The sequence below is a fragment of the Variovorax sp. N23 genome (assembly GCF_025486315.1).
GTDB lineage: Bacteria > Pseudomonadota > Gammaproteobacteria > Burkholderiales > Burkholderiaceae_C > Variovorax.
Map to the genome: position 1 here is coordinate 108,878 of NZ_JAOOPY010000002.1, position 54,126 is coordinate 163,003.

General features: G+C 67.3%; 59 protein-coding genes and 2 tRNA genes (2 of these 61 only partly in view). 35 read left to right on the plus strand and 26 right to left on the minus strand.

Features of this window, described 5'->3' with window-relative positions:
- On the plus strand, positions 1-512 hold the 3' portion of the coding sequence (gene ubiA, locus N8A90_RS03435) for a 4-hydroxybenzoate octaprenyltransferase (RefSeq protein ID WP_262073591.1). 358 nt of this gene lie to the left of the window's left edge; the window shows 512 of its 870 coding nt (coding positions 359-870); its start codon lies beyond the left edge, outside the window; the stop codon is at positions 510-512.
- 17 nt (positions 513-529) lie between these two features.
- On the opposite strand, the gene proC is transcribed toward ubiA, so the two are convergent.
- Positions 530-1,366 carry a pyrroline-5-carboxylate reductase gene (gene proC, locus N8A90_RS03440; RefSeq protein ID WP_262073255.1) on the minus strand — a complete coding sequence of 279 codons (837 nt, stop codon included), beginning with the start codon at positions 1,364-1,366 and terminating at the stop codon, positions 530-532.
- Between the two features lie 254 nt (positions 1,367-1,620).
- Between proC and rplN the strand changes: the two genes are divergently transcribed.
- From rplN to N8A90_RS03530, 18 genes are all read left to right on the plus strand, one after another.
- Positions 1,621-1,989, plus strand: coding sequence for a 50S ribosomal protein L14 (rplN, locus tag N8A90_RS03445; protein WP_262073256.1), 369 nt, complete (start codon positions 1,621-1,623; stop codon positions 1,987-1,989).
- A gap of 13 nt (positions 1,990-2,002) precedes the next feature.
- Complete coding sequence (gene rplX, locus N8A90_RS03450) at positions 2,003-2,320, plus strand: 50S ribosomal protein L24 (RefSeq protein ID WP_262073257.1); 318 nt, start codon at positions 2,003-2,005, stop codon at positions 2,318-2,320.
- A gap of 11 nt (positions 2,321-2,331) precedes the next feature.
- Entirely contained in the window at positions 2,332-2,871 is a 540-nt protein-coding gene (rplE, locus tag N8A90_RS03455) for a 50S ribosomal protein L5 (RefSeq protein ID WP_262073258.1), read from the plus strand.
- Between the two features lie 8 nt (positions 2,872-2,879).
- Complete coding sequence (gene rpsN, locus N8A90_RS03460) at positions 2,880-3,185, plus strand: 30S ribosomal protein S14 (protein ID WP_093436359.1); 306 nt, start codon at positions 2,880-2,882, stop codon at positions 3,183-3,185.
- Between the two features lie 20 nt (positions 3,186-3,205).
- Complete coding sequence (gene rpsH / locus N8A90_RS03465) at positions 3,206-3,601, plus strand: 30S ribosomal protein S8 (RefSeq protein WP_192194037.1); 396 nt, start codon at positions 3,206-3,208, stop codon at positions 3,599-3,601.
- Between the two features lie 24 nt (positions 3,602-3,625).
- Positions 3,626-4,159 (plus strand): 50S ribosomal protein L6, encoded by a 534-nt coding sequence (gene rplF, locus N8A90_RS03470; RefSeq protein ID WP_262073259.1) that lies wholly within the window; start codon positions 3,626-3,628, stop codon positions 4,157-4,159.
- A 14-nt stretch (positions 4,160-4,173) separates the two neighbouring features.
- A complete protein-coding gene (gene rplR, locus N8A90_RS03475; RefSeq protein ID WP_262073592.1) occupies positions 4,174-4,539 on the plus strand; it encodes a 50S ribosomal protein L18 in 366 nt (121 codons plus the stop codon).
- 18 nt (positions 4,540-4,557) lie between these two features.
- Positions 4,558-5,076, plus strand: coding sequence for a 30S ribosomal protein S5 (gene rpsE / locus N8A90_RS03480; RefSeq protein WP_183028316.1), 519 nt, complete (start codon positions 4,558-4,560; stop codon positions 5,074-5,076).
- A 14-nt stretch (positions 5,077-5,090) separates the two neighbouring features.
- Positions 5,091-5,279: a 50S ribosomal protein L30 gene (rpmD, locus tag N8A90_RS03485; protein ID WP_262073260.1), complete on the plus strand. Its 189-nt coding sequence runs from the start codon at positions 5,091-5,093 to the stop codon at positions 5,277-5,279.
- Between the two features lie 11 nt (positions 5,280-5,290).
- Complete coding sequence (rplO, locus tag N8A90_RS03490) at positions 5,291-5,722, plus strand: 50S ribosomal protein L15 (protein ID WP_262073261.1); 432 nt, start codon at positions 5,291-5,293, stop codon at positions 5,720-5,722.
- A gap of 25 nt (positions 5,723-5,747) precedes the next feature.
- On the plus strand, positions 5,748-7,058 hold the full coding sequence (gene secY / locus N8A90_RS03495) for a preprotein translocase subunit SecY (protein ID WP_262073262.1): 1,311 nt from the start codon (positions 5,748-5,750) through the stop codon (positions 7,056-7,058).
- Between the two features lie 38 nt (positions 7,059-7,096).
- Complete coding sequence (gene rpmJ / locus N8A90_RS03500) at positions 7,097-7,210, plus strand: 50S ribosomal protein L36 (protein WP_038201958.1); 114 nt, start codon at positions 7,097-7,099, stop codon at positions 7,208-7,210.
- A 23-nt stretch (positions 7,211-7,233) separates the two neighbouring features.
- Complete coding sequence (rpsM, locus tag N8A90_RS03505; RefSeq protein ID WP_262073265.1) at positions 7,234-7,599, plus strand: 30S ribosomal protein S13; 366 nt, start codon at positions 7,234-7,236, stop codon at positions 7,597-7,599.
- A 13-nt stretch (positions 7,600-7,612) separates the two neighbouring features.
- Positions 7,613-8,017, plus strand: a complete 405-nt coding sequence (gene rpsK / locus N8A90_RS03510; RefSeq protein ID WP_009124825.1) for a 30S ribosomal protein S11 — start codon at positions 7,613-7,615, stop codon at positions 8,015-8,017.
- Between the two features lie 163 nt (positions 8,018-8,180).
- Complete coding sequence (rpsD, locus tag N8A90_RS03515) at positions 8,181-8,804, plus strand: 30S ribosomal protein S4 (RefSeq protein WP_140840879.1); 624 nt, start codon at positions 8,181-8,183, stop codon at positions 8,802-8,804.
- A 128-nt stretch (positions 8,805-8,932) separates the two neighbouring features.
- The gene (locus N8A90_RS03520; RefSeq protein WP_262073266.1) at positions 8,933-9,922 is read left to right on the plus strand and encodes a DNA-directed RNA polymerase subunit alpha; all 990 of its coding nucleotides are present in this window, start codon (positions 8,933-8,935) and stop codon (positions 9,920-9,922) included.
- A gap of 70 nt (positions 9,923-9,992) precedes the next feature.
- On the plus strand, positions 9,993-10,394 hold the full coding sequence (rplQ, locus tag N8A90_RS03525; RefSeq protein WP_262073267.1) for a 50S ribosomal protein L17: 402 nt from the start codon (positions 9,993-9,995) through the stop codon (positions 10,392-10,394).
- 18 nt (positions 10,395-10,412) lie between these two features.
- A tRNA-Met gene (locus tag N8A90_RS03530) sits at positions 10,413-10,489 on the plus strand.
- Positions 10,490-10,658: 169 nt separating this feature from the next.
- On the opposite strand, the gene N8A90_RS03535 is transcribed toward N8A90_RS03530, so the two are convergent.
- The 6 genes from N8A90_RS03535 to N8A90_RS03560 are packed head-to-tail and all read right to left on the minus strand — an operon-like array spanning position 10,659 to position 17,543.
- Entirely contained in the window at positions 10,659-11,057 is a 399-nt protein-coding gene (locus tag N8A90_RS03535) for a RidA family protein (protein WP_262073268.1), read from the minus strand.
- A complete protein-coding gene (locus N8A90_RS03540; protein ID WP_262073269.1) occupies positions 11,054-12,664 on the minus strand; it encodes an AMP-binding protein in 1,611 nt (536 codons plus the stop codon). The genes N8A90_RS03535 and N8A90_RS03540 overlap by 4 nt, the downstream gene beginning before the upstream one ends.
- A gap of 3 nt (positions 12,665-12,667) precedes the next feature.
- Positions 12,668-13,855, minus strand: a complete 1,188-nt coding sequence (locus tag N8A90_RS03545) for an acyl-CoA dehydrogenase family protein (RefSeq protein ID WP_262073270.1) — start codon at positions 13,853-13,855, stop codon at positions 12,668-12,670.
- Positions 13,856-13,857: 2 nt separating this feature from the next.
- Entirely contained in the window at positions 13,858-14,712 is an 855-nt protein-coding gene (locus N8A90_RS03550; RefSeq protein WP_262073271.1) for an enoyl-CoA hydratase family protein, read from the minus strand.
- Positions 14,709-15,191, minus strand: coding sequence for a MarR family winged helix-turn-helix transcriptional regulator (locus N8A90_RS03555; RefSeq protein WP_262073272.1), 483 nt, complete (start codon positions 15,189-15,191; stop codon positions 14,709-14,711). The genes N8A90_RS03550 and N8A90_RS03555 overlap by 4 nt, the downstream gene beginning before the upstream one ends.
- Positions 15,192-17,543 carry a bifunctional salicylyl-CoA 5-hydroxylase/oxidoreductase gene (locus tag N8A90_RS03560; RefSeq protein ID WP_262073273.1) on the minus strand — a complete coding sequence of 784 codons (2,352 nt, stop codon included), beginning with the start codon at positions 17,541-17,543 and terminating at the stop codon, positions 15,192-15,194.
- Positions 17,544-17,642: 99 nt separating this feature from the next.
- Between N8A90_RS03560 and N8A90_RS03565 the strand changes: the two genes are divergently transcribed.
- Positions 17,643-18,908 (plus strand): SAM-dependent methyltransferase, encoded by a 1,266-nt coding sequence (locus tag N8A90_RS03565; protein ID WP_262073274.1) that lies wholly within the window; start codon positions 17,643-17,645, stop codon positions 18,906-18,908.
- A 5-nt stretch (positions 18,909-18,913) separates the two neighbouring features.
- Positions 18,914-19,240, plus strand: a complete 327-nt coding sequence (locus N8A90_RS03570) for a DUF1840 domain-containing protein (protein ID WP_262073275.1) — start codon at positions 18,914-18,916, stop codon at positions 19,238-19,240.
- A 2-nt stretch (positions 19,241-19,242) separates the two neighbouring features.
- On the opposite strand, the gene N8A90_RS03575 is transcribed toward N8A90_RS03570, so the two are convergent.
- The 4 genes from N8A90_RS03575 to N8A90_RS03590 all read right to left on the minus strand — a co-directional run bounded on the left by N8A90_RS03575 (position 19,243) and on the right by N8A90_RS03590 (position 23,688).
- On the minus strand, positions 19,243-20,259 hold the full coding sequence (locus tag N8A90_RS03575) for a Bug family tripartite tricarboxylate transporter substrate binding protein (RefSeq protein ID WP_262073276.1): 1,017 nt from the start codon (positions 20,257-20,259) through the stop codon (positions 19,243-19,245).
- 75 nt (positions 20,260-20,334) lie between these two features.
- Positions 20,335-21,315 (minus strand): alpha-ketoacid dehydrogenase subunit beta, encoded by a 981-nt coding sequence (locus N8A90_RS03580; RefSeq protein ID WP_262073277.1) that lies wholly within the window; start codon positions 21,313-21,315, stop codon positions 20,335-20,337.
- Entirely contained in the window at positions 21,306-22,328 is a 1,023-nt protein-coding gene (locus tag N8A90_RS03585) for a thiamine pyrophosphate-dependent dehydrogenase E1 component subunit alpha (protein WP_262073278.1), read from the minus strand. Before N8A90_RS03585 ends, N8A90_RS03580 begins: the two co-directional genes overlap by 10 nt.
- Before the next feature lie 79 nt (positions 22,329-22,407).
- A complete protein-coding gene (locus N8A90_RS03590; protein ID WP_262073279.1) occupies positions 22,408-23,688 on the minus strand; it encodes a helix-turn-helix domain-containing protein in 1,281 nt (426 codons plus the stop codon).
- Positions 23,689-23,826: 138 nt separating this feature from the next.
- Here N8A90_RS03590 and N8A90_RS03595 point away from each other — a divergent pair, with 138 nt between their 5' ends.
- Positions 23,827-25,938, plus strand: coding sequence for a PQQ-dependent dehydrogenase, methanol/ethanol family (locus N8A90_RS03595; RefSeq protein WP_262073280.1), 2,112 nt, complete (start codon positions 23,827-23,829; stop codon positions 25,936-25,938).
- 93 nt (positions 25,939-26,031) lie between these two features.
- On the opposite strand, the gene N8A90_RS03600 is transcribed toward N8A90_RS03595, so the two are convergent.
- Positions 26,032-27,009, minus strand: a complete 978-nt coding sequence (locus N8A90_RS03600) for a tripartite tricarboxylate transporter substrate-binding protein (RefSeq protein ID WP_262073281.1) — start codon at positions 27,007-27,009, stop codon at positions 26,032-26,034.
- A 227-nt stretch (positions 27,010-27,236) separates the two neighbouring features.
- On the opposite strand from N8A90_RS03600, the gene N8A90_RS03605 reads away from it, so the two are divergent.
- Positions 27,237-28,229, plus strand: a complete 993-nt coding sequence (locus tag N8A90_RS03605) for an SDR family oxidoreductase (RefSeq protein WP_262073282.1) — start codon at positions 27,237-27,239, stop codon at positions 28,227-28,229.
- Between the two features lies 1 nt (position 28,230).
- Here N8A90_RS03605 and N8A90_RS03610 read toward each other — a convergent pair whose 3' ends face one another.
- On the minus strand, positions 28,231-29,574 hold the full coding sequence (locus N8A90_RS03610) for a cytosine deaminase (RefSeq protein ID WP_262073283.1): 1,344 nt from the start codon (positions 29,572-29,574) through the stop codon (positions 28,231-28,233).
- 249 nt (positions 29,575-29,823) lie between these two features.
- On the opposite strand from N8A90_RS03610, the gene N8A90_RS03615 reads away from it, so the two are divergent.
- Complete coding sequence (locus tag N8A90_RS03615) at positions 29,824-30,501, plus strand: glycosyltransferase (protein WP_262073284.1); 678 nt, start codon at positions 29,824-29,826, stop codon at positions 30,499-30,501.
- A gap of 37 nt (positions 30,502-30,538) precedes the next feature.
- On the opposite strand, the gene map is transcribed toward N8A90_RS03615, so the two are convergent.
- Positions 30,539-31,330, minus strand: a complete 792-nt coding sequence (gene map / locus N8A90_RS03620; RefSeq protein ID WP_262073285.1) for a type I methionyl aminopeptidase — start codon at positions 31,328-31,330, stop codon at positions 30,539-30,541.
- Positions 31,330-31,584, minus strand: a complete 255-nt coding sequence (locus N8A90_RS03625; protein ID WP_262073286.1) for a ParD-like family protein — start codon at positions 31,582-31,584, stop codon at positions 31,330-31,332. Before N8A90_RS03625 ends, map begins: the two co-directional genes overlap by 1 nt.
- A 246-nt stretch (positions 31,585-31,830) precedes the next feature.
- Between N8A90_RS03625 and N8A90_RS03630 the strand changes: the two genes are divergently transcribed.
- The gene (locus N8A90_RS03630; RefSeq protein ID WP_262073287.1) at positions 31,831-32,325 is read left to right on the plus strand and encodes a GNAT family N-acetyltransferase; all 495 of its coding nucleotides are present in this window, start codon (positions 31,831-31,833) and stop codon (positions 32,323-32,325) included.
- An 82-nt stretch (positions 32,326-32,407) separates the two neighbouring features.
- Here N8A90_RS03630 and N8A90_RS03635 read toward each other — a convergent pair whose 3' ends face one another.
- The 7 genes from N8A90_RS03635 to N8A90_RS03665 form a co-directional block, all read right to left on the minus strand.
- Positions 32,408-33,652 carry a phenylacetate--CoA ligase family protein gene (locus tag N8A90_RS03635; protein WP_262073288.1) on the minus strand — a complete coding sequence of 415 codons (1,245 nt, stop codon included), beginning with the start codon at positions 33,650-33,652 and terminating at the stop codon, positions 32,408-32,410.
- Complete coding sequence (locus tag N8A90_RS03640; RefSeq protein ID WP_262073289.1) at positions 33,649-34,461, minus strand: ABC transporter ATP-binding protein; 813 nt, start codon at positions 34,459-34,461, stop codon at positions 33,649-33,651. Before N8A90_RS03640 ends, N8A90_RS03635 begins: the two co-directional genes overlap by 4 nt.
- 82 nt (positions 34,462-34,543) lie before the next feature.
- Positions 34,544-35,860 carry an ABC transporter substrate-binding protein gene (locus N8A90_RS03645; RefSeq protein WP_262073290.1) on the minus strand — a complete coding sequence of 439 codons (1,317 nt, stop codon included), beginning with the start codon at positions 35,858-35,860 and terminating at the stop codon, positions 34,544-34,546.
- A gap of 55 nt (positions 35,861-35,915) precedes the next feature.
- Positions 35,916-36,980 carry a branched-chain amino acid ABC transporter permease gene (locus N8A90_RS03650; protein WP_262073291.1) on the minus strand — a complete coding sequence of 355 codons (1,065 nt, stop codon included), beginning with the start codon at positions 36,978-36,980 and terminating at the stop codon, positions 35,916-35,918.
- Between the two features lie 12 nt (positions 36,981-36,992).
- On the minus strand, positions 36,993-37,922 hold the full coding sequence (locus N8A90_RS03655; protein ID WP_262073292.1) for a branched-chain amino acid ABC transporter permease: 930 nt from the start codon (positions 37,920-37,922) through the stop codon (positions 36,993-36,995).
- A 2-nt stretch (positions 37,923-37,924) separates the two neighbouring features.
- On the minus strand, positions 37,925-38,722 hold the full coding sequence (locus N8A90_RS03660; protein ID WP_262073293.1) for an ABC transporter ATP-binding protein: 798 nt from the start codon (positions 38,720-38,722) through the stop codon (positions 37,925-37,927).
- Positions 38,719-40,698, minus strand: coding sequence for an AMP-dependent synthetase/ligase (locus N8A90_RS03665; RefSeq protein WP_410087632.1), 1,980 nt, complete (start codon positions 40,696-40,698; stop codon positions 38,719-38,721). Before N8A90_RS03665 ends, N8A90_RS03660 begins: the two co-directional genes overlap by 4 nt.
- 85 nt (positions 40,699-40,783) lie before the next feature.
- On the opposite strand from N8A90_RS03665, the gene N8A90_RS03670 reads away from it, so the two are divergent.
- From N8A90_RS03670 to N8A90_RS03685, 4 genes are all read left to right on the plus strand, one after another.
- The gene (locus N8A90_RS03670; protein ID WP_262073294.1) at positions 40,784-41,557 is read left to right on the plus strand and encodes a Crp/Fnr family transcriptional regulator; all 774 of its coding nucleotides are present in this window, start codon (positions 40,784-40,786) and stop codon (positions 41,555-41,557) included.
- A complete protein-coding gene (locus tag N8A90_RS03675) occupies positions 41,554-42,330 on the plus strand; it encodes an SDR family NAD(P)-dependent oxidoreductase (RefSeq protein WP_262073295.1) in 777 nt (258 codons plus the stop codon). The genes N8A90_RS03670 and N8A90_RS03675 overlap by 4 nt, the downstream gene beginning before the upstream one ends.
- Before the next feature lie 9 nt (positions 42,331-42,339).
- Positions 42,340-42,597, plus strand: coding sequence for a hypothetical protein (locus tag N8A90_RS03680; RefSeq protein ID WP_262073296.1), 258 nt, complete (start codon positions 42,340-42,342; stop codon positions 42,595-42,597).
- 92 nt (positions 42,598-42,689) lie between these two features.
- Positions 42,690-42,765 (plus strand) — tRNA-Gly (locus tag N8A90_RS03685).
- A 95-nt stretch (positions 42,766-42,860) separates the two neighbouring features.
- Here N8A90_RS03685 and N8A90_RS03690 read toward each other — a convergent pair.
- Together N8A90_RS03690 and N8A90_RS03695 are read right to left on the minus strand one after the other, a co-directional pair.
- On the minus strand, positions 42,861-43,586 hold the full coding sequence (locus tag N8A90_RS03690) for a class II aldolase/adducin family protein (RefSeq protein WP_262073297.1): 726 nt from the start codon (positions 43,584-43,586) through the stop codon (positions 42,861-42,863).
- Positions 43,587-43,641: 55 nt separating this feature from the next.
- On the minus strand, positions 43,642-44,568 hold the full coding sequence (locus N8A90_RS03695) for a 2-hydroxyacid dehydrogenase (RefSeq protein ID WP_262073298.1): 927 nt from the start codon (positions 44,566-44,568) through the stop codon (positions 43,642-43,644).
- Between the two features lie 318 nt (positions 44,569-44,886).
- Between N8A90_RS03695 and N8A90_RS03700 the strand changes: the two genes are divergently transcribed.
- The gene (locus tag N8A90_RS03700) at positions 44,887-45,720 is read left to right on the plus strand and encodes an AraC family transcriptional regulator (RefSeq protein WP_262073299.1); all 834 of its coding nucleotides are present in this window, start codon (positions 44,887-44,889) and stop codon (positions 45,718-45,720) included.
- Positions 45,721-45,745: 25 nt separating this feature from the next.
- Here the strand turns inward: N8A90_RS03700 and N8A90_RS03705 are convergent, their stop codons facing one another.
- Together N8A90_RS03705 and N8A90_RS03710 are read right to left on the minus strand one after the other, a co-directional pair.
- Positions 45,746-47,053: a M20 family metallopeptidase gene (locus N8A90_RS03705; protein WP_262073300.1), complete on the minus strand. Its 1,308-nt coding sequence runs from the start codon at positions 47,051-47,053 to the stop codon at positions 45,746-45,748.
- Positions 47,054-47,066: 13 nt separating this feature from the next.
- Positions 47,067-48,623 carry a PLP-dependent aminotransferase family protein gene (locus tag N8A90_RS03710; protein ID WP_262073301.1) on the minus strand — a complete coding sequence of 519 codons (1,557 nt, stop codon included), beginning with the start codon at positions 48,621-48,623 and terminating at the stop codon, positions 47,067-47,069.
- Positions 48,624-48,757: 134 nt separating this feature from the next.
- Between N8A90_RS03710 and N8A90_RS03715 the strand changes: the two genes are divergently transcribed.
- The 5 genes from N8A90_RS03715 to N8A90_RS03735 all read left to right on the plus strand — a co-directional run.
- Positions 48,758-50,026, plus strand: a complete 1,269-nt coding sequence (locus tag N8A90_RS03715; protein WP_262073302.1) for a 4-aminobutyrate--2-oxoglutarate transaminase — start codon at positions 48,758-48,760, stop codon at positions 50,024-50,026.
- On the plus strand, positions 50,023-51,498 hold the full coding sequence (locus tag N8A90_RS03720; protein ID WP_262073303.1) for an NAD-dependent succinate-semialdehyde dehydrogenase: 1,476 nt from the start codon (positions 50,023-50,025) through the stop codon (positions 51,496-51,498). Before N8A90_RS03715 ends, N8A90_RS03720 begins: the two co-directional genes overlap by 4 nt.
- A gap of 226 nt (positions 51,499-51,724) precedes the next feature.
- A complete protein-coding gene (locus tag N8A90_RS03725) occupies positions 51,725-52,141 on the plus strand; it encodes a hypothetical protein (protein WP_262073304.1) in 417 nt (138 codons plus the stop codon).
- Positions 52,138-53,616, plus strand: coding sequence for an ATPase domain-containing protein (locus tag N8A90_RS03730; RefSeq protein WP_262073305.1), 1,479 nt, complete (start codon positions 52,138-52,140; stop codon positions 53,614-53,616). Before N8A90_RS03725 ends, N8A90_RS03730 begins: the two co-directional genes overlap by 4 nt.
- Before the next feature lies 1 nt (position 53,617).
- Positions 53,618-54,126 carry the start of an ATP-binding protein gene (locus tag N8A90_RS03735; RefSeq protein WP_262073307.1) on the plus strand. It continues 784 nt past the right edge of the window, so the window shows 509 of its 1,293 coding nt (coding positions 1-509); the start codon lies at positions 53,618-53,620; the stop codon falls past the right edge of the window.

The window sequence follows — 54,126 nt, forward strand, 5'->3', positions numbered from 1 at the left end:
TCTACCCGTTCGCCAAGCGCTTCGTCTCGCTGCCGCAGGCGGTGCTGGGCATCGCGTTCTCGATCGGCATTCCGATGGCCTTCTGCGCCGCGGGTGGTGCGGTGGTGTCGGCGTCCGAGGCGTTCGCACGGGTGCCTCTCGACGGCTGGCTGCTGCTGCTGGGCAACCTGGGGTGGGTGCTGGCCTACGACACCGAGTACGCCATGGTCGACCGCGACGACGACCTGAAGATCGGGATGAAGACCTCGGCGATCACCTTCGGGCGCTTCGATGTGGCGGCCGTGATGCTGTGCTATGCCCTGTTTCTCGTGCTGTGGGGCGCGGTGGGCCTTCGCGCCGGTCTGGGCGTCGCCTTCGCGGTGGGTCTGGCCGCGGCGGCGGTGCAGGTCGCCTGGCACTGGCGCCTGATCCGCCATCGCACCCGCGAAGGCTGCTTCCGGGCCTTCCGGCTGAACCACTGGGTCGGGTTCGCGGTCTTCGCCGGCATCGTGGCGGACCATGCGCTCCGCTGAATCGTGGCCGCCGGGCCTCAGGTGCTGCCGAACTCCGCCGCCAGCTCGCGTGCACGCTGCTCGGCGGTGCGGATCGCGGTCTTGAACTGCGCCTTGACGCCCGCGGCTTCCATCGCGCTCAGGGCCGCATAGGTGGTGCCGCCCTTGGACGTCACGCGCTCGCGCAGCACCGACGGTGGCTCGGTCGAGGCCTGTGCCAGCGCGGACGCGCCGGTGAAGGTGCCGATGGCCAGTTGCTGGGCCTGCGCCGGCGGCAGGCCCATCTCGATGCCGGCCTCGGTCATGGCTTCGATGAAATAGAAGACATAGGCCGGGCCCGATCCGGAAACGGCCGTGACGGCGTCGAGCGCGCTTTCGGTGTCGACCCACAGCAGCTGCCCGGTCGGCGCCAGCACCTGTTCGACCAGGCGGCGTCCGTCGGCGCTTACGGCGGGCCGGGCGAACAGGCCGCTCATCCCCTGGCCGATGAGCGCGGGCGTGTTGGGCATGGCGCGCACGACGTTGTCGGTGCCAAGCCAGGCCGCAATGCTGTCCGACGAAATGCCGGCCGCCACGCTCAGGTGCAGCGCGCCCGGGGTGAGGTCGCGCACGGGGCGCGCGGCGTCGGCAAAGGTCTGTGGCTTGACGGCCCAGACCACGACCTGGCAGCGGCCCAGCGCATCGCTGGCGCTGGGCTGCGCCGAGACGCCGAAGTCGCGCGCCAGCCGCATGCGCGCCTCTTCGAAGGGCTCGACCACCTCCACCGATGCGGTCGGAAGGCCCTGGCGGAGCAGGCCGCCCAGGATGGCGCTGGCCATGTTGCCGCCCCCGATGAAGGCGATGACGGGCAGGGCGGCGGCGGTGAGATCGGGCATGGCGATGTAGCGAAATGGGGTGTCGGGACGTGGCGAGGCGGAATTGTCGCTCCGGCGGCACAATGCGATCCTTCGCACAGCGGTGGTTGACAAGCCCGAAAAGGACTGACAAAATCGCGGGCTTCGCTTCAAAAAGGCGAAGCATTCCGCCCAGACGGATGCATCCCAAGTGGTTTGGGGTGCTGACGACGGGCCCAAGACTGACTGTGCAGCGCCATGGGGCTCTGCACGGTACAAGTTGGGAACTACTAGCAATGATCCAAACTGAATCCCGGCTCGACGTGGCCGACAACACGGGCGCGAAATCCGTCCTGTGTATCAAGGTGCTCGGTGGCTCCAAGCGGCGCTATGCCAGCGTGGGCGACGTCATCAAGGTCAGCATCAAGGAATGCGCTCCTCGTGGGCGTGTCAAGAAGGGCGAGATCTACAGCGCCGTCGTGGTGCGTACCGCCAAGGGCATCCGTCGCGCAGACGGCTCGCTCGTCAAGTTCGACGGCAATGCCGCCGTACTGCTCAACGCCAAGCTGGAGCCGATCGGCACCCGCATCTTCGGACCCGTGACGCGCGAACTGCGTACCGAGAAGTTCATGAAGATCGTCTCGCTGGCTCCCGAAGTTCTGTAAGGACAAGCAGGCTATGAACAAGATTCGCAAGGGCGACCAGGTCATCGTGTTGGCCGGCCGCGACAAGGGCAAGCGCGGCACGGTGTCGCTGCGCAAGGACGATTCGTACCTGATCGTCGACGGCGTCAACATCGTCAAGAAGCACGCCAAGCCGAACCCGCTCAAGGGTACGACCGGTGGCATCGTCGAGAAGACCATGCCGATCCATCAATCCAACGTGGCGATCTTCAATGCCGCGACCGGCAAGGCCGATCGCGTGGGCATCAAGGTCGCGGACGGCAAGCGCGTTCGCGTCTTCAAGTCCAGCGGCGACGAAATCAAGATCGCCTAAGGGGAACTCACATGGCACGTCTCCAAGAAATCTACCGCGACAAGATCGCGAAGGACCTGACCGAGAAGTTCGGCTACAAGTCGCCGATGCAGGTTCCGCGTCTGACCAAGATCACGCTCAACATGGGCGTGGGTGAAGCAGTCGCCGACAAGAAGGTTCTCGACAACGCTGTCGGCGACCTGACCAAGATCGCCGGCCAGAAGCCGGTCGTCACCAAGTCGAAGAAGGCCATCGCCGGTTTCAAGATCCGCGAAATGCAACCCATCGGCTGCATGGTCACGCTGCGCGGCGTGCAGATGTATGAGTTCCTGGATCGTTTCGTCACCGTGGCCCTGCCGCGTGTTCGCGACTTCCGCGGCATCTCTGGCCGCGCCTTCGACGGCCGTGGCAACTACAACATCGGCGTGAAAGAGCAGATCATTTTCCCCGAGATCGAATACGACAAGGTCGATGCCCTGCGCGGTCTCAACATCAGCATCACGACGACGGCCAAGACCGACGAAGAAGCCAAGGCGCTTCTCGCTGGTTTCCGTTTCCCGTTCAAGAACTGAGGCGAACCGTGGCTAAACAATCCCTGATCCAACGCGAACTCAAGCGCGACAAGCTGGTCGCCAAGTTCGCTGCAAAGCACGCCGAACTGAAGGCCGCCTCGAACGACCTGAAGAAGAGCGACGAAGAGCGCGCTGCTGCCCGTCTGGGCCTGCAGAAGCTCCCGCGCAACGCGAACCCCACGCGTCAGCGCAACCGTTGCGCCATCACCGGTCGCCCTCGCGGCACTTTCCGTCAATTCGGTCTGGCCCGCGCCAAGATCCGTGAACTGGCTTTCGCTGGCGACATCCCCGGTGTCACCAAGGCCAGCTGGTAAGCCAGGCAGGAGCAAACAACATGAGCATGAGTGATCCCATTGCCGACCTGCTGACGCGTATCCGTAACGCGCAGATGGTGGCGAAGCCCACCGTGTCGATCCCGTCTTCCAAGGTGAAGGCTGCGATCGCACAAGTCCTCAAGGACGAAGGCTACATCGACGGTTTCGAAGTCAAGACCGAAGCCGGCAAGTCCGAGCTCGTCATCACGCTGAAGTACTACGCTGGCCGTCCGGTCATCGAGCGCATCGAACGCGTGAGCCGCCCCGGCCTGCGCGTCTACAAGGCCAGCGCAGCCATCCCGCAAGTCCAGAACGGCCTCGGCGTCGCCATCGTCACGACCCCCCAGGGCGTGATGACCGACCGCAAGGCGCGCGCTACCGGTGTCGGTGGCGAAGTCCTGTGCTACGTCGCCTAACCGAGACATTGAGGAGTCACTGAAATGTCCCGAGTCGGAAAAATGCCGGTCGCCATCCCCGCAGGTGTGGATGTGTCGATCAAGGACGACCAGATCAACGTGAAGGGCACGGGCGGCACGCTCGCGCTGACGCGCAATGCCCTGGTCAACGTCGTCAACAAGGACGGCAAGCTGAGCTTCGAGCCCGCCAACGAATCGCGTGAAGCCAACGCGATGAGCGGCACGTTCCGCCAGCTCGTCAACAACATGGTCGTCGGCGTGACGAAGGGCTTCGAGAAGAAGCTCAACCTCGTCGGCGTCGGTTTCAAGGCTGCGGCCTCGAACAACAAGTTGAATCTGCAAGTCGGTTACTCGCACCCGGTCAACATCGAGATGCCCCAGGGCATCACGGTGGCCACCGCGACCCCGACCGAAATCGTGATCAAGGGTGCTGACCGTCAGCGCGTTGGTCAAATCGCCGCTGAGATCCGCGCTGTTCGTCCGCCCGAGCCCTACAAGGGCAAGGGCATCCGTTATTCGGACGAGAAGATCGTGATCAAAGAGACCAAGAAGAAGTAAGGGGCAGCAAAATGATGTTGACCAAAAAAGCACAACGTCTGCGCCGCTCGCGTCAGACCCGCATCCGGATCGCCACGCAAGGCGTTGCTCGCCTGACGGTGAACCGCACCAACCTGCACATCTATGCCACCGTCATCTCCGACGACGGCACCAAGGTGATCGCCACTGCATCGACGGCCGAAGCCGAAGTGCGCACGGCGCTGGGTGGTTCGGGCAAGGGCGGCAACGCCGCTGCAGCCACCGCCATCGGCAAGCGCATCGCTGAAAAGGCGAAGGCTGCCGGTGTCGAGAAGGTCGCCTTCGACCGCGCTGGTTTCGCGTACCACGGCCGCGTCAAGGCGCTGGCCGAGGCCGCCCGCGAAGCCGGCCTGCAGTTCTAAACGGACACGAGATTCAAAATGGCAAAGATTCAAGCAAGAACGCAGAACGAAGGCCCTGAAGACGGTTTGCGCGAGAAGATGATCGCGATCAACCGTGTCACCAAGGTGGTGAAGGGTGGTCGTATCCTCGGTTTCGCGGCACTCACCGTGGTCGGCGACGGCGACGGCAAGGTCGGCATGGGCAAGGGCAAGTCGAAGGAAGTGCCGGCAGCCGTGCAGAAGGCCATGGAAGAAGCCCGCCGCAACCTGTTCCAGATCTCGATCAAGAACGGCACGCTGCATCACCGCGTGACGGGTCACCATGGCGCCGCTTCGGTCGTCATGATCCCCGCCCCGAAGGGTACCGGCATCATCGCCGGCGGCCCGATGCGCGCCGTGTTCGAAGTCCTGGGCATCACCGACATCGTGGCCAAGAGCCATGGTTCGTCGAACCCCTACAACATGGTCCGTGCCACGCTGGACGGCCTGAAGAACTCGACGACTGCGTCCGCCGTTGCTGCCAAGCGCGGTCTGACGGTCGAAGAGCTGTTCGCCTGAACAGGAGCATCGACATGACGACGCAACAACAGACCACCGTCAAGGTGCAGCTCGTGAAGAGCCCGATCGGCACCAAGGAATCGCATCGCGCGACCGTGCGTGGCCTCGGCCTGCGCAAGCTCAACAGCGTGAGCGAGCTGCAGGACACGCCCGCCGTGCGCGGCATGATCAACAAGATCAGTTATCTGGTCAAAGTTCTGTAAGAGAGACTGATATGGAACTCAATGGCATCAAGCCGGCTGCCGGCGCCAAGCACGCCAAGCGTCGCGTTGGCCGCGGTATCGGCTCCGGCATCGGCAAGACCGCAGGTCGCGGTCACAAGGGCCAGAAGTCCCGCGCGGGCGGCTTCCACAAGGTGGGCTTCGAAGGCGGTCAAATGCCTCTGCAGCGCCGTCTGCCCAAGCGCGGCTTCAAGTCGCAATCGCTCAAGTACAACGCTGAAGTCACGCTGACGTCGCTCGAAGTCCTCGGCGCTGCCGAAGTCGACATGCTGACGCTCAAGCAGGCTGGTCTGGTCTCGCACATGATCAAGGTCGTCAAGGTCATCAAGACCGGCGAACTGACCAAGGCTGTCAAGCTGACGGGCATCGGCGCGACCGCCGGCGCCAAGGCTGCGATCGAAGCTGCCGGCGGCAGCGTCGCCTAAAAGACCGGACTGAAAGAAGCTCTCCGTGGCAACTAACGCGGCAACGCTCGCAAAGACAGGCAAGTTCGGTGACCTCCGTCGCCGGCTGGTCTTCTTGCTGCTCGCGCTCGTGGTCTACCGGATCGGCGCGCACATCCCTGTGCCGGGCATCAACCCGGACCAGCTGGCGCAGCTCTTCCAGGGCCAGCAGGGCGGCATCCTGAGCCTGTTCAACATGTTCTCGGGCGGTGCGCTGTCGCGCTTCACCGTGTTCGCGCTGGGCATCATGCCGTACATCTCGGCGTCGATCATCATGCAGTTGATGACCTACGTGCTTCCGAGCTTCGAGCAGTTGAAGAAGGAAGGCGAGTCGGGTCGTCGCAAGATCACGCAGTACACGCGTTATGGCGCGCTGGGCTTGGCGCTGTTCCAGTCCTTCAGCATCGCTGTCGCACTCGAATCGTCGGCCGGCCTGGTGATCACCCCGGGCTTCGGCTTCCGGATCACTGCCATGGTCAGCCTGACGGCGGGTTCGATGTTCCTGATGTGGCTCGGCGAGCAGATCACCGAACGCGGTCTGGGCAACGGCATCTCGATCCTGATCTTCGCGGGCATCGCCGCCGGTCTGCCCAACGCCATCGGTGGCCTGGCTTCGCTGGTGACCACCGGTGCCATGAACCCGATCATCGCCTTGTTCATCATCGCGGTCGTGGTCCTGGTGACCTACTTCGTGGTGTTCGTCGAACGCGGTCAGCGCAAGATCCTCGTGAACTATGCGCGGCGCCAGGTGGGCAACAAGGTGTACGGCGGTCAGTCGTCGCATCTTCCGCTGAAGCTGAACATGGCCGGTGTGATTCCGCCGATCTTCGCGTCGTCGATCATCCTGCTGCCGGCCACCGTGGTGGGCTGGTTCAGCACCGGTGACAGCATGCGCTGGATCAAGGACATTGCCGGCGCACTCACGCCGGGTCAGCCGATCTATGTGATGCTCTACGCTGCTGCGATCGTCTTCTTCTGCTTCTTCTACACGGCCCTCGTGTTCAACAGCAAGGAAACGGCCGACAACCTGAAGAAGAGCGGGGCGTTCATTCCGGGCATCCGTCCGGGTGACCAGACGGCGCGCTACATCGACAAGATCCTGGTTCGCCTGACGTTGGCCGGCGCGGTGTACATCACCTTCGTCTGTCTGCTGCCGGAGTTCCTGATCCTCAAATACAACGTGCCGTTCTATTTCGGCGGCACCTCCCTGTTGATCATCGTGGTTGTCACGATGGACTTCATGGCCCAAGTACAGAACTACATGATGTCGCAGCAATATGAATCGCTGCTCAAGAAGGCCAACTTCAAGACATCTTGAGCACTGCTGCAACATCGAACACGTTTTAGGAGAGTCATATGAGAGTTTCGGCTTCGGTCAAGACCATCTGCCGCAATTGCAAGATCATCCGCCGCAAGGGTGTGGTGCGTGTGATCTGTACCGACCCGCGCCACAAGCAGCGCCAGGGTTGATCAAAGAGTATTAGAGGACGCACATGGCACGTATTGCTGGCATCAACATTCCGCCGCACAAGCACGCTGAGATCGGCCTGACCGCCATCTTTGGCATCGGTCGCACCCGCGCCCGTCAAATCTGCGAAGCGAGCGGCATCGACTATTCGAAGAAGATCAAGGATCTGACCGACGCCGATCTCGAAAAGATCCGCGACCAGATCGCTCTCTTCACCATCGAAGGCGACCTGCGTCGCGAGACGACGATGAACATCAAGCGATTGATGGACATCGGCTGCTATCGCGGCTTCCGCCATCGCCGTGGCCTGCCGATGCGCGGCCAGCGCACGCGCACCAATGCCCGTACCCGCAAGGGTCCGCGCAAGGCCGCGCAGTCCCTGAAGAAATAAGGATTGAAACAGCATGGCTAAAGCTCCTGCCAATAACGCCGCACAGCGCGTTCGCAAGAAGGTTCGCAAGAACGTTGCGGACGGCATCGCTCACGTGCACGCCTCGTTCAACAACACGATCATCACGATCACGGACCGTCAGGGCAATGCGCTGTCGTGGGCCTCGTCGGGTGGTCAGGGCTTCAAGGGTTCGCGCAAGTCGACGCCCTTCGCCGCCCAGGTGGCTTCGGAAGTTGCCGGCCGTGCTGCTGTCGAACAAGGCATCAAGAACCTCGACGTCGAGATCAAGGGCCCCGGCCCCGGTCGCGAATCGTCGGTGCGCGCCCTGGCTGCGCTCGGCATCCGGATCAATTCCATTGCCGACGTGACGCCTGTGCCGCATAACGGCTGCCGTCCGCAGAAACGTCGGCGAATCTGATCGCTTGGCGATCAGGTGCCGCCGCATTCAAGCGTCGACACCGACCGCGCAGTCCGCTTCACAGCGGCTGCGCATTTTGTTTTTCACAAGCCCACCGCCATCGGCACGCCGCTGATGGCTCCTGCAGATCACCGCTGCAGCAGATGACACAAAGGAAGATCACGTGGCACGCTACCTCGGCCCCAAGGCCAAACTCTCCCGCCGCGAAGGCACCGACCTGTTCCTGAAGAGCGCCCGTCGCTCGATCCAGGACAAGTCCAAGTTCGACTCCAAGCCCGGCCAGCATGGCCGCACCTCGGGTCAGCGCACCTCCGACTTTGGTCTGCAACTGCGTGAAAAGCAGAAGGTCAAGCGCATGTACGGCGTGCTCGAGAAGCAGTTCCGCCGCTACTTCGAGGAAGCCGATCGTCGCCGTGGCAACACCGGCGCCAACCTGCTGTTCATCCTCGAATCGCGCCTGGACAACGTCGTCTACCGCATGGGCTTCGGCTCGACCCGCGCCGAGGCACGCCAGCTCGTGTCGCACCGTGCCATCACGGTGAACGGCCAGTCGGTCAACATCGCGTCGTACCTGGTCAAGACCGGTGACGTGATCGCCGTGCGCGACAAGTCGAAGAAGCAGACCCGCATTGCCGAAGCGCTGCAACTGGCGGCACAAGTCGGTATGCCGGCGTGGGTGGAAGTGAACGCCGACAAGGCCGAAGGCACCTTCAAGAAGGTCCCGGATCGCGACGAATTCGCCGCCGACATCAACGAATCGTTGATCGTCGAACTCTATTCGCGTTGATCCCCTGCTCGCGCCCGTTGGCGCGAGTTGTTTTTGTTGATCCCGTTCCTGGCGTGCCCTGCACGCGCGCCGGGCGCTTCACCAGCCTTACCGGTGTAACGAACCGGGGGTATTGAGAGGAAGTCTGCATGCAAACCACCCTGCTGAAACCCAAGACCATCCAGGTCGAGCAACTGGCCGCCAACAAGGCAAAGGTCACGCTCGAGCCTTTCGAGCGCGGCTACGGCCACACGCTCGGCAACGCGCTGCGTCGCGTACTGCTGTCGTCGATGGTCGGTTATTCGGCCACCGAAGTGACGATCGCCGGCGTGCTCCACGAGTACTCGTCGATCGATGGCGTCCAGGAAGACGTCGTCAACATCCTGCTGAACCTCAAGGGCGTGGTGTTCAAGCTCCACAACCGCGACGAGGTCACGCTGAGCCTGCGCAAGGACGGCGAAGGTCCGGTGCTGGCGTCGGACATCCAGACGCCGCACGACGTCGAGATCATCAACCCCGACCACGTGATCGCGCACCTGTCGCAAGGCGGCAAGCTCGACATGCAGATCAAGGTCGAAAAGGGTCGTGGTTACGTGCCCGGCACGATGCGCCGCTATGCGGACGAACCGACGAAGTCGATCGGCCGCATCGTTCTCGACGCGTCGTTCTCGCCCGTCAAGCGTGTGAGCTACACCGTTGAAAGCGCCCGCGTCGAGCAGCGCACCGACCTGGACAAGCTGCTCATCGAGATCGAGACCAACGGCGCCATCACCGCTGAAGACGCGGTCCGTGCCTCGGCCAAGATTCTGGTGGAACAGCTCGCGGTGTTCGCGCAGCTCGAAGGCGGCGAACTCGCTGCGTTCGATGCGCCCGCCCCGCGCAGCGCCCAACAGTTCGATCCGATCCTGCTGCGGCCGGTCGACGAGCTCGAACTTACGGTGCGTTCGGCGAACTGCCTGAAGGCCGAGAACATCTACTACATCGGTGACCTGATCCAGCGCACCGAGAACGAGCTGCTCAAGACCCCCAACCTGGGTCGCAAGTCGCTCAACGAAATCAAGGAAGTCCTCGCGTCGCGTGGTCTCACCTTGGGCATGAAGCTCGAAAGCTGGCCGCCGGCCGGCCTCGACAAGCGTTAATCCGACAACGCAAAAACCGGGCAGTACCTGACACGGCTGCCTTTATTAGAAACCTCAAAGGAACATCACCATGCGTCACGGTCACGGCCTCCGCAAACTCAACCGCACCAGCTCGCACCGCCTCGCGATGCTGCAGAACATGATGAATTCGCTCATCGAGCACGAAGTCATCAAGACCACGGTCCCCAAGGCCAAGGAACTGCGCCGCGTCATCGAACCGATGATCACGCTGGCCAAGAAGCCGACGCTCGCCAACAAGCGCCTGGCTTTCGACCGCCTGCGCAGCCGCGACAGCGTCGTGAAGCTCTTCGCCGAACTGGGCCCGCGCTACAACACGCGTCCGGGTGGCTACACGCGCATCCTGAAGATGGGCTTCCGCGTGGGCGACAACGCCCCGATGGCGCTCGTCGAACTGGTCGACCGTCCCGACGTGAAAGAAGTGGCTGCCGATGAGCAGACCGCTTCAGAATAAGCTATAATTCCATCTTGCCGCGCGATGGAGCAGCCTGGTAGCTCGTTGGGCTCATAACCCAAAGGTCGCAAGTTCAAATCTTGCTCGCGCAACCAAATTGAAAGGCCCTGTTTTCGAACAGGGCCTTTTTGTTTTTGGCGACGAGCCGCGCCGCACGAGCAGTGCAAACACAGCGGCGAAACACAGCGCCAAGCACAGCGGCGAAAAATCAAGGAAAAAGGGGCCGCAGCCCCTTCCTGGTTTTATTTGATCGGTTGGATCCGGTCAGTCTGGCAGCACGGCCGTCACTTCGATCTCGACCTTGGCGCGCGCCTCGACCAACGCGGCCACCTGCACGCAGGTCATCGCGGGAAAGTTGCGGCCCATGGCATCCCGATAGACCGGGCCGAGTTCGGACAGACGTGCGTTGTACTCGTCGCGGTCGGTGATGTACCAGGTCATGCGCACCATGTGCTCCGGACCGGCGCCGGCTTCGCGCAGCACCTCGGCGATGTTGCGCAACGCCTGCCCGCACTGGGCGATGAAGTCGTCGCTCTCGAATTGCTGCTGTCCGTTCCAGCCGATCTGGCCGCCGACGAAGATCTGCGTGCCACGCGCGGCGATGCCGTTGGCATAGCCCTTGGGCGGCAACCAGCCGGCGGGTTGAAGAAGCTTGTTCATCATGATGTCTGTCTCAGTTTGAAGCGCTGGAGCTTGCCGGTTTCGGTGCGGGGCAGCACGTCGACGAACTCGATCTCGCGCGGGTACTTGTAGGGGGCGATGGTGGCCTTGACGTGGTCCTGCAGCGCCTTGCACAGTGCGGCATCGCCGGTGTGACCGGGCCTGAGCACGCAGTAGGCCTTGACGATCATGCCGCGGTCGTCGTCGGGCTTGCCGATAACGCCGCATTCGGCCACCGCTGGGTGTTGCAGCAGGGCGTCTTCGACCTCCGGGCCGCCGACGTTGTAGCCGGCGGTGATGATCATGTCGTCGGCACGTGACTGGTAGAAGAAGTAGCCGTCATCGTCCTGACTGAAGGCATCGCCGGGGTAGTTCCAGCCGTTCTTCACATAGGCGGTCTGGCGCGCATCGTCGAAATAGCGGCAGCCCACCGGGCCCTGGATCGCGAGCTTGCCGACGGTGCCGCGTGGCACCTCGTTGCCGTCGTCGTCGACCACCTTGGCGATGAAGCCCGGCACCGCCTTGCCGATGGCGCCGCGCTTTACCTCGTGGCCAGCCGCCGAGATGTAGATGTGAAACACCTCGGTGCCGCCGATGCCGTCGAGCATCTCGATGCCGGTCGCGTCCTTCCACAACTGTCGCGTCGCATCCGGCAGCGCCTCGCCGGCGCTCACCGTGATGCGCAGCGTCGGCACGCCATGCTGCTTGGCAAAGGGCGCCATCTGCCGGTAGAAGGTCGGCGCGGTGTAGACGATGGTCGCGCCGGTCTCGTTGATCAGCTTGACCATGCCTTCCGGCGTGTACGGGATGTCGGGGTAGTAGATCGACGAGCCGGCCCACATCGGATAGACCAGCAGGCCGCCGAGACCGAAGGTGAAGGCCAACGGCGGCGAGCCCATCACGATGTCGTCGCTCGTCGCCTTGAGAATATGGCGCGGCCAGGTCTCGCACATCGCGAGCACGTCGCGGTGCGTGGTGGCGGGCGCCTTGGGCTTGCCGGTGGTGCCCGATGTGAAGGCCAGCAGGGCGATGTCGTCAGCCGAGGTCGGGCACGCGGAGAACACGCCGCTCTTCGTCGCGGCGAGCGCTTCGAGCGCATCCGGTGCGTCGGACTTGAAGGCGAGCACCTTCCGCAAGGTCGGGTTCGCCTGCTGCGAGATCAGCATCTCGTCGATGAGCTTCGCCTCGCACAGTGCGACGGCGGGCTTGGACTTTTCGATGATGTCGTTGAGTTCGCGCGCGCGCAGCAGCGGCATCGTCGCCACGGCGATGAGCCCGGCCTTCACCACAGCCAGCCACGCCAGCGCCATCGGAATCGAGTTGCCACCGCGCAAGAGCACGCGGTTGCCAGGCACCAGGCCGAGGTCTTCCGTCAGCACCTGCGCCATGCGGTTCACTTCGACCGCCGCCTGCGCATAGGTGAGCGTGCGCGTGGGCGAACGCAGCATCGGCTTGTCGGCGAAGCCCTTGGCTGCGGCCTTGTCGAGCAGTTCCTCGACCAGGTTCAACTGGTCGGGCAACTGCAGTTCCGGCAGGTCGTATCGAAAGACCGGCAGCAGCTCGGGCGGTGGCAGCCCATCGTGGACGAAACGGTCGATTTGTGCGCTCAAGGTCTACTCCCGCAAGACGGATTTGCCGATGATGAGTTGCTGGACCTCCGTCGCGCCTTCGTAGATGCGAAGCGCGCGGATGTCGCGGTAGAGGCTCTCAACTTTCGTGCCCACTTGCACGCCGAGGCCGCCGTGCATCTGCAGCGCCATGTCGATCACGCGCTGTGCGTTTTCGGTGGCGCACATCTTGGCCATCGCGGCGGCCGCGGTGTAGTCGCCGAAGGGCTGGCCGGTGCGTTCGCCTTCGTCGCGCATCCATGCGGCGCGGTACGTCAGCAAGGCGGCACTGTCGATGAGTGCGGCCATGTCGCCGAGCTTGGCCTGCGTGAGCTGGAAGTCGGCCAGCGTCTGCCCGAACATGCGCCGCGACTTCGCGTGCGCGATGGCTTCGCTCAGTGCGCGCCGAGCCATGCCGAGTGCGGCGGCGGCCACCGACGCACGAAAGATGTCGAGCGTGCGCATCGCCAGCTTGAAGCCGCCATTCAGCTCACCGAGCTGTGCACCGTGAGGCACCTCGCAGGCACCAAAGCGCAGCGTCGCGAGCGGATGCGGTGCCATCACCTGGATGTGTTCGCTCGCGTCCAGACCCTGGGCATCGGCATCGACGATGAACGCGGTGATGCCGCGCGTGCCGCCGGTGGGTTCGGTCTTCGCGAACACGCAGTAGAAGTCGGCGATGCCGCCGTTGCTGATCCACGTCTTCGCGCCGTCGAGCCGCCAGGCCGCGCCGGTGTCGACGGCCTGCATCGCCATCGCGCCGACATCGGAGCCGGCCTCGGGTTCGCTCAGTGCGAAGGCCGCGATCTTGTCGCCGCGCGCGACGGCACCCAGGTACTCGGCCTGTTGCGACGCACTGCCGGCGAGCGTGATCGCGCCGCTGCCCAGGCCTTGCATCGCAAAGGCGAAGTCGGCCAGCGGCGAATGGAAGGCGAGCGTCTCGCGCAGCAGCACGAGCGCGCGCGAGTCGAGCCGTTCGAGTGCACCGCCGAAAGCCGCGGGCACGCAGTAGCGCAGCCAGCCGCCGCTGCCCAGGCGCTTCACCCAGTCGCGGCAGGCGGCGCGGTCGTCGCGCTCGTCGACGTCCTGCGATGCGGCCCACGGCAGCAGCCCGCGCGCGAGTGAGCGGTGCGCATCGTCGAAGAAGGGCAGCGCGAGGTGCGCAATGGATGGATCGATCTTGGGGGCCGACATGCTCAGTCTCCGCCGAAGACCGGCTTCTGTTTGGCCGCGAAGGCTTCATAGGCGCGCGTGAAGTCGGCCGTCTGCATGCAGATGGCTTGTGCTTGCGCCTCGGCCTCGATCGCCTGCTCGATGGTCATCGACCACTCCTGCGACAGCATCGTCTTCGTCATGCCGTGCGCGAAGGTCGGGCCGGCGGCGAGGTCGCGGGCCATCCGGGTCGCCGCAGCGAGCACGGCATCGCTCGGATGCAGCGCGTTGAAGAAGCCCCATGCGAGGCCTTCGTCGGCCGTCATGGCGCGGCCGCTGAACAGCAGTTCCGACGCGCGGCCCTGGCCGATCATGCGCGGCAGCAGGGCGCAGGCACCCATGTCCGCACCGGCCAGGCCGACGCGCGTGAACAGGAAGGCGGTGCGTGCCGAGGGCGTGCCGTAGCGGAGGTCGCAGGCCAGCGCGATCATCGCGCCGGCCCCGGCGCAGATGCCGTCGATGGCGCCGATGACCGGCTGCGGGCACTGGCGGATCGCCTTCACCAGGTCGCCCGTCATGCGCGTGAACTCGAGCATCTCGGGCATGCGCATCTTCGTGAGCGGCCCGATGATCTCGTGCACGTCACCGCCCGAGCAGAAGTTGCCGCCGGCGCCGGTGACGACCACCGCCTTCACGTCGTTGGCGAAGTGCAGGGCGCGGAACAGGTCGCGCAGTTCGGCGTACGACTGGAAGGTCAGCGGGTTCTTGCGCTCGGGCCGGTTGAGCGTGACGGTGCCCACGCCGTCCTCGTAGGACCACTGAAAGTGCGTGGCCGTGTAACCGGCCTTCGCCTCGAATTGCGCGTGCATGGGGTTGCCCGCGCCGATGTAATGCTTCATGCCGTCTCCGCCGTGGTCGTAAGGGGGGTGGTGTGCTGCTTGACCTTGCCGAGCAGCTTGTGGAGTTGCGAGATCTCCTTGGCGTTGAGGCCGGCGAAGGCCTCGACGATCCAGGCCTCGTGCTGCTGCGCCATCTCATGGAAGAGCTTGCGGCCGCGCACGGTGAGGCGAACGCGCCAGGCGCGCCGGTCGCCCTCGACATTCACGCGCTCCACCAACGCTTCGGCCACCAACTGGTCGGTGATGCCGGTCACGTTGCCGCCGGTCACCATCATGCGGCGCGACAGCTCGTTCATCTTCAGGCCTTCGGGCGAACGCTCGAGCTGCGCCATCAGGTCGAAGCGCGGCAGCGTGGTCGCGAACTGCTCGCGCAGGCCGTTGCGCACTTCCTTCTCGATGAGCTGCGTGCAGGTGAGCAGGCGCAGCCACAACCGCAGTTCGTCGGGGTGTTCGCTGTGCGCGCGGGCTTCGAGGTCCATTCAGCGCTCCTCTTCGCTGGCGACCTTCACCGGCACCGCCGCCATCGCCTGCTGCTTGGCGATCTCGCGGTACATCTGGTCGCGGCCTGCCGTGTAGGGCTTCGGCCACTCGACGTCGCGGCTCTGCAGCTTGGCGGCCTCGTGCAGCGTCCACGCCGGGTCGGCCAGGTGCGGGCGCGCGACGGCGCACAGGTCGGCGCGGCCGGCCGCGATGATGCTGTTGGCCTGGTCGGCGTCGGTGATGGCGCCGACCGCGATGGTCGCGATGCCGACCTCGTTGCGGATGCGGTCGGCGAAGGGCGTCTGGTACATGCGGCCGTAGATCGGCTTGGCGTTGCGCGTGGTCTGGCCGGACGACACGTCGATGAAGTCGCAGCCGGCGTCCTTGAACAGGCGCGCGATCGCGACCGCGTCGTCGTCGGTGTTGCCGCCGGGCGCCCAGTCGTGCGCCGAGATGCGCACGCTCATCGGTCGCTCTTCGGGCCAGGCCGCGCGCATCGCGGCAAACACTTCGAGCGGGTAGCGAGCGCGCCCCGCGATGTCACCGCCGTACTCGTCGGTGCGCTGGTTGGTGAGTGGGCTCAGGAAGGACGCGAGCACGTAGCCGTGCGCGCAGTGCAACTCGAGCCAGTCGAAGCCGGCCTCGGCCGCGCGCTTCGTCGACGCCACGAACTGGTCGCGCAGCCGGTCCATGTCGGTGCGTGTCATCGCGGCCGGCGTCTGGTTCTGCTCGCCGTAGGCCAGGGCGCTCGCGGCCATCAGCGGCCAGTTGCCGTCGGGCAGCGGCTCGTCGGTGCCTTCCCAGCCGACCTGCGTCGAGCCCTTGGGGCCGCTGTGGCCGAGCTGCATACCGATCTTCGCGCTGCTCTGCGTATGCACGAAGTCGACGATGCGCTTGAAGGCCGCACCTTGCTCGTCGGTGTAGAGGCCGGGGCAGCCCGGCGTGATGCGGCCTTCGGGCGTCGGGCTGGTCATCTCGACGAAGACCAGCGCCGCGCCGCCCATGGCGCGTGCACCCAGGTGCACCAGGTGGAAATCCTGCGGCACGCCGTCGACCGCGCTGTAGGTCGCCATCGGCGAGACCACGATGCGGTTCTTCAGTTCGAGGCCGCGCACCTTGAAGGGCGTGAGCATCGGCGGGATCGGCTGGCCGCCCGCCAGCCATTTCTCGTAGCCGCCGAGCCAGGCCGCGTCGCGCAGGCGCAGGTTCTCGTGGCTGATGCGCTGGCTGCGCGTGAGCATCGAATAGGCGAACTGCTCGATCTGCATGCCGGTGTAGCGCGAGACGTTCTCGAACCACTCGGTCGAGTTGCGTGCGGCGTTCTGGATCTTCAGCACCTCGACGCTGCGGCGTGCCTCGTAGCCGACGAGCACCTCGTCGATGCTGCCGCCGTGGCCGAATTCGTCGGCCAGGTCGATGGCGTCTTCCATGGCCAGCTTGGTGCCCGAGCCGATCGAGAAGTGGGCTGTGTGGGCTGCGTCGCCCATCAGCACGACCGGCACGGTCTTGCCACCGATGTCGACGCGGTGCGTCCAATGCTTGCAGATCACGCGCGGGAAGCGGATCCAGTTGGCCGAGCCGCGCAGGTGCGACGCATTGCTGATGAGCGAATGCCCACCCAGATACCTGGCGAACAGCTTCTCGCAGAAGGCAATGGCTTCGGGCTGCTCCATCTGGTCGAGGCCGTGTGCCTTCCAGACCTCCTCGGGCGTCTCGACGATGAAGGTCGAGGTGGTCTCGTCGAACTGGTAGGCGTGCGCCTGGAACCAGCCGTGTTCGGTCTCCTCGAACGCGAAGGTGAAGGCGTCGAAGGTCTGGTGCGTGCCGAGCCAGACGAAGCGGCACTTGCGCAGGTCGATGTCGGGCTGGTACGCCTCGGCGTAGCGCGTGCGGATGCGGCTGTTGAGGCCGTCGCTGGCGATCACCAGGTCGGCGCCGTACTGTGCGGCCAGCGCCTGGTCGTCGGTGGCGTCGGTCTCGAACACGAGGTTCACGCCCAGTTCGAGGCAGCGCTCTTGCAGGATGTTCAGCAGGCGCTTGCGGCCGATGCCGCAGAAGCCGTGGCCGCTGGAGCGCACCTGCCCGCCCTTGAAGAAGACCTGGATGTCGTCCCAATGGTGGAAGGATTCACCGATCATGCGGGCCGTCCCGGCCTCGGCCACTTGGAGGTTGGCCAGCGTCTGGTCGCTCAGCACCACGCCCCAGCCGAAGGTGTCGAACGGGCGGTTGCGCTCGACCACGGTGATGTCGAGATGCGGGTGCCGCGCCTTCATCAACAGGGCGAAATACAGCCCCGCGGGGCCGCCGCCGATACAGAGGATGCGCTGGAGTCCGGGTGCGAGGATGTTCATGAATAAATAGTTTAGACATAAACATTCTGGTGTCAATGGGGACAGGGTCATCCGGACGGCCGGTTGACGGGCGCGACCGTGGTGGCAAAAATCATCGACATGGCCAGCCTGATACCCAAAATCAAATCGCAACTGGCGTCGCTGCCGGTTCCCATCGCGCTCCAGCTGCCTGACGGCAGGACCGTGTCGCAGCCCGGCTCCCGGGTGACGCTGGCCTTTACCGACTGGACCTCGCTCGCCAAGCTGGCCGCGCGACAGGTCGGCGCGATCGGCGAGGCCTACGTCGAGGGGCGGGTGCAGATCGAAGGCGCCATGCGCGACCTGACCGATGCCGCCGCCGGTCTCCTGCCCGGCAACCCGGTCGAGACGGACACCAGCTGGTGGTCGCGCATGATGCGTCGGGCCAAGTCCCGCGGCTTGCACACGCTGGGCAAGGATGCCGCGCAGATCGAGTTCCACTACGACGTCTCCGACGATTTCTACGCGCTCTGGCTCGATGCGCGGCGCGTGTATTCCTGCGCCTACTACCGCACCCCCGACCTGTCGCTGGCCCAGGCCCAGGAAGCCAAGCTCGACCACATCTGCCGCAAGCTCATGCTCCAGCCCGGCGAGCGCTTCCTCGACATCGGCTCCGGCTGGGGCGGCCTGCTGCTGTGGGCGGCCGAGCATTACGGCGTGGACGCCACCGGCATCACGCTGTCGAAGAACCAGCACGCGCACGTCGTGCGGCTCATCGAGGAGAAGGGCCTGCAGGGGCGGGTGCGGGTCGAGCTGCGCGACTACCGCGAGCTCGACCCGGCCCAGCTTTTCGACAAGATCTCGTCGGTCGGGATGTTCGAGCACGTCGGCCGCACCAACATGCCGACCTACTTCCAGCAGATCCACGGGCTGCTGGCCCCTGGCGGCCTCGTCATGAACCACGGCATCACTTCCGGGCGGCTCGACTACCAGCAACTGGGCGCCGGCATGGGGGACTTCATCGAGAAATACATCTTCCCGGGCGGCGAGCTGCTGCACGTGACCCAGGTGCTGCGCGACATGGCCGGGGCCGGGCTGGAGATGGTCGACACCGAGAACCTGCGGCCGCACTACGCGCGCACGCTGTGGGCCTGGTCGGACGCGCTGGAAGCGCAGCTCGACGAGGCGCGTGCCGTGCTCCGCCGCACCAGCAGCGACGACGCGCGCGCCGAGCGCATCCTGCGCGCCTACCGGCTGTACCTGGCCGGTTCGGCGATGAGTTTCGAGCGGGGGTGGATCTCGCTGCACCAGATGCTGGCCACGCGACCGGACGGCGATGTGGCGAAGGGCCCGATGCGGGGTGCCCAATCGGTGTACCCTTTCGCCCGGGACTTCATCTACAAGTAAACAACATGCTCTACCGCTTCAAATCGCAGGCGACCGCCGATGTCGTGATGCTCGAACCCAGCGCCCGCCACCTGCTGGACATCGTCGGCAAGGCCCCCGGTCCGCAGGGCATCATCACCAGCGAGCAGATCCCGGCCGCCATCGCGGCGCTCGAAGAGGCCGTCCGCCTGGAGCACGACCGGCACCGGCACAACGGCGACCCGTTCGCCGCCGAGGACCACGAAGAGCCCGCCGAGCGCGAGCACGTCGCACTGCACCAGCGGGCCGCCCCGCTGATCGACATGCTCAAGCGCTCCGCCGCGGAGGGCAAGGACGTCGTCTGGGGCGTCTAGCCTCAGTCCACTTTCGCGCCGGAGTCCTTCACCACCTTCGCCCACTTCGCGTGCTCGCGCTCGATGTGCTTGGCGAACTCGGCGGGTGAATTCCCGCTGGGGATGGCGCCCTGCGCCAGCAGCTTTTCCTGCATCGCCGGCGTGCCGAGCGACTTGGCAACTTCCTGCTGGATACGGTTGACGATGTCGGGCGGGGTGCCGGCCGGCGCCAGCAGGCCGAACCACGAACTGGCCTCGAAGCCCTTGAGCTGAGGGCCGCCGGCTTCTTCCACCGTCGGCACGTTGGGCAACGCAGGCGAGCGCTTCGAACTGGTCACGGCCAGCGCCACCAGCTTGCCGCCCTTGATCTGCTGCATCGACGACGGCAGGTTGTCGAACATCACGTCCGCGTTGCCTCCGACCATGTCCATCAGGGCAGGGCCCGAGCCCTTGTACGGGATGTGCGTCATGAAGCTGCCCGTCATGCTCTTGAACAGCTCGCCCGCCAGGTGGATCGAGGTGCCGCTGCCGCTCGACGCCATGTTGAGCTTGCCCGGGTTGGCCTTGGCGTACTTGATGAAGTCCTGCACGTTGCGGATGTTCAGTTCCTTCGCCTTCTCGGTGTTCATCTCCATCACGTTCGGCACGGCGGCCACCAGCGTGATCGGCACGAAGTCCTTGATCGGGTCGAAGGGCAGCTTGGGATACAGCGCGCGGTTGATGCCATGCGTGCCGACGGTGCCCATCAGCAGCGTGTAGCCGTCGTTCGGCGACTTGGCGACGATGTCGCTGCCCACGTTGCCGCCGGCGCCTGCGCGGTTGTCGACGATGAACTGCTGGCCGAAGGCCTTCGAGAGTTCGGGCGCCATCGCGCGCGCCAGGATGTCGGTGGTGCCGCCGGCCGCGAAGGGCACGACGATGCGCACCGGCTTGGTGGGCCAGCTGCCTTGCGCCCAGGTCGGCGCGGACAGCAGGAGAAGGGCGCCGGCTGCGGTAGCGGAAAGGACGACGCGGCGGGAGGGACGGGTAGAAAAGTTCATCCGCGGGTTGTACAGGCGAACGCGGGTGCGGTGTCGCAGGTAAAACCCCCGTTCAGAAACGCCTCTTGATGCCGATCAAGGTCGGCCGATCAACCGGCGCGCTGCGGCCGAGATCGCCTCCGTGCCGATGCGCGACTGCGCCTCCAGCACCGCCGCGTAGCCGACCGGAATGCGCGGCGCACCCAGGCGCGCGATGCGGCAGCCGGTGGCCTCGGCCGCCGTCGCGGCGATTTCCGCGCCGAAGCCGGCCGCCTGCACCGCTTCGTGCACCACCAGCAGGCGCCGCGTCCGGCCGCAGGATTCGAGCACCGTCTCGCGGTCCCAGGGCCACAGCGTGCGCAGGTCGATCAGGTCGACCGCGATGCCCTGGTCGGCCAGGGCGTCGCAGGCCTCGGCGCAGGCGTGCACCTGCTTGCCCCAGCTCACCAGCGTGAGCGCGTCGCCCTCGCGCAGCCGCGCCGCCTGGCCCAGCGGGATCGCGACGGTTTCGTCGACCGGCCCGCGCAGCCCCCAGAGCGCCTTGTGCTCGATGTAGACCACCGGATCGCCGCACTGCATCGCCGCGCGCAGCAGGCTGTGGTTGTCCTGCGGCGTCGACGGGCTCACCACCACCAGCCCCGGCATGTGCGCGAACCAGGCCTCCAGCGATTGCGAATGCTGCGCCGCCGAGGCGTCCCAGATGCCGCCCGGCATGCGCACGACCAGCGGCACCCGGCCCTGGCCGCCGAACATGAAGCGGTTCTTGGCGGCCTGGTTGACCAGCTCGTCCATGCCGCACAGCGCGAAGTCGACCACGCGCATCTCGACCACCGGGCGCAGGCCCGCCAGCGCCATGCCGACGCCGGCGCCCATGATCGCCGCCTCGCTGATCGGCGTGTCGATCACACGCTGGTCGCCGAAGCGCTGCTGCAGGCCCTGGTACTGGCCGAAGATGCCGCCGCGGCCGACGTCCTCGCCCAGCACGACCACGGCCGGGTCGGCTTCCATCTCGCGCTGCACCGCGAGGACCGCCGCTTCGGCGTAGCGCATCTCGACAGGACGGGTCGTCAGCGCCATTGGCCGGCTCCGGTGGTCTGGACATCGGTGAACGCCGTTGCGGCATCGGGCCAGGGGGCCTCGGCCGCGGCGGCCAGTGCGGCCTCGACCTCCGCCTGCGCGTCGGCGTCGGCGGTGTCGAGCGCCGCGGCCGCGATGCCCGCACGCAGGCAGGCGGCCCGCGCGCGGGCGATCGGGTCGGTCTCCAGCGCGGCGGCCAGCTCGGCCGGGTCGCGGTAGGCGGCGAGGTCGACCGACACATGGCCCTTCACCCGGTAGGTCAGCGCGTGCAGCAGGCGTGGCCCGCTGCCGCTGCGCACCGTGTCCACCAGCCGCGCGGCGGCGGCATGCACCGCGAACACGTCGTTGCCATCGACCGGTGTCGCCGCGATGCCGAGCGCCTCGGCGCGCGCCGAGGCCCCGTCGCCGGCCGTCATCGGGCCGCTGGCGGTGGTGGCGCTCCAGCGGTTGTCCTCGCAGACGAAGAGCACCGGCAGGCCGTACACCTGCGCCCAGTTGAGCGATTCGAGAAAAGGCCCGCGGTTGATCGCGCCGTCGCCGAAGAAGCAGACGGTGATCGCGTCCTTCTTCTGAAGTTTTTGTGCATGTGCCGCACCCACGGCGATCGGCAGGCCCGCCGCCACCACGCCGTTGGCGCCCAGCATGCCGACCGAGAAATCGGCGATGTGCATCGAGCCGCCCTTGCCGCCGTTGAAGCCCGTCGCCTTGCCGAAGAGCTCGGCCATCATCCGGCCCAGGTCGGCGCCCTTGGCCAGCGTGTGGCCGTGGCCCCGGTGGGTGGAGGTGAGGTAGTCGGCCGGCTTCAGGTGCACGCACACGCCGGCGGGCACCGCCTCCTGGCCGGTCGACAGGTGCAGCGGCCCGCGCACGCGAACGGTGCCGGTGGCCTGCTGGCCGTAGGCGCTGACGCCGCCCTGGCTGGCGATCTCGGCGGCATTCTCGAAGGCGCGGATGCGCACCATCGTTCGATAGAGCGAGCGCGCGCGCTCCGCCGGCGGAAAGTTCGGATCCATCTCGTCTTGTCTCCAGTGCGCCTTCTGTCGAAGCGCGTCCCGGCGATCGTAACGAAGCCTGCGGCCCTTGCGCTGAGGGCTAACCTCCAGGCGTGGGGTTCCGTGCCTCTGACCCGCGGCGAAGCTGCCGGTAGAGCGTGCCGCGCGACACGCCCAACTGCCGCGCCGCCTGCGAGATGTTCCCGCCCTGGGCGGCGAGCGTGTCTTCGATCAGCCTGCGGTCGTGCGCGCGCAGCGTCTCCGCCGTGGCCGATGGCGATGGCGATGGCGATGGCGCCTGCGATGTCGCGGCGGACGGGCCGGGCGCGGCGGCGTCGGGCGGCGCCCGCGCGGGCACGTCGTCCGCCACCGCGGTGTGCGAACGGCTGGCGATCACCGCATGCCGGAAGTCCGTGCCGTTGCCCGATGGCAGCGCGGCCTGCAGCCACACGCCCAGGCCGCTCGGCAGGCGCAGCGCCAGGGCCGTGTCGCTGCGGCCCATGCGCAGCAGACCGGCCAGATCGTGGCCGAGCAACCGTTCGACGGCGCGTGCCTCGTCGTCGCCGGGCAGGCCGCCGAGCAGGCGTGCAGCGGCATCGTTGAGCCAGGCTACGCGCCCGTCGGACGACACGCCCGCCAGCGCTTCCAGCGGCGTGCCGAGCAGCGTCGGGTGCGCCTGGAAGCGCAGCACCAGCTGCTCGCGCGACTGCGCCTGCATCAGCCGGTTCTCGATGGTCGTCGCGTACAGGCCGACCATCGCGGCGGCATCGAAGCCGAAGCGGCGCTGCTCCGCCGTCAGATCGAGCACGCCGGCCAGTCGCCCCTGCACGTCGCGGATCGGCGCGGCCGCGCATTGCATGCCCTGCAGCGCGTCGAAGTAATGCTCGGCGCCATCGACCGTGCAGGCCTTCCCGGTCTGGGCGACGATGCCCGGCGCGGTCGTGCCGACCAGCCCTTCGGCGATGTTGACGCCCACGCGCGACGTCGCGCGCAGCACGGGCTGCTGCGCGGCGGTGGGGTGGTGCGTGGCATGCAGCACCACGCCGTCGCGATCGGTCAGGATCACGCGGCAGTCGGTGCCGGCGAGCGTGCCTTCCATCGAGAACAGGTCGGGCCCGGCCGCTTCGATCAGCGTCCGGTTGCGCTGCAGCACCGATTGCCGGCGACTGGGCGTCACCGGGTCGAAGGGGACGGCGCGCGTCTGATCGCGGTGGAGGCGGCTGCAGCGCATCCACGACTGGATGACCGCTTCGCCCACCAGGCCCGAGGGGCGAATGCCCTCCTCGAAGAAGCGACGCCGCGCGAGCGCGGTCCGCTGGGCGGCGGTGCTGGGGAAGAGCTGGCGAGGGACGGCGTCTGACGTGGGCGTGCGGTGAGCCATGGGGCGCTGCCTGCGGTGATGCGACCTGCCGACTGTGTTCCGCAATGGAACAGTCGCGGGTCCGGGAAATCCCGAGGATGAACAAAGCGCCTGGCAGGAACATCCTTGGCACCAGAACAACAGCAAGGAGACGACACGATGAGAAGCATCACCGGCGCCATCGCGCTCGGCGCATGGCTGTGCGCGGGCCTTCTGCCGGCCCACGCGCAACCCGCGGCCCCCGGCTCGGCCGCCCACGTCCAGGTCGCCGCGGCCAAGGTCGACGGCAACTTCATCCGGCAGAACGCAGGCAGGACGCCCGACTGGCCCAGCTACGGACTCGACTACGCCGAGACCCGCTTCAGCCGGCTCGACCAGGTCAACGCGGCCAACGTGAAGGACCTGGGCCTGGTCTGGTCGTACGACCTCGAATCGACGCGCGGGGTGGAGGCCACGCCGCTGGTGGTCGACGGCGTGATGTACGTCACCGCCTCCTGGAGCGTGGTGCACGCCATCGACGTGCGCACCGGACGCCGGCTCTGGACCTTCGATCCGCAGGTCGACAAATCGAAGGGCTTTCGTGGCTGCTGCGACGTCGTGAACCGCGGTGTGGCGCTCTACCAGGGCCGGGTCTACGTGGCGGCCTACGACGGCAGGCTGATCGCCCTCGACGCGGCCACCGGCCAGAAAGTCTGGGAGAAGAACACGATCGAAGGCCAGAAGGGCAGCTACACCATCACCGGCGCGCCGCGTGTCTTCAAGGGCAAGGTGATCATCGGCAACGGCGGGGCCGAGTACGGCGTGCGTGGCTACGTCACGGCCTACGACGCGAAGACGGGCGACCAGAAGTGGCGCTGGTTCGTGGTGCCGGGCGACCCGTCCAAGCCCTTCGAGGACGCCTCGATGGCGCGTGCCGCGAAGACCTGGGACCCGAGTGGCAAGTACTGGGAGGCCGGTGGTGGCGGCACCGCATGGGACAGCTTCGCCTTCGACCCCGAGCTCAATCTGATGTACGTGGGCACCGGCAACGGCTCGCCCTGGTCGCACAAGCAGCGCAGCCCGAAGGGCGGCGACAACCTGTACCTCGGCTCGGTGGTGGCGCTCGACCCCGACACCGGCGCGTACAAGTGGCACTACCAGGAGACGCCAGGCGACAACTGGGACTACACCTCGACGCAGACGATGATCCTGGCGGACCTCCAGATCGACGGCAAGTCGCGCAAGGTGCTGCTGCATGCGCCGAAGAACGGCTTCTTCTTCGTGATCGACCGGACCAACGGCAAGTTCGTGTCGGCCAAGAACTTCACCGAAGTCAATTGGGCCACGGGCTTCGACAAGAACGGCCGGCCGATCGAACTGGCGGCCGCACGCGACGGCAGCAAGCCCTACGACGCGATCCCCGGCCCCTTCGGTGCGCACAACTGGCATCCGATGTCCTTCAATCCGCAGACCGGCCTGGCCTACCTGCCCGCGCAGCACGTGCCGCTGAACCTGATGGACGACAAGGACTGGAAGTTCGACGAGGACAAGCCCGGCCGGCCGCATGCCGCGCTGGGCTGGAACACCGCGAAATTCGCCAACGCCGAGGCGCCCAAGAGCAAGCCCTTCGGCCGGCTGGTCGCCTGGGACCCGGTGGCGCAGAAGGAGGCCTGGGGCGTCGACTACGCGTCGCCCTGGAACGGCGGCACGCTCACGACCGCCGGCAACCTGGTCTTCCAGGGCACGGCCGACGGCCGCCTGGTGGCGTACGACGCGAGGAACGGCACCAAGCTCTGGGAGACCCCCACCGGCACCGGCGTGGTGGCGGCACCGGCGACCTACATGGTCGACGGCAAGCAGTACGTGTCGGTGGCCGTGGGTTGGGGCGGCGTGTACGGGCTGTCGCAGCGCGCGACGGAGCGGCAGGGGCCGGGAACCGTCTACACCTTCGCGGTCGGTGGCACGGCCAAGATGCCGGCGTTCGTGGCGTACCGCATGGCCAAGCTGCTGCAGGGCGTGAGCTACGACCAGGCCAAGGTGCAGGCGGGCACGTTGCTCTATGTCGCCAACTGCGTGTTCTGCCACGGCGTGCCGGGCGTGGACCGCGGCGGCAACATCCCGAACCTCGGCTACATGGACGCGACGTTCATCGAGAATCTCGACAAGTTCGTGCGCAAGGGGCCCGCCATGGCCCGTGGCATGCCGGACTTCACCGGCAAGCTCTCCGACGACGACATCGACAGCCTCAAGGCCTTCATCCAGGGCACGGCGGATGCGATCCGGCCGAAGTAGCGCGCCGAGGGATCGCCGGTGCATCGCCGGCGCATGAAAAAAGCCGCCGGTCCCGGGGACCCGCGGCTTTCGTGTTTCAGGCGAGGCGCAGGCTCAGTCTGCGTATACGCCCGCAGCCTTGATCACCGGGCCGAAGCGCGCCACTTCGGACATCACGAACTTCTTGTGCTCGGCCGGCTCCACGCGGTTGTCGGTCACCACGACCGCGCCCAGGCCCTCTTCCTTCTTAATGAATTCCGGGTCCTTCAGCGCGACCTTCAGGGCGTCGTTCAGCTTCTTGAGCACCGGCGCCGGCGTGCCCTTGGGCGCGTACAGGCCGTGCCAGATCGTGACCTGGAAGCCCTTGAGGCCCGACTCGTCGGCCGTGGGGATGTCCTTGAGCGCCGGCGTGGTCAGGCGCTTGAGCGTGGTCACGGCGTAGGGCTTGACCTTCTTGGCCTCGATCTGGCTCGTGGTGTTGGTGGTCTGGTCGCACAGCAGGTCGATCTGGCCGCCCAGCAGGTCGGCGATGGCCGGCGCGGTGCCCTTGTACGGCACGGTGGTCATCTCGGTCTTGAGTTCGGTCTGGAGCAGCAGGCCGCACAGGTGCGAGGCCGAGCCGATGCCGGCGTTGCCCAGGTTCACCTTGCCCGGGTTCTTGTTGATCCACTCGCGCATTTCCTTGAAGTTCTTCGCTTCGAGCTGCGGCTTGCCGATGATGGTCATGGGCACGTCGTTGATCATGCCCAGGTACTCGAAGTCGGTTTCGTAGTTGTAGGGCAGCTTGCGGTAGAGCACCGGGGTGGTGGCCATGCCGACGTGCGTCAGCAGCAGCGTGTAGCCGTCGTTCTTGGCGCGGGCCACCTTGGCGTTGCCGATGGTGCTGCCGGCGCCGGCCGTGTTGTCGATCACCACGCTGACGCCGTCGAGTGGCTTGCGCAGCGCTTCGGCCAGGTCGCGCGCGACGCGGTCGGTCGGGCCGCCGGCGGCGAAGGGCACCACGATGGTGATGGGCTTGCCGCCCGGGAAGTCCTGGGCCAGGGCGCCTGTGGCGGCCGCGGCGAGGGCGGTCAGGGCGAGCAATTTCTTCATGGTGCAAACACTCCGGAGGGTCGAAAGGGCGCGATCTTATCGGCTGAATGCGAGGCGAAGAATCCCGAAAAGCCCTGAGTCGGCAGGCATTTGTGCGCATCTCACTCGGACTATTCGTGCCACGGAACGGTGCACTATTCGGCGCCTCGCGTGCGGCGTTGGACGACAGCCGGGGCCACGAGGCGGCGCGAGCATGCACTGCTTTCGCCTCCAAGGAGTCTCCGCTCATGGCCCGCACGCCCGCTTCGAAAACCACCACCCGCCCACTCGTCGAACGCCACCGCGCCATCCAGCGCAGCCAGGACGCGCGGGACCGCGCCGCACCCGCCGCCCGCAAGAAGTCGAAGGCCGTGCAGGCCGGCGCCCGTGTGCAGCCCGAGACGCTGACCGGCCAGAAACTGGCCAAGCCCGGCCGCGAGAAGGACATGACCCTGCGGCCGCGCTACACCGCGCCCGGCTACGAAGGCAGCGGCAAGCTCGCCGGCATGAGCGCGATCGTCACCGGCGGCGATTCGGGCATCGGCCGGGCCGTGGCCGTGCTGTTCGCGCGCGAGGGCGCCGATGTCGCCATCGTCTATCTCAGCGAGAAGGCCGACGCCGAGGAGACGCAGGCCGCGGTCGAGGCCGAGGGCCGTCGTTGCCTGCTGATCCAGGGCGACGTGCGCCGCAGCGCCTTCTGCCAGCGCGCCGTGGAGCGCACCGTCAAGGCTTTCGGCCGGCTCGACGTGCTGGTGAACAACGCCGCCTTCCAGATGCATGCCGATGCGCTGGAGGACATCAGCGACGAACGGCTGGACCTCACGCTGCAGACCAACATCGGCGGCTACATGCGCATGGCGCGCGCGGCGCTGCCGCACCTGAAGAACGGCGCGTCGATCATCAACACGGGTTCGCGCACGGGCCTGCAGGGCAGCCGCAACCTCATCGACTACTCGGCCACGAAGGGGGCGATCCACGCCTTCACCAAGGCGCTCGCGCTCAACGTGATCGACCGCGGCATCCGCGTCAATGCCGTCGCGCCCGGACCGGTGTGGACGCCGCTCAACCCGGCGGACAAGACCGCAGCCGACGTGCGCAAGTTCGGCAAGGAAACCGACTTCAAGCGCGTGGCGCAGCCGGAGGAGCTGTCGCCGGCCTATGTCTTCCTCGCGTCCCCGGTGTGCGCCGGCTACATCACGGGCATCGTGTTGCCGGTGACGGGCAGCGTGGCCGCGATCTGACTCAGGCGGCCATCAGGTCGTCGAGTTCACGGTAGTCGGGCAGCGTGGTGTCGATGGCGCGGCCGGCGCGGATCACGGTGCGGTCGAACTGCGCGCGCGCGAGCATCTCCGAGTAGTTGCGCGCCTTGAGCACCAGCAGATCGGCCGGCGCATCGACCTTGATCGTGCCGCGGTCGATGCCCATGATGGCGGCGGGCGTCTCGGTCGCCGCGCGGATCCAGTCGCCCAGCGGATGGTCGAGGTGCAGGATCTTCACCGCCTGGGTGAAGGTGTCGAGCATGTCGTGGTCGCCGTAGGCATAGAAGGGATCGCGGCAGTTGTCGCCGGCCACCGCCACGCGCAGGCCGCGCGCCTTCATTTCGTGCAGCACCGTCACGCCGCGCCAGCGCGGGGTGCGGGCCTCGGGGCTGCGGTCCTGCAGGTACATGTTGACCGTCGGCAGGCTGACGATGTCGATGCCGGCTTCCTGGCAGGCCGCGATCGTCTCTTCGATGAAGTCGTCGGCCTGCAGCGCGAGCGAGGTCACGTGGCCGCACAGGATGCGGCCCTTGAACTTCTGTGCGATGGCCGTGCGCGCCACGCGGATCAGTGCGCGCGCCGCCGGGTCGGTCGATTCGTCGACATGCAGGTCGACGTTCAGCCCGCGCTGCGCCGCGAGCTGGAACACCCGCACCAGCGCTTCGTCCAGGTCGGGCGGCATCGTGTCGGCGGGGTAGGACATCGACTTGGTGACGCAGCCCAGTTGCCCGCCGCTCTCGGCCACGATGTCGGCGAGCTGGCGGCCTTCGTCGGTCAGGAAGATGTTGAGCGGTGCGATGGAAGAGGCCTGCAGCTCGATGCGCCCCGCCCAGCGCTCGCGCATCTCGCGGAACACCGGGAACGAGATCGCCGCCTGCGGCGCCAGTGAGTCGAGGTGTGTGCGGATCGCGACCACGCCTTTGGCGTAGGCGGTGCGCAGCCCGAAGTCCATGCGGCGCCGCACGTCTTCGGCGTGCCAGTTGGCCACGCGGTCGCGGCCGGTCGCCGCGCTCGCACCGGCCCCGTCGCCGGTCGGGTTGGGCTGGCGCGGCCAGATGTGGCCCTTGTCGAGGTGCGTGTGCACGTCGACCATGCCGGGCAGCACCATCGATGCGTCGAGGTCGGGCCCGCTCGCGGCATCGAAGCTGCCGGCCGGCGCGATGGCGTCGATGCGGCCGTGGGCGATGCGCAGGTCGATGGCGACCAGGTCGCCATCGCTGCGCAGCTCGGCCGGCGGCAGGTCGGCCTTCAACAGGCAGCGCGGGGCGCGCACGTTGCGCAGCACGTAGACGTCTTGCGCGGGCGGTTGGAAGAAGGAATGGGTCATGGGAAAAGTATGGCCGAAGGCGGTCCGCCCTGCCGCCGCCGGGGAGGGCGGCAGGTAGGATCGCGGGCCGCTTCCCTGCATGCAATTCCCACGCCGACCATGTCCCCGCCCGACCCTCACCCGCTGTTCTCCGTGCCGCTCGCGCCGCAGCAGTTCCGCCGCTTCCCGCGCGCGCTGCGGCGCTGGACCCACCGCACGGGGCTCTGGGCCTGAGAGAACGAGGTCTTCCCGCGGGCCTGGCGTTTCGCCTTGCGCATCGTCGACGAGGTCTGGACGCCTTCTGCCTTCTCGCGCGCCGCGATCCGCGATGCCTCGACGCTGCCCGTGGTGGTGGTGCCGCACCATGTCACCGTCGACCTCGCGATCCCGGCGGCCGACCGCGCCGCCTTCGACGTGTCCGCCAGCGCGTTCCTCGGCATCGTGATCATGGACATCAAGGCGTGCCCGGAACGCAAGAACCCGTGGGCCCACGTCGAGGCCTGGCAGAAGGCCTTCGGCGACCGGGCCGACCGCGTGCTGCTGATCAAGCTGCGCTGTTCGTCGGCGACGCAGGTGGTCGAGCACGAGCTGCGCGAGATGATCGGCGCGGCCGGCAACATCCGCCTGGTGCAGCAGGACTTCTCGGATGCCGAGCAGGTCGCGTTCCAACGGATGGCCGACGCCTACCTGTCGCTGCACCGCGCCGAGGCCTACGGCCTGAACATCCGCGAGTTCCTCGAAATGGGCACGCCGGTGGTTGCCACGCATTGGTCCGCCAACACCGAGTACGGCCCGGACTTCGCGCACTACCACGGCGTGCGCGCCGGCCTGGTGCGCTACCGCGACTGGATGGGCCACTACCCCGACGCCGACTTCTCCTGGGCCGATGCCGACACCGATCACGCGGCGATGCTGTTGCGCGAGGTCGCAGGCCGACGCGCCTGCTGAGCGAGGAGCGCCGCTTGAGCTGAGTTGACTTGCGCGCTCAAAGCGGCGCGTAGGCACCCGTGCCGCCCGGCCAAGGCGTCAGCACCTCGTAGCCCTCGGGCGTGACCGCCACCATGTGTTCCCACTGTGCGGACAGCGACCGGTCCTTCGTCACCACCGTCCATCCGTCGGGCAACTGCCGGGTCTCGCGTTGGCCCGCGTTGAGCATCGGCTCGATGGTGAAGACCATCCCCGGTTCGAGCGCGAGCCCCTCCCCGCGCCGCCCATGGTGCAGCACCTGCGGCTCGTCATGGTAGATCTGGCCGATGCCGTGCCCGCAGTAGTCGCGCACCACGCTGAAGTGCTCGCGTTGGGCGACCGACTGGATGGCATGGCCCACATCGCCCAGCGTCGCGCCGGGCTTGACCTGCCGGATGCCGGCCCGCAGGGCCTCGTAGGTCGTCTCCACGAGCCGCCGGGCCAGGGTGCTGGGCTCGCCGACGAAGTACATGCGGCTGGTGTCGCCGAACCAGCCCTCCTTGATGACGGCGACATCGATGTTGACGATGTCACCCCTCTTCAGGATCTTGGCCGCGGAGGGGATGCCGTGGCACACCACCTGGTTGACGGAGGTGAGGATGGTCTTCGGATAGCCCTGGTACCCCACGTTGGCGGGGATGGCGCCCTGCACATTCACGATGTGGTCATGGCAGATGCGGTCGAGCGCTTCCGTGCTCACGCCCGGCACGACGTGGGGCGCGATCATGTCGAGCACTTCCGCGGCGAGCCGGCCGGCGCGCCGCGCCATCTCCAGCTCCTCGGCGGATTTGATGGGAACGCCGTGCGCCATCAGTGCTTGCCCGTCGCGGTCGCCCGCGTTTTGGCAGGCTGGGGCGTGGCAGCCATGGTGATGTCCAGGCCGCCCGCGAGTTCGGCCCGTATCAACAGCTGGCAGATCTCCCGGTGGTCCAGTTCCGGATGCATCTCGGTCAGCATGCCGACCCGCATCCAGTGCTCTGCCTGCGCATTGATGGACCTGCTGAGCGCGTTCCCTGCGACGCGCAGGTTCTCGTGCATCAGGTCTGAAATCTTGACGATACCCATCGACAGCCTTTGAATGAAACGTATATGAATTGTATACGTTTCATGTGGTTGATGGCGCCTGGCCGTCGGTCATCACCCCTCCGGCAGAATCCGACCTTCATTCAATGCCGAGGAGACCCAGCAAGGGAAGCGACTGCGCAAAACGATGATGCTCGCAGAGATGTCGGCATCTTCACCTTCGCAACGTGTGGCTGACGAAGCGCTGCAGATGCTCAAGCTGGGAAATGACCAAATGAAGCAAGCGCCATGACGCTGTCTATTGAACCATTGGAAGAGCGGCATTTTTCCGGCCTTCGAGAAGCGCTGGATTCTGTGGCACGCGAGCAGCGCTTCCTTGCCTTCACAGAGGCACCGCCTCCGGAGCAGGCACTGGCGTTCTACGCCTCCGTGCTCTCCAACCAGTGGTGCCTCCGGGTCGCGACCGTGGACGGCGTGGTCGTCGGATGGTGCGACGTCTTGCCGACACATGGGCAAGCGCGCGCGCACGTCGGCAGCCTGGGAATGGGCGTCGTCTCAGGGGCAAGGGGACGAGGCATCGGCTCGGCGCTCCTTCGCGCTGCCGTGGAAGCCGCCTGGGCCTCCGGCCTGACCCGCATCGAGCTGTTCGTGCGCTGCGACAACGAAAAAGCCAGGGCGCTGTACGAACGCCACGGCTTCGCGAGCGAAGGTCTGCTGCGCCGTGCCTTCAGGCTGGACGGCCAGTACTTCGACGCCGTCGCGATGGCCCTGCTGCGTGCGTAGCGGTCGGACTGCGGCGACGGGGGACTACAAGGCAAACGTTGAGCGTCTCTCTCCTGAATGGTCGCTCTGGACGACGCGACGCCTACTTGTAGCTGCGCGCGTCCTCGATCACCTTCCCGTCATTCGGCAGCGTGCCCGGTGCCACGCGCACCACGTCGCAGCGCAGCTTGGTGGCGTCGCGCATCGCTTCGGCGATGCGCGGTTCGAGGGTCTCGTCGGCCGGGGTCTCGACGTGGAGCGTCATGCGGTCGTCGGCCATCTCGCCCTCGACCACCAGGCGGGCGCGCAGCACGGCCGGGAAGCGCTTGATCACCGCAGCGACCTGGCCCGGGTGCACGAACATGCCGCGCACCTTGGTCGTCTGGTCGGCGCGGCCGAGCCAGCCCTTGATGCGCGTGTTGGTGCGGCCGGTGGGGCAGGGGCCGGGCAGCACGGCGGACAGGTCGCCGGTACCGAAGCGCACCAGCGGGTAGTCGCGGTTGAAGGTGGTGACGACGACTTCGCCCACCTCGCCCTCGGGCACCGGGTCGCCGGTGCCCGGGCGCACGATCTCCAGCAGCACGCCCTCGTCGAGCACCAGCCCTTCGCGCGCGCTGGTCTCGTACGCGATCAGGCCCAGGTCGGCGGTGGCGTAGCACTGCTTGCCGTCGATGCCGCGTTCGGCCAGCCAGTCGCGCAGGCTCGGCGGAAAGGCTTCGCCCGACAGCAGTGCGCGGGTCAGGCTGGGCAACTGGACATTCGTCGCCGCGGCTCTCTCCAGCAGGATGCGCAGGAAGCTCGGCGTGCCGAGGTAGCCGTCGGGCCGCAGCTCGACCATGGCGTCGAGCTGCTGCTCCGTCTGCCCGGTGCCGCCCGGGAACACGGTGCAGCCCAGGGCGTGCGCGCCGCTTTCCAGGATCGCGCCGGCCGGGGTCATGTGGTAGCTGAAGCTGTTGTGCAGCAGGTCGCCGGCGCGGAAGCCCGCGGCATGCAGCGCACGCGCGGTGCGCCAGTAGTCGCGCGATGCGCCTTCAGGTTCGTAGATGGTGCCGGGGCTGGCGAACACGCGCAGCATCGACGGGCCGCGCACCGTGGCGCTGAAGCCGCCGAAGGGGTCGCTCGCGCGATGCTGCTTCTGGCGCTCCAGCAGTTCGGACTTGCGCGTGACCGGCAGGCGCGCCAGCGCTTCGCGGCTGGTGATGGCGGCGCAGTCGATGCCCGCCAGGATCTCCGCGAAGGCCGGCGCTGCCGTCTGCGCATGCAGCAACTGCTTGGGCAGCGCGGCGAGCAGGTCGGCCTCGCGCTCGGCCGGGTCGCGCACCTCGAACTTGTCGTAGAAGTCGTTCATGCCAACCACCGCTTCCTGCGCTTGTAGCTCTTCACGTCGCGGAAGCTCTTGCGGTCGGCGCCGCCGACGCCAAGGTAGAACTCCTTGACGTCCTCGTTCTCGCGCAGGCCCTTCGCCTCGCCGTCCATCACGACGCGGCCGTTCTCCAGGATGTAGCCGTAGTCGGCGAAGCGCAGCGCCATGTTGGTGTTCTGCTCGGCCAGCAGGAAGGTCACGCGCTCCTTCTCGTTCAGGTCCTTCACGATCGCGAAGACCTCCTCGACGATCTGCGGCGCCAGGCCCATCGACGGCTCGTCGAGCAGCACCATCGTCGGGTTGGCCATCAGCGCGCGGCCGATGGCGCACATCTGCTGCTCGCCGCCCGAGGTGTAGGCGGCCTGCGAGGTGCGCCGCGTCTTCAGCCGCGGGAAGTAGGCGTAGACCTTCTCCAGCGTCTGGGCCACCGCGGCCTTGCCGTCGGTGCGCGTGTAGGCGCCGGTCAGCAGGTTGTCCTCGATGGAGAGGTGTGCGAAGCAGTGGCGGCCTTCCATCACCTGCACCAGGCCGCGCTGCACCAGCGCCGAGGGTGTGAGCGCCTCGATGCGTTCGCCGCGCAGCTCGATCGTGCCCTTGGTCACCGCGCCGCGCTCGCCCGCGAGCAGGTTGCTCACGGCGCGCAGCGTGGTGGTCTTGCCCGCGCCGTTGCCGCCGAGCAGCGCCACGATGCCGCCTTCGGGCACCGTGAGCGAGACGCCCTTGAGCACCAGGATCACGTGGTTGTAGATGACCTCGATGCAGTTGACGTTGAGGAGGATGTTGGGTTCGCTCATGGTGGTGTCCGAAGCATGCGAAAGGCGCCGATGTCGCGTGCCTTTCGCATGCCGGCTCTCGCGAGCCGGCACGGAAGGCCGATCAGCAGGCGCGTGGCTTGATGTTCTTGTCCTTGGCGTACTTGGCCGCGTACTCCTTCACCAGCGGGTCGATGAAGCTCTTGTCGGACTGGTACCAGTCGGACTTGATCTCCCACTTGCCGCCGTCCCACTGGACGATGCGCGCCCAGTCGTCACCCATGTGGTTGGCGCACGAAGTCTTCACCGGCCGCATGATTTCGCCGAAGCCCAATGCCTTGAGCCGGTCAGCCGTGAGGTTCAGGTTCTCGAAGCCCCAGCGCACCTGCTCGGGCGTGAGCGACTTGCCCTTGCCGTACTTCTCCTGCGCGGCGCGGATGGCCTCGACCTGCAACATCGAGATCATCATCCCGCGGGTGTGGGCCAGGGCGCCGATCTCGTCGGCCGGACCTGTGCCCTGCCCCTTGTCGTAGACGAACTTCTTCAAGTCGTCCTGCACCTTGTCCTTGGCGGCGCTGTTGTGGATGGTGATGGCGTTGTAGCCCTTGGCGCCGGCACCGATGTCCTTGACGTCATGGTCCGAGCCGGCCCACCAGATCGCGTAGATCTTCTCGCGCGGGTAGCCACTGGCCTGTGCCTCGCGGATGCCGGCGGGCGTCATCACGCCGGCCGACCAGAACAGCACGTAGTCGGGCTTCTGCTGGCGGATCTGCAGCCAGACCGACTTCTGCTCCACGCCGGGTGGCGTGACGGGGAAGAGCGCCAGCTCGAAGCCCTGCGCCGCGGCACGCTTCTGCAGCAGCGCGATCGGCTCCTTGCCGTAGGGCGAGTCGTGGTAGACCAGCGCGATCTTCTTGCCCTTGAGGTTGCCCTTCTCCTTCTTGGCGATGTCCTGCATCATCACGTCGGCGGCGGTCCAGTAGGTGCCCAGCAGCGGGAAGTTCCACTCGAACACCGTGCCGTCGGCCGACTGCGACAGGCCGTAGCCGGGCGTCTCCACCGGGATCTTGTCGACGATGGCCTTGTCGCTCACGGCGAAGGTCACGCCGGTCGATTGCGTGTCGAAGCCCGAGGCGCCGGTGCCCTTGCCTTTCAGGCGCTCGTAGCACTCCACGCCCTTGGCCGCGTCGTAGGCGAATTCGCATTCCTCGAAGGTCAGCTTGACGCCGTTGACGCCGCCGTCGCGGGCGTTCACCAGCTTCAGGTAGTCCTGCTTGCCGTCGGCCCATGGGATGCCCAGCGGCGCGAACTGACCGGTGCGATAGACCAAGAGCGGCACGAACTGCTCGGCCGGCTGGGCCTGCGCGAGCGTGCCCGCGACGACCATCGAAAGCCCCGCAGCGGCGAGTGCCGCGGTGCGTGCGAGATTCCTGAATTGCATGGCTTGTCTCCTTGTAATGAGCACGGTGTGTGCGGGAACGGAAATCAATGGGGGATCAGTGCGGGAAGGGCCAGAGCCGCAGCTTCTGCCGCGCGGTCGACCACAGCCGCGCCAGGCCGTGCGGCTCGACGATCAGGAAGAACACGATCAGCGCGCCGAAGATCATGTGTTCCAGGTGCGACGCGGTCGCCGTCGAAAGCGGCAGGCCCAGCCAGTGCGGCACGTAGTTCAGCAAGAGCGGCAGCAGCACGATGAAGGCCGCACCGAAGAAACAGCCGGCGATCGACCCCAGCCCGCCGATGATGATCATGAACAGCAGCTGGAACGACTTCTCGATGCCGAAGGCCGCCGGCTCCCACGCACCCAGGTGCACGAAGCCCCACAGCGCACCAGCCACGCCGACGATGAAGCTGCTGACCGCGAAGGCCGTGAGCTTGGCGTACACGGGGCGGATGCCGATCACGGCGGCGGCCACGTCCATGTCGCGCATGGCCATCCACTCGCGGCCGATGGCGCCGCGCACCAGGTTCTTCGCGAGCATGCCGAACACCACCACGAAGCACAGGCACAGCAGGTACTTCTGAACCGGCGTGCTGAATTCGTAGCCGAGCATCTCCAGCGAGCGCACGCCCACCGAGCCCGAGGGCGAATCGTTGGTCACCCACTTCACGCGGTTGGTGAACCAGTCGATGAAGAACTGCGCGGCGAGCGTCGCCACCGCCAGGTACAGCCCGCGGATGCGCAGGCTCGGAATGCCGAAGACCACGCCCAGCGCCATCGCCGCCACGCCGCCGCCGAGGATCGACAGCACCAGCGGCATGCCGTCGATGCGCACCTGCAGGTTGTAGGCCGCGTACGCGCCCACCGCCATGAAAGCGCCGGTGCCCAGCGAGATCTGGCCGCAGTAACCCACCAGGATGTTCAGGCCGATGGCCGCCAGCGACAGGATGAGGAAGGGGATGAGCACGGCGCGGAAGGCGTAGTCGCTCACGAGCATCGGCACAGCGACGAAGCAGATCGCCGCGAGCGCGAGCATCGCCCAGCGATCCTGCGCGATCGGGAACAGCGCCAGGTCCGCGCGGTAGCTGCTCTTGAATTGACCGTTTTCTCTGTAGAACATGGGGTGGCTTCTTCAGACGCGGTCGATGATCTTGTCGCCGAACAGGCCCTGCGGCCGGATTAGCAGCACGGCGAGTGCGAGCACATAGGCGAACCAGTTCTCGATGCCGCCGCCCACGTACGGGCCGAGGTAGATCTCCGAGAGCTTCTCGCCCACGCCGATGATCAGGCCGCCCAGGATCGCGCCCGGCACCGACGTGAGCCCGCCGAGGATCACCACTGGAAAGGCCTTCAGCGCCACCAGCGAGATCGAGTACTGCACGCCCAGCTTGCTGCCCCAGATGATCCCGGCGACCAGTGCGACGAGCCCGCCCACCGACCAGACGATGACCCAGATGCGCCCGAGCGGAATGCCGATCGATTGCGCCGCCTGATGGTCGTCGGCCACCGCACGCAGCGCGCGGCCGGTGCGCGTCTTCTGGAAGAAGAGGGTGAGCAGCGCGACCAGGGCGGCCGCGGCGACCGCCGCGTACAGGTCTTCCTTGTTGAGCAGCAGGCCGCCCGGAAAGACGTTCTCCAGCACCAGCATCGGGTCCTTCGGCATGCCGATGTCGATCTTGTAGGTGGCGCTGCCGAAGATCAGCTGGCCGCCACCGTCGAGCACGTTGGCGATGCCCAGCGTCGCCATCAGCAGCGTGATGCCTTCCTGGTTGACCAGCCGCCGCAGCGCGAAGCGCTCGACCGCCCAGGCGACGCCGACCATGCACAGCGCGGCAGCGACGAAGCCGAGCACATTCGCCAGAAGCTTGTTGTCGAAATGGAACCACTGCGGGAACCATTCCGAGAAGCGCGCCATCGCCAGCGCCGCGAACAGCACCATCGCGCCCTGCGCGAAGTTGAAGACGCCGGAGGCCTTGAAGATCAGCACGAAGCCGAGCGCGACCAGCGCGTACAGCATGCCGACCATCAGGCCGCCGAACAGGGTTTCGAGGAAAAAGCCCATGGTCAATGTTCCACGCCCAGGTATGCCCGGATCACGTCTTCGTTGTTGCGCACTTCATCGGGCGTGCCGTCGCCGATCTTCTTGCCGTAGTCGAGCACCACCACGCGGTCGGAGATGTCCATCACCACGCCCATGTCGTGCTCGATCAGCACGATGGTCGTGCCGAATTCGTCGTTCACGTCGAGGATGAAGCGGCTCATGTCCTGCTTCTCTTCCACGTTCATGCCGGCCATCGGCTCGTCGAGCAGCAGCACCTGCGGCTCCATCGCCAGCGCGCGGCCGAGGTCGACGCGCTTCTGCAGGCCGTAGGGCAGCTGGCCGACCGGCGTCTTGCGAAAGGCCTGGATCTCGAGGAAGTCGATGATGCGTTCGACGAACTCGCGCTGCTGCAGCTCCTCGCGCTCGGCCGAGCCCCAGCCGAAGGGGTTGCGGAAGGCCTGTGCGAGCAGGCCGCTCTTCATCTGCAGATTGCGGCCCGTCATGATGTTGTCGAGTGCGCTCATGCCCTTGAAGAGCGCCAGATTCTGGAAGGTGCGCGCCACGCCCATCTGCGCCACCTGGCGCGAGTTCATGTGCTTGAAGACCTCGCCGCGGAAGGTGATGGAGCCTTGCTGCGGCTGGTACACGCCGTTGATGCAGTTGAGCATCGAGCTCTTGCCCGCGCCGTTGGGGCCGATGATCGCGCGCACCTCGTGCTCTCGCACGTCAAAGCTGATGTCCGTCAACGCCTTCACGCCGCCGAAGCTCAGGCTGATGTTCTGCACGTCCAGAATGACGTCGCCGGTTTTTCTGTCGCTCATGCCGCGGCCTTCACTTCGGGATAACGCTTCGCATCGACGATCGGCAGCGTCGCGCTGACCGAGCCGGTGCGGCCGTCCTCGAACTTCACCTGCGTCTCGATGAACTGCTCGGCCTTGCCGCCGTACAGCGCATCGACCAGCACCGCGTACTTCTGCGCGACGAAACCACGCCGCACCTTGCGCGTGCGGGTCATCTCGTCGTCGTCGGGGTCGAGCTCCTTGTGCAGCACCAGGAAGCGGGCGATCTGCGTGTCGGCCATGCCGGTCTCGGCGGCCAGGTCGGCGTTCACCTTCTGCACGCAGTCGGCGATCAGTGTCAGCACCTCCGGCTTGCCGGCCAGGTCGACGTAGCCGCCATAGGCCAGGCCACGCCGCTCGGCCCAGTTGCCGACCGCTTCGTAGTCGATGTTGATGAAGGCGCAGACCTGGTCGCGTGCATCACCGAAGCACACGGCTTCCTTGATCTGCGGGAAGAACTTCAGCTTGTTCTCGATGTAGTTGGGCGCGAACATCGCGCCGCCGTGCAGGCGGCCCACGTCCTTCGCGCGGTCGATGATGCGGAGGTGCCCTTCGCTGTCGAGCACGCCGGCGTCGCCGGTGTGGAAGTAGCCGTCGGCATCGAGCACCTCGGCCGTGGCGTCGGGGCGCTTGTAGTACTCCTTGAGCACCGACACGCCGCGGACCAGCACCTCGCCGTTGTCGGCGATGCGCAGTTCCATGCCCGGCGCCGCGGTGCCGACGGTCTGCAGCTTGACCTTGCCGTCCTGCTGCAGGCAGACGTAGGCACAGGTCTCGGTCTGGCCGTAGAACTGCTTGAGGTTGACGCCGATCGAGCGGTAGAAGCGGAACAGGTCCGGCCCGATGGCCGCGCCCGCCGTGTAGGCCACCCGGATGCGGCTCATGCCCAGCACGTTGCGCAGCGGCCCGTACACCAGCAGGTCGCCCAGCGCGTACTTGAAGCGGTCGAGGGCGCTCACGGGCGTGCCGTTGAGGATGTCCGCGCCCACGCGTTGGGCCAGGGTCATGCACTTGGCGTAGAGCCAGCGCTTCGGCGCGGCCGCATCTTCCATGCGGATCGACACGGCCGTCAGCAGGCCTTCGAACGTGCGCGGTGGGCCGAAGTAGTAACTCGGGCCGATCTCGCGCATGTCGTTCATCACCGTCGCGGCCGACTCGGGGCAGTTGAGCGTGAAGCCGCCGACCAGCCACTGCGCCACCGAGAACAGGTGGTCGCCCACCCACGCCATCGGCAGGTAGCTCATGATGTTGTCGCCCGGCCCGAGCTTGTCGGTGACCACGCCGCCATGGCCCGCGGCGATGAAGCTCGCATGCGTCTGGCACACGCCCTTGGGCCGGCCGGTGGTGCCGGAGGTGTAGAGGATCACGCCGACATCGGTGCTCACGCCGCTGGCCACGGCCGCGTCGTAGAAGCCGCGGTTTTCGACCTCGAAGGCGCGCCCGCGTTCGCGCAGTTGCTCGAAGCTCATCAGCCCCGGCTGCGTGTAGTGGCGCAGGCCGCGCGGGTCGTCGTAGATGATGTGGCGGATGGCGTGCGTCTGGCCCTGCGTCTGCTGCAGTTCGCGGCACTCGAGCAGCTTGTCGACCTGCTCCTGGTCTTCGGCGATCACGAATTCGATCGATGCATCGTTCAGCATGAAGACCATCTCGGCCGCGACCGCATCCTGGTAGAGCGGCACCGGCACGCCGCGCAGGCTCTGCGCCGCGACGACGGCCATGTAGAGGTGGGGCCGGTTGGCGCCGACGATGGCCAGGTTGTCGAAGGGCCTGAAGCCCAGGCTCGCCAGGCCGCAGGCCATCTCGCGCACGGCCTGTGCCGTGTCGGCCCAACTCCAGGTCTGCCAGATGCCGAGGTCTTTTTCGCGCACCGCCGGCGCGTCGGGCTGCTGCGCGGCATACGCGAGCAGCAGGCGAGGGAAGGTGTCGGCGGCAGGGGGGACCGGTGTACGAATGTTCACGATGGGCGGACTGTAGGCCGCGCTTTGACGCCAAGTTGTCGTTCCAACGACAATCCTAGGGTCACCACTCCCCCGGACTTTCCCGATGGTTCACGCCGACCGCGGACGCAACGCCATCCGTGACCGCGCCCGCCCGGCGCGGCCGGACGAGCTGCGCAACATCCCCTGGCTCGACGCCCTGAGCGCCGCCGAGCGCCGCCGCACCGAGGCCGCGCTGGTGGTCGGCGAAGCCGAGCCGGGCGACCTGGTCTGCCGCATCGGCGGCTCGCCCACCTACTGGTTCGGCGTGGTCGAAGGCCTGCTCAAGATGAGCAACGACAACGCCGACGGCACCTCGATGACCTACAGCGGCCTGCCGCCCGGCGGCTGGTTCGGCGAGGGCACGGCGATGAAGCGCGAGCCCTACCGCTACAACATCCAGGCCCTGCGCCGCAGTGTGATCGGCGGGCTGCCGATCGACGACTTCCATTGGCTGCTCGACCACTCGATCGGCTTCAACCGCTTCGTGATGAACCAGCTCAACGAGCGGCTCGGCCAGTTCATCGCAGCGCGCGAGGCCGACCGGCAGAACAATCCCGACGTGCGCGTGGCGCGCAACCTGGCGGCACTGTTCAACCCGGTGCTGTTTCCCGGCGTGGGCGAGCTGCTGCGCATCACCCAGCAGGAACTGGCCTATCTCATCGGCCTGTCGCGCCAGCGCGTGAACGAGGCGCTGCGCACGCTCGAGGCACAGGGCATGATCCAGGTCGAGTACGGTGGCCTGCGCGTGCTCGACCTCGCGGCCCTGCGCAGCAGCGCCATCGCACCGAATTCGACGTCCATCACCCTGTCTTCTCTTCCCCGGAAATCAACGCCATGAGCATCCTGCAACGCACCACGCATCTCACCCTCCTCACCGGCGCCTCCCGCGGCATGGGCCGCGCCATGGCCGAACAGCTGCTCGACGCCGGCCACACGCTCGTGTGCATCTCGCGCAAGACCGACGACGCACTGGCCGCCAAGGCGAAGGCTGCCGGCGCCACGCTGCTGCAATGGTCCTTCGACCTGGCCGCACCCGAAGCCGCCGCCGAGCGCGTCGGCGCCTGGCTGGCGGAGCAGGACGCCCAGGCCTTCGACAGCGTCACGCTGATCAACAACGCCGGCACCGTCGGCCGCCTCGGCCCGCTGGAAAAGGCGGATGCGTCGGACCTCGTGCAGTCGCTGCGCATCGGCCTCGAGGCGCCGCTGCTGCTCACGGCCGCCTTCCTGCGCGCCACGGCGCAATGGCGCGGCGTGCGCAAGGTGCTGAACATCTCGTCGGGCCTCGGCCGCAACGCGATGGCCAGCCAGGCGCCGTACTGCGCGGCCAAGGCCGGCATGGACCACTTCTCGCGCGCCGTTGCGCTGGAAGAGGCGCTGCGCCCCAACGGCGCAAAGATCGTCTCGCTCGCGCCCGGCGTGATCGACACCGACATGCAGATCGCCATGCGCGGCACCGATGCGGCGCTGTTCCCCGACCGCGGCCGCTTCGAGAAGCTCAAGGCCGACGGCCTGCTCGACTCGCCCGCCACCGCCGCCGCCAAGGTGCTGGCCTACCTCGCCCGCGCGGACTTCGGCGCCAAGCCGACCGCCGACGTGCGCGACCCTGCCTGAGCGCGCGCCATGGCCACCGCCCAAGCCATCACCACCGGGGAGTACAAGCTCTTCCCCAACCCGCGCAACCTGCACCGGGTGGTGTTCGCCCACCAGGTGTTCGTGCCCTATCCGTACATGTTCATCGAGATGGAGAGCTACTACCTGAAGGGCCGCTACAGCCTGTTCGCGGCCCACCGCATCGTCGACAACAAGGCCGGCCAGCTCGCCACCTTCGAGGACGCGGCCGACGAGGCGAAGTTCAAGGCGAAGTTCGTGCCGGACTGATGCCGTGCCCCGATGCAGCGGCCGCTGAACGGGTCGCGGATCGGAGGAAAAGGTGGGCCGCTTTTTATGGGCTATAATCGTGGGCTTGCAATGCGGGATTAGCTCAGTTGGTAGAGCGATACCTTGCCAAGGTATAGGTCGAGAGTTCGAGTCTCTTATCCCGCTCCAGATCCAGATGAAAAGGCCACCTCACGAGGTGGCCTTTTTCATGGCCGATTCAAACCGGCCCTGCCGGCCTTCATTCAAACCGGCCCTGTCGGCCCTCAGGCGATCAGCCGCAGCGCCGATTCCCACGCCAGCTGCGCATGCGCCAGCCCTTCCTCGCGGTTGAACTGGTCGGCGGTGCGTTCGCGCACGGCCACGGGCGGGTAGATGATCTTCTGCCCGCCGCTCAGTGCCTTCGTCTGCGCCTGGCAGGCGCGCTCCAGGAAGTAGATGTTGAGGAAGGCCTCCGCGATGGTGCGGCCGGCGGCCAGCAGGCCGTGGTTGCGCAGGATCATCACGCGGTGTTCACCCAGGCTCGCGACCAGGCGGTCGCGTTCGTCCAGGTCGAGCGCGATGCCTTCGTAGTCGTGGTACGCGAGGTGGCCGTAGAACTTCAGCGCGTGCTGCGAGATGGGCAGCAGGCCCTCTTCCTGGCACGACACCGCGATGCCGTCGGCCGTATGGGTGTGGATCACGCAGGCTAGGTCGTGCCGCGCCATGTGCACGGCCGAATGGATGGTGAAGCCGGCGGCGTTGACGCGTTCGGTCGTGTCCTTGGCTTCGACCGCCGCGCCGGTCGGGTCGATCTTCACCAGGTCTTCCGGCCGCATCTCGTGGAACAGCACGCCGTAGCGGTTGATGAGGAAGTGGTCCGGCGTGCCCGGGATGCGCGCGCTGATGTGCGTGTCGATCAGGTCGGTCATCCGGAAGTGGGCGACCAGGCGGTACAGCGCAGCGAGGTCGCGGCGTGTCTGGATTTCGGCGTCGGTGAGGGGGGCGGTCATGCGGGTTGTCCGGTCGGGGAGGGAGATGGCGTCGGGTTGTCGTGGTGCGCTTGCGTCAGTAGCCGCGCGCCATGTCGACCTGGTTGAAGTAGGGCGCGCCCTCGTGCATCTGCGCGATGTTGCGCACCACCTGTTGCACCACGACGTCGTAGGTGGCCATGGTCGCCATGTGGGGCGTGACGACCAGGCCGGGGGTGGTCCACAGCGGATGGTCGGCCGGCAGCGGCTCCTGCTCGAACACGTCGACGATGGCGCCGCGCAACTGGCCGCTGCCCAGCGCCGCGATCAGATCGTTTTCGACCAGGTGCTCGCCGCGGCCACAATGGATCAGCGCCGCGCCCTGGGGCAGGGCCGAGAAGGTGCGCTCGCCGAGGATGCCGCGCGTCTGCGCCGTGAGCGGCAGCAGGCACACCAGCACGTCGGTCTGCGCGAGGAAGGCGTCGTAGCCTTCCTCGCCGCTGAACATCGTGACGCCCGCAATCTCGCGCGGCGTGCGCGCCCAGCCGCTCACCGGGTAGCCGAGCAGGGGCAGGCGCCTGGCGATGTGGCCGCCGAGTTCGCCCATGCCCATCAGCCCGACGCGGCATGCCGAGGCCGGCGTCTGCCGGGGGCGCTTCCATTCGTGGATGCGCTGGCTGGCCATCGCCTGGTCCAGCTTGCGGTGGAAGTGCAGCACCCCCCACAGCACGAACTGCAGCATGCCTTCGGCCAGCATCGGGTCGACCACGCGGCAGACCGGCAAGGCGCTCACGTCCTGCTCGGCCACGACGTTGTCGACACCGGCGGCGATGCTGTGGACCAGGCGCAGATGGGGCATCTGCGCATAGACGCCGGGCGGCGAATTCCAGCAGACGGCGACCTCGGCGTCGAGGCAGCGCGGGTCGGGCCAGGTGACGACGTCGAGCGCGGGGTTGGCCTCCGTCAGCATGGGGCGGAGGAAGTCGAGGTTGGCGGTTTGGCTCAGCAGGGCGACGATGGTCATGAAGCGGAAATCAGAGGTGGAGGGGGCAGTGCGTGCTGCGTCGACCGTGGGGTGACGCCCCGCCACCCACCGGTTCGGACGGGCTATTCTGAACGCGGATGCGCGCGCCGGACCTTCGCGGGGCGCGAGCGGCCCGCCGGTGTGCCGCGCTTTGCGTCGTCGACGGCGGCAGTGTAGGGAGTCGGCCGTGCGACGATTGCGTGGTTCGAGCCGAGTTCTGTCTCGCGCAGGCCATTCTGGCGCGATCCCGGGCAGGGGGCGGGCTCGTGCCGTCTGCGTCGGTCGACCGCCGTCGGCGCATTTCTTGCGTCATTTCCCATGTACTTTGGCACCTCGATGATGCGCACCCCGAACCCCGTCCGCAGCCAGGTCTTCCAGGACTACCAGGACATCCCGCGGCCGGTCTCGATGATCATCGTGGAGCACGACCCCGAGCCCTCGATGATCGTGCCGCGCCACTCGCACCCGCGCGCGCAGCTGGCGTATGCGGTCAAGGGCATGTTCACGCTGCACACCCAGGAAGGCGCCTGGCTGGTGCCGCCCAACCGCGCCGTCTGGGTGCCCGGCGGCATCGAGCACGAGATGCACGCGCGCGGCCAGACCGTGTCGAACCGCTCGCTCTATATCCAGCCCGACGCCTCGCCCGGCCTGCCCGACGAGTGCTGCGTGATCGAGGTGTCGCCGCTGATGCGCCAGCTCATCATCGAGGCCATCGACATTCCGCTGCTGTACGACGAGGCGGGGCGCGACGGCCGCGTGATGCGGCTCATCCTCGACGAGATCTGCGCCGCGCCCAAGGTGCCGCTGCATGTGCCGATGCCCAACGACCCGCGCCTGCTGCGCATCTGCAAGGCGCTGCTGGCCGACCCGGGCCGCGAAGGCGACCTCGAAGACTGGGCGCGTTTCGGCGCGCTCGGCCGCCGCACGCTCACGCGGCTGTTCCGCGACGAAACCGGCATCACTTTCACGCTGTGGCGCCAGCAACTGCGCCTGATGGAGGCGCTGCGCCGCCTCTCGATGGGCACCGCCGTCACCACCGTGGCGATGGACCTGGGCTACGAGAGCCCGAGCGCCTTCACCGCCATGTTCCGCCGCGTGATGGGCAAGACGCCCAAGCATTACCTCGGGCGCAACGACATCGACGCTGACTGACTGGCGCGCCGGCCAGTCGTTCGCATCAAGCGAGCTTGTTGACGCCGCACCAGCGCGCCATGAACACCGCCAGCACCGCGGTCGTCTGCATCAGGCTATCGATCGATGCCCACTCGTCGATGCCGTGGATGTTGGCGCCGCCCGAAGGGCCGTAGCAGATGGCGGGCGTCTCGCCGTAGAGGTTGAAGAACTTCGCGTCCGTCGTGCCCGTGAAGGCGGTGGGTTGCAGCGTCGTGCCGACGACGTCCTGGTGGCACTTCGAGATCGCCTGCACGATCGGCGCGTCGTCCGGCACGTGGCAGCCGTCGGCCTGGAAGCCTTCGTAGACGAGCTTGTAGCTCAGCGCCGCATGGGCCGGGTGGGCTTCGTAGGCGGCGGCCAGCACGGCCTCGACCTGCTGCTTGGCCTGCGCGACCTTCATGTCGGGAAAGAAGCCGATGCGCACGTCGGCGCGGCAGGCCGAGGGCACCGACGAGGCCCACTCGCCACCGCTGATCTTCCCGAGGTTGAAGTTCACCGGGTGGTTGTGGTGCGCGTAGCTACGGTAGCGCGCGCTCGGTGCGTTCCATTTCTCTTCGAGCTTCTTCAGTTCGCCGAAGAGGTACATCGTGAAGTCGATGGCGCCCACGCCGGTCTGCGCGACCGAGGCGTGCACCGGCTTGCCCAACACCTCGATGGCCAGCCACAGCACGCCCAACTGGCAGGTCATGACGCCGTTCTCGGAAATCGGCTCGGGGATGACGGCCGCGTCGGCGCGGTAGCCTTCCACCAGGCAGGCGAGGGCGCCGTTGCCGGTGCATTCCTCTTCGATCACCGACTGGAAGTACACCGGCGACGCAGGCTCGAGCCCCAGCGACTTCAGCGCCTTGAAGGCCATCGTGTAGGCCACGATGCCCGCCTTCATGTCCGACGCGCCCCGGCCGTACAGCCGGTCGCCGTCGACCTTGCCGGAGAAGGGCGGGTCGGTCCACAGCACCTCGGCGCCGGTGGGCACCACGTCGATGTGGCCGTTGAAGATCAGCGAGCTGCCCTTGAACGGGCCACTGGGGCGGTGGATGCCGACCACGTTGGTGCGGCCTTCGTAGGAGACGATCGAGGGCGAATAGCCCGGGTGGGCCTTCAGCTTCTCCTCGTCGATCTGGAATTCGTCCACCTGCAGCCCGAGGCCGGCGAAGGCCTTCGCCATGAAGGTCTGCGCGCTCTGCTCGTGGCCGAGGAGGGACGGGTGCGTGACCAGTTCGCTCAGCATGGCGACGGCCTCGCCGCGCAGGGCATGGGCGGCGGCGGCGATGGCGGCTTCATCCGCCACGACTTCGGGGGTGGTTGCTTGCATGGGGCCCATTCTTTCACCGGACCGCGGCCGGCGTTGTTCGAAATGGGCCGCGCACTGTCGAAAGCGCGCCGACCGACCCGATCCCCGCCGCCCGCAGGCAGTGCAGCAGCCGCTCGAAGGCGGGGGCGATGTGCGCTTCCTGGACGCACGCATAGCCCAGCAGCAGGCCGCGCCGCGCACCGGCGCGGCGGTAGTAGGCCGACAGCGGCCGCGTCAGCACGCCCTGCGCCTGCGCCGCGGCGGCGATGGCCACGTCGTCGCAGCCATCGGGCAGGCGCAGCACCAGGTGCAGCCCTGCATTGCTGGCTTGCGGGTGCAGGAACTCACTGCCCAGGTGCTCGGTGATGAGCCCGACCAGCAGCGCGCGCCGGCGCGCATAGAGCACCCGCATGCGGCGGATGTGCGCGGCGTAGTGGCCCTCTGTGATCAGCTCGGCCAGCGCCAGCTGGGTGATGGCGTGGCCTTCGCGGTAGAGGTCGGCGTGCGCCGTGCGAAAGGCCGGCGCCAGTGCGCGCGGCAGCACCATGTAGCCCACGCGCAGGCCGGGGAACAGCGTCTTGCTGAAGGTGCCGATGTAGATCACCGGGCTGTCGGCCTCCAGCCCCTGCATGGCGGGGATCGGCCGGCCGGCGAAGCGGAACTCGCTGTCGTAGTCGTCCTCGACGATCCAGCCGCCCGAGGCGCGGGCATGGTCGAGCAGTTCGCGCCGCCGCGCCAGGCTCATCACCGCCCCCAGCGGGTACTGGTGCGACGGTGTGACGAAGATGAGCCGTGGCGCCTTGCCGCCGCGCGGCCAGCCCGTAGCGTTGCACGCGGGGCCGTCGTCGGCGGGCTCGACCTGCAGCGGCCGCACCCGGGCCGCGTCCATCTGCAGCACCTTGTGGAAGCCCCAGTAGCCCGGCTCCTCGACCCACACCGTGTCGCGCGGGTCGACCAGCATGCGCAGCGACAGGTCGATGGCCTGGTGCACGCCCTCGGTCACCAGGATCTGGTCGGGTTCGCAACGCACCGAGCGCGCCACGCGCAGGTGTTCGGCGATGGCGGCGCGCAGCGCGGGGTGGCCCCCGCCATGCGCGTAGGTCAGCAGCTCGGGCGCCGGCGCGCGCCACAGCCGCGTGAGGATGCGGCTGAAGGTGCGGTGCGGGAATTGCGTGACGTCGGGCACGCCCGGCATGAAGGCGCCCCATTGCACCGGCGCGGCCGAGGCGTTGGCCAGCAGGGCCTGCGCGCGTTTCGACAGCCGCACCGGTGCACTGGTGGCGGCGGGCTCGGCCATCGCACGACCGGCGCTGAGAAAGCTGTCGGGCGCGGTCTCGGCCACGAAGGTGCCGCTGCCCACGCGCGAATGCACGTAGCCCTCGGCCTGCAACTGCGCATAGGCATGCAGCACGGTGTTGCGCGACATGGTGAGTTCGCGCGCCAGGTCGCGCGAGGCGGGCAGGGCGCTCGACGGCGGCAGACTGCCGTCGAGGATGGCTTCGCGGAGGCACTCGTAGAGCTGGCGGTTGAGCGCGGTCCCGGTGTCGGGCGCCAGGCGCTGCAGCACGAGGTCGGCGCAGATGGATTGCATGGTCGGAAAAAGTCGATCTCCATTGGCTCCATCCAATTGCTGGAAGCGGATCTTTTCGGTGGAGCCAATCCGCCATTCAATCACGCTTTCCGCTTTCCGCTTTCCGCCCGACCCACCTTCCACCGGACCCGACCATGACCCGCAACCGCGAACTCCAGACCCGCCGCCTCGCCGCCACGCCCCGCGGCGTGGGCGTGATGTGCGACTTCTACGCCCAACGCGCCGAGAACGCGACCCTGTGGGACGTGGAAGGCCGCGAATACATCGACTTCGCCGCCGGCATCGCGGTGGTCAACACCGGCCACCGCCATCCGCGCATCGAGGCGGCCATCGCCGCGCAGTTGAAGCAGTTCACGCACACGGCCTACCAGATCGTTCCGTACGAAAGCGTGGTGACGCTGGCCGAGCGCCTGAACAAGCTGGTGCCGATCAGCGGCCCGGTGAAGACGGCCTTCTTCACCACCGGCGCCGAAGCGCTGGAGAACGCGGTGAAGATCGCCCGCGCCCACACCGGCCGCGCCGGCATCGTCACCTTCGGCGGCGCCTTCCACGGCCGCACGCTGATGACGCTGGCCATGACCGGCAAGGTCGCGCCGTACAAGATCGGCTTCGGTCCCTTCCCGGCCGACGTGTTCCACGTGCCCTTCCCGAGCGCGATCGAAGGCGTTAGCGTGGACTACGCGCTGGCCGCATTGGCCAGGCTCTTCAAGACCGACATCGACCCGCAGCGCGTGGCCGCGATCGTCATCGAGCCGGTGCAGGGCGAGGGCGGCTTCAACGTCGCGCCGACCGAACTGATGAAGGGCCTGCGCGCGCTGTGCGATGCGCACGGCATCGTCTTCATCGCCGACGAGGTGCAGAGCGGCTTCGCGCGCACCGGCAAGCTGTTCTCGATGCAGCACCACGGCGTCGAGCCCGACCTGATCACCATGGCCAAGAGCCTGGCCGGCGGCATGCCGCTGTCGGCCGTGGCCGGCCGCGCCGCCATCATGGACGCGCCCGCACCGGGCGGCCTGGGCGGCACCTACGCGGGCAACCCGCTGGCCGTCGCTTCGGCCCTCGCCGTGCTGGACGTGATCGCCGACGAGAAGCTGTGCGAGCGCTCGACCGCGCTGGGCGCGAAGCTGGTCGCGCGCCTGCTGGCCGCGAAGGAATCGAACCAGGCCATCGCCGACGTGCGGGCACAGGGCTCGATGGTCGCCATCGAACTGCGCGACCCGGCCACCGGCGCGCACGACGCCGACGCGGTCAAGCGCGTGCAGGCCAGGGCGATGGAACAGGGCCTGCTGCTGCTGAACTGCGGCATGTACGGCAACGTGATCCGCTTCCTGTACCCGCTGACCATCCCCGACGCGCAGTTCGACCGCGCGCTGGACATCATCGATGAGGCGCTGAAGGCATGAACGCGCATATCCCGACACAAGGCCTCGGCCTGGCCCGTGCCGACCTGGTGAAGCAGGCCGGCCTCATCGACGGCCAATGGGTGCAGGCCGACGGCGGCCGCACGGTCGACGTGACCGACCCGGCGACCGGCCAGGTCATCGCCACCGTCCCGCACATGGGCCGCGCCGAGACCGAGCGCGCCATCGCCGGCGCCGCCGCCGCGCTGCCGACCTGGCGCGCCCGCACCGCACGCGACCGCGCCCAGGTGCTGCGCCGATGGGCCGACCTGATGCTCGCGCACCAGAACGATCTGGGCCGCCTGATGACGCTGGAGCAGGGCAAGCCGCTGGCCGAGGCCAAGGGCGAGATCGCCTACGCCGCGTCCTTCCTCGAATGGTTCGCCGAAGAAGCCAAGCGCGTCGACGGCGAGGTGCTGCAGCCGCAGCGCGACGGCCAGCGCATGGTGGTGCTCAAGCAGGCCATCGGCGTGTGCGCCGCCATCACACCGTGGAACTTCCCGGCCGCGATGATCACGCGCAAGGTCGGCCCCGCGCTGGCCGCGGGCTGCACCATCGTCGTGAAGCCGGCGGAGCTGACGCCGCTGAGCGCCTTCGCGCTGGGCGTGCTGGCGCTCGAAGCCGGCCTGCCGCCCGGCGTGCTGCAGATCGTGACCGGCGACGCGCCGGCCATCGGCAGCGCGCTGTGCGAGAGCGACGTGGTGCGCAAGCTGAGCTTCACCGGCTCGACCGGCGTCGGCCGCCTCCTGATGCAGCAGTGCGCGCCGACCCTCAAGAAGCTGTCGCTCGAACTCGGCGGCAACGCGCCGTTGATCGTGTTCGACGATGCCGACCTCGACACCGCCGTGCAGGGCATCGTCGCGTCGAAGTTCCGCAACGCCGGCCAGACCTGCGTGTGCGCCAACCGCATCTACGTGCAGGCCGGCATCCACGACGCGCTGGTCGAGCGGCTGGTCAAGGCGGTCGAGGCCATGCCGGTGGGCAACGGCCTCGAACCGGGCGTGACGCAGGGCCCGCTGATCGACGACCGCGCCGTTGCCAAGGTGCGCCAGCACATCGACGACGCGCTCGCGCAGGGTGCGCAGTTGCGCACCGGCGGCCAGCCGCATGCGCTGGGCGGCACCTTCTTCACGCCGACCGTGATGACCGGCGTGACGCAGGCGATGCGCGTGGCGCGCGAGGAAACCTTCGGCCCGCTGGCGCCGATCTTCCGCTTCGAGACCGACGCCGAGGCCATCGCGATGGCCAACGCCACCGAGTTCGGCCTGGCGGCCTACCTCTTCACCGAAGACCGACGCCGCATCTGGCGCGTGAGCGAGCAGCTGGAGACCGGCATGGTCGGCATCAACACCGGCCTGATCTCGAACGAGGTCGCGCCCTTCGGCGGCGTCAAGCAGTCGGGCCTGGGCCGCGAGGGCTCGCGCCATGGCATCGAGGACTACCTCGAGCTCAAGTACCTCTGCCTGCAGGACTGACAGGCTGACGCCACAGCCGCGTCGCACCCGTTCACTGCCCCGGGCGATCCCGGCGGCATCGAATGCGGCCAGAATACCTACGGCCCGACCGGCAGAAATGCGGTAGGGTCGAGCCACACCGGTTCCGTTCGAGCCCCGGTCCCGTTCAAAAGCATTGGCAATGCGGTGCCGATGGCCGTTGCCTGGGACAGGCGATAGAGCACTTCACACCCTGAGCCGGAGGGCCATGCCAAGCGACATAGTCAAGCGAGTCATTTCGCAGTGTGCCGACGACGCCGCCCCCCCGGCCGACGTCGCGCGAGCCATCGTCGGCGCCCTGAAGTCCCTGCATGCGGAACTCACCATGGTGGTGGGCGTGCAGGCGGCGTCCTCGCTGATCGCCCATGCCGTGCACCGCACGCGCACCACGGTCGGATGGACCCTGGTTTCTTCGGCGGTCATCACCGACAAGACCCTCGACGCGTTGCGCGACGACCTGGCGGCGCGTCCGCCAGCGGGCTGCCGCGCGGCGGGTGAATTCCTGCTCTTAACCCTGGTCGATCACCTCATCTCCCTGATCGGACAGCCCCTGACTCGGCGCATGCTGCATTCCGCGTGGAACCTGCCCGATGCCGCACCCACTTCTCACGAGAGCCTTCAATGATCGACAAGGTTGTCATCCAGCGCTTGCCCACGGGCGTCCCGGGCCTCGATGCGCTCCTGACCGGAGGGCTTGCGGAATTCTCCTTCAACCTGATTGCGGGGGCCCCCGGCTCGGGCAAGACCACCCTGGCGCATCAGATCATGTTCGCGCTCGCCAACCCCCAGCGCCGCGCCATCTTCTTCACGGTGCTGGGCGAGCCGCCGCTGAAGATGCTGCGCTACCAGCAGCAGTACAGCTTCTTCGATGCGGCCAAGGTCAACGATTCGATCCGCTTCATCAACCTGGCCGATGAACTGGTGTCCGGGGATTACGACCGGGTGCTCGCGCGGATCGTCGAAGAGGTGGAGCGGTTCGAGCCCTCCCTGGTGATGGTCGATTCCTTTCGATCGGTCGTGCAGGCCGCACGGGTGGTCGGCAAGGACGAGCTCGATCTTCAGCGCTTCGTTCAGCGGCTGGGGATGCTGTTGACCACCTGGCAGGCCACCACCTTCCTCATCGGCGAATACGTCGCCCTGGAGGCGCAGGCCAATCCGATCTTCACCGTGGCCGACGGCATCCTGTGGATGGCGCAGAGCGTCGAGCGCAATTCGATGGTTCGCAAGATCCAGATCATGAAGATGCGCGGACACGCCACGATCCCGGGGCTGCACACCTTTCGCATCAGCAGCGACGGGGTGCATATCTTTCCCCGCACCATCACCAGCGGTCATATGCCCCCCGACAACACCGGCAGCAGGCAGAGCACGGTGCCCGCGAGGCTGTCGATGGGCGTTCCGCTGCTCGACGAGCTGATGGGTGGGGGGTTGCCGGCCGGCTACTCGCTGCTGGTCTCCGGCCCTTCGGGATCGGGCAAGTCGCAACTCGCGGCGGCGTTCCTGGCCGAGGGTGCGCGGGTCGGCGAAAAGGGTGTCCTCGCCGCATTCGAGAAGAGTCCGGCACGCTCGCACAAGCTCAAGCTGGACGAACTGATCGCCAACGGGCAGGTGGGCGTGATCGACACGCGCGCGCTGGACCTGTCCATCGATGAAACGCTGTATGCGCTGACGGAGATGATCGAACGCACCGGGGCCACCCGGGTGGTGATCGATTCCCTCTCCGGCTTCGAGCTGGCCCTGGCACCGACCTTCCGGGAGGACTTCAAGGAGTCGCTGCATCGCATGATCGCGGTGCTCACGGGCCTGGGCGTGGCGGTGCTGCTGATTTCCGAACTCGAAGACCGATACACCGACCTGCGCTTCAGCCCGTACGGCACGGCTTTCCTGACCGACGCGATCATCGTGCAGCGCTATGTCGAATTCAAAGGCCAGCTCAAGCGGGTAATGGGCGTCGTGAAGGTGCGAAACAGCGTCCACAGCCATGATCTTCGGCCCTACGAGATCACCGATGCGGGGCTGGTGATCGGTGGGCCGGTCCCCGCCATGGACGCGATGCTGACGGGGCACCCACGGCTGATCGGCGGCGCCGCCGGAGCCTGAGATGAACCGCCGGCCCCGTGACGCTCAGCGTGAACCCGGTGCCGGCCATGGTCGGCCGCCCGGCCCGCAGGCGTTGGCCGAGCGTCGCCTGCAGGACATGCAGGAAGCCAATGCGCACCTCGTTCATGCGACCCTTGCCGCCGAGCAGCTCGGCGAGGCCGCGAAGCGGGTCAAGCGGCAGCAGGACGAGTTCATTGCCATGCTGGCGCACGAACTGCGCAACCCCCTGGCGCCCATCCGGAGTGCGGCGACGCTCCTGGAGCGGCTCGAGCCGGTCGACCCGCGCGTCAAGGCGATCAGCGACATCGTCGGCCGTCAGGTGGCGCACATGGCGCGCCTGCTGGACGACCTGCTCGATGCGTCGCGGGTGACCAGCGGCAAGGTCACCTTGCGCCGAAGGCCGACCTCGGTGGCCGAGTTCGTGGATGAAGCGGTCGAGACGACCCGATCCCTCATCGAGTCCCAGCACCAGACACTCACCCTGACCCTGCCGCCATCCCCGCTCTATGT

Excerpts from the sequence above, each read along its gene's own strand:
- proC (WP_262073255.1), bottom strand. The coding sequence starts at position 1,366 with ATGCCCGATCTCACCGCCGCCGCCCTGCCCGTCATCGCCTTCATCGGG.
- rplN (WP_262073256.1), top strand. The coding sequence starts at position 1,621 with ATGATCCAAACTGAATCCCGGCTCGACGTGGCCGACAACACGGGCGCG.
- rplX (WP_262073257.1), top strand. The coding sequence starts at position 2,003 with ATGAACAAGATTCGCAAGGGCGACCAGGTCATCGTGTTGGCCGGCCGC.
- rplE (WP_262073258.1), top strand. The coding sequence starts at position 2,332 with ATGGCACGTCTCCAAGAAATCTACCGCGACAAGATCGCGAAGGACCTG.
- rpsH (WP_192194037.1), top strand. The coding sequence starts at position 3,206 with ATGAGCATGAGTGATCCCATTGCCGACCTGCTGACGCGTATCCGTAAC.
- rplF (WP_262073259.1), top strand. The coding sequence starts at position 3,626 with ATGTCCCGAGTCGGAAAAATGCCGGTCGCCATCCCCGCAGGTGTGGAT.
- rplR (WP_262073592.1), top strand. The coding sequence starts at position 4,174 with ATGTTGACCAAAAAAGCACAACGTCTGCGCCGCTCGCGTCAGACCCGC.
- rpsE (WP_183028316.1), top strand. The coding sequence starts at position 4,558 with ATGGCAAAGATTCAAGCAAGAACGCAGAACGAAGGCCCTGAAGACGGT.
- rpmD (WP_262073260.1), top strand. The coding sequence starts at position 5,091 with ATGACGACGCAACAACAGACCACCGTCAAGGTGCAGCTCGTGAAGAGC.
- rplO (WP_262073261.1), top strand. The coding sequence starts at position 5,291 with ATGGAACTCAATGGCATCAAGCCGGCTGCCGGCGCCAAGCACGCCAAG.
- rpmJ (WP_038201958.1), top strand. The coding sequence starts at position 7,097 with ATGAGAGTTTCGGCTTCGGTCAAGACCATCTGCCGCAATTGCAAGATC.
- rpsM (WP_262073265.1), top strand. The coding sequence starts at position 7,234 with ATGGCACGTATTGCTGGCATCAACATTCCGCCGCACAAGCACGCTGAG.
- rpsK (WP_009124825.1), top strand. The coding sequence starts at position 7,613 with ATGGCTAAAGCTCCTGCCAATAACGCCGCACAGCGCGTTCGCAAGAAG.
- N8A90_RS03520 (WP_262073266.1), top strand. The coding sequence starts at position 8,933 with ATGCAAACCACCCTGCTGAAACCCAAGACCATCCAGGTCGAGCAACTG.
- rplQ (WP_262073267.1), top strand. The coding sequence starts at position 9,993 with ATGCGTCACGGTCACGGCCTCCGCAAACTCAACCGCACCAGCTCGCAC.
- N8A90_RS03535 (WP_262073268.1), bottom strand. The coding sequence starts at position 11,057 with ATGATGAACAAGCTTCTTCAACCCGCCGGCTGGTTGCCGCCCAAGGGC.
- N8A90_RS03545 (WP_262073270.1), bottom strand. The coding sequence starts at position 13,855 with ATGTCGGCCCCCAAGATCGATCCATCCATTGCGCACCTCGCGCTGCCC.
- N8A90_RS03550 (WP_262073271.1), bottom strand. The coding sequence starts at position 14,712 with ATGAAGCATTACATCGGCGCGGGCAACCCCATGCACGCGCAATTCGAG.
- N8A90_RS03555 (WP_262073272.1), bottom strand. The coding sequence starts at position 15,191 with ATGGACCTCGAAGCCCGCGCGCACAGCGAACACCCCGACGAACTGCGG.
- N8A90_RS03560 (WP_262073273.1), bottom strand. The coding sequence starts at position 17,543 with ATGAACATCCTCGCACCCGGACTCCAGCGCATCCTCTGTATCGGCGGC.
- N8A90_RS03565 (WP_262073274.1), top strand. The coding sequence starts at position 17,643 with ATGGCCAGCCTGATACCCAAAATCAAATCGCAACTGGCGTCGCTGCCG.
- N8A90_RS03570 (WP_262073275.1), top strand. The coding sequence starts at position 18,914 with ATGCTCTACCGCTTCAAATCGCAGGCGACCGCCGATGTCGTGATGCTC.
- N8A90_RS03575 (WP_262073276.1), bottom strand. The coding sequence starts at position 20,259 with ATGAACTTTTCTACCCGTCCCTCCCGCCGCGTCGTCCTTTCCGCTACC.
- N8A90_RS03580 (WP_262073277.1), bottom strand. The coding sequence starts at position 21,315 with ATGGCGCTGACGACCCGTCCTGTCGAGATGCGCTACGCCGAAGCGGCG.
- N8A90_RS03585 (WP_262073278.1), bottom strand. The coding sequence starts at position 22,328 with ATGGATCCGAACTTTCCGCCGGCGGAGCGCGCGCGCTCGCTCTATCGA.
- N8A90_RS03590 (WP_262073279.1), bottom strand. The coding sequence starts at position 23,688 with ATGGCTCACCGCACGCCCACGTCAGACGCCGTCCCTCGCCAGCTCTTC.
- N8A90_RS03595 (WP_262073280.1), top strand. The coding sequence starts at position 23,827 with ATGAGAAGCATCACCGGCGCCATCGCGCTCGGCGCATGGCTGTGCGCG.
- N8A90_RS03600 (WP_262073281.1), bottom strand. The coding sequence starts at position 27,009 with ATGAAGAAATTGCTCGCCCTGACCGCCCTCGCCGCGGCCGCCACAGGC.
- N8A90_RS03605 (WP_262073282.1), top strand. The coding sequence starts at position 27,237 with ATGGCCCGCACGCCCGCTTCGAAAACCACCACCCGCCCACTCGTCGAA.
- N8A90_RS03610 (WP_262073283.1), bottom strand. The coding sequence starts at position 29,574 with ATGACCCATTCCTTCTTCCAACCGCCCGCGCAAGACGTCTACGTGCTG.
- map (WP_262073285.1), bottom strand. The coding sequence starts at position 31,330 with ATGGCGCACGGCGTTCCCATCAAATCCGCCGAGGAGCTGGAGATGGCG.
- N8A90_RS03625 (WP_262073286.1), bottom strand. The coding sequence starts at position 31,584 with ATGGGTATCGTCAAGATTTCAGACCTGATGCACGAGAACCTGCGCGTC.
- N8A90_RS03630 (WP_262073287.1), top strand. The coding sequence starts at position 31,831 with ATGACGCTGTCTATTGAACCATTGGAAGAGCGGCATTTTTCCGGCCTT.
- N8A90_RS03635 (WP_262073288.1), bottom strand. The coding sequence starts at position 33,652 with ATGAACGACTTCTACGACAAGTTCGAGGTGCGCGACCCGGCCGAGCGC.
- N8A90_RS03640 (WP_262073289.1), bottom strand. The coding sequence starts at position 34,461 with ATGAGCGAACCCAACATCCTCCTCAACGTCAACTGCATCGAGGTCATC.
- N8A90_RS03645 (WP_262073290.1), bottom strand. The coding sequence starts at position 35,860 with ATGCAATTCAGGAATCTCGCACGCACCGCGGCACTCGCCGCTGCGGGG.
- N8A90_RS03650 (WP_262073291.1), bottom strand. The coding sequence starts at position 36,980 with ATGTTCTACAGAGAAAACGGTCAATTCAAGAGCAGCTACCGCGCGGAC.
- N8A90_RS03655 (WP_262073292.1), bottom strand. The coding sequence starts at position 37,922 with ATGGGCTTTTTCCTCGAAACCCTGTTCGGCGGCCTGATGGTCGGCATG.
- N8A90_RS03660 (WP_262073293.1), bottom strand. The coding sequence starts at position 38,722 with ATGAGCGACAGAAAAACCGGCGACGTCATTCTGGACGTGCAGAACATC.
- N8A90_RS03670 (WP_262073294.1), top strand. The coding sequence starts at position 40,784 with ATGGTTCACGCCGACCGCGGACGCAACGCCATCCGTGACCGCGCCCGC.
- N8A90_RS03675 (WP_262073295.1), top strand. The coding sequence starts at position 41,554 with ATGAGCATCCTGCAACGCACCACGCATCTCACCCTCCTCACCGGCGCC.
- N8A90_RS03680 (WP_262073296.1), top strand. The coding sequence starts at position 42,340 with ATGGCCACCGCCCAAGCCATCACCACCGGGGAGTACAAGCTCTTCCCC.
- N8A90_RS03690 (WP_262073297.1), bottom strand. The coding sequence starts at position 43,586 with ATGACCGCCCCCCTCACCGACGCCGAAATCCAGACACGCCGCGACCTC.
- N8A90_RS03695 (WP_262073298.1), bottom strand. The coding sequence starts at position 44,568 with ATGACCATCGTCGCCCTGCTGAGCCAAACCGCCAACCTCGACTTCCTC.
- N8A90_RS03700 (WP_262073299.1), top strand. The coding sequence starts at position 44,887 with ATGTACTTTGGCACCTCGATGATGCGCACCCCGAACCCCGTCCGCAGC.
- N8A90_RS03705 (WP_262073300.1), bottom strand. The coding sequence starts at position 47,053 with ATGCAAGCAACCACCCCCGAAGTCGTGGCGGATGAAGCCGCCATCGCC.
- N8A90_RS03710 (WP_262073301.1), bottom strand. The coding sequence starts at position 48,623 with ATGCAATCCATCTGCGCCGACCTCGTGCTGCAGCGCCTGGCGCCCGAC.
- N8A90_RS03715 (WP_262073302.1), top strand. The coding sequence starts at position 48,758 with ATGACCCGCAACCGCGAACTCCAGACCCGCCGCCTCGCCGCCACGCCC.
- N8A90_RS03720 (WP_262073303.1), top strand. The coding sequence starts at position 50,023 with ATGAACGCGCATATCCCGACACAAGGCCTCGGCCTGGCCCGTGCCGAC.
- N8A90_RS03725 (WP_262073304.1), top strand. The coding sequence starts at position 51,725 with ATGCCAAGCGACATAGTCAAGCGAGTCATTTCGCAGTGTGCCGACGAC.
- N8A90_RS03730 (WP_262073305.1), top strand. The coding sequence starts at position 52,138 with ATGATCGACAAGGTTGTCATCCAGCGCTTGCCCACGGGCGTCCCGGGC.